Annotated in this window: 55 protein-coding genes and 1 pseudogene (1 of these 56 only partly in view); 12 read left to right on the top strand and 44 right to left on the bottom strand. The window is 53.7% G+C overall.

What is annotated here, in order from left to right:
* The 9 genes and pseudogenes from FDX09_RS08720 to FDX09_RS08680 all read right to left on the bottom strand — a co-directional run.
* Positions 1-298: the beginning of an Ig-like domain-containing protein gene (locus FDX09_RS08720; RefSeq protein WP_137347065.1), read on the bottom strand. Its footprint begins 13,454 nt before the window's first position; the window shows 298 of its 13,752 coding nt (coding positions 1-298); its start codon is at positions 296-298; its stop codon lies beyond the left edge, outside the window.
* A gap of 14 nt (positions 299-312) precedes the next feature.
* Positions 313-1,554, bottom strand: a complete 1,242-nt coding sequence (locus FDX09_RS08715) for an HlyD family type I secretion periplasmic adaptor subunit (RefSeq protein WP_159121833.1) — start codon at positions 1,552-1,554, stop codon at positions 313-315.
* 23 nt (positions 1,555-1,577) lie between these two features.
* On the bottom strand, positions 1,578-2,918 hold the full coding sequence (locus tag FDX09_RS08710; protein WP_170973233.1) for a TolC family protein: 1,341 nt from the start codon (positions 2,916-2,918) through the stop codon (positions 1,578-1,580).
* Positions 2,911-4,362, bottom strand: coding sequence for a MotA/TolQ/ExbB proton channel family protein (locus FDX09_RS08705; protein ID WP_137347063.1), 1,452 nt, complete (start codon positions 4,360-4,362; stop codon positions 2,911-2,913). The genes FDX09_RS08710 and FDX09_RS08705 overlap by 8 nt, the downstream gene beginning before the upstream one ends.
* A gap of 744 nt (positions 4,363-5,106) precedes the next feature.
* Positions 5,107-5,244: pseudogene (locus FDX09_RS23860) on the bottom strand (hypothetical protein); the annotation flags it as partial.
* Between the two features lie 421 nt (positions 5,245-5,665).
* Positions 5,666-6,565, bottom strand: coding sequence for a porphyrinogen peroxidase (yfeX, locus tag FDX09_RS08695; RefSeq protein WP_042306924.1), 900 nt, complete (start codon positions 6,563-6,565; stop codon positions 5,666-5,668).
* 93 nt (positions 6,566-6,658) lie between these two features.
* Positions 6,659-7,234 (bottom strand): RpoE-regulated lipoprotein, encoded by a 576-nt coding sequence (locus FDX09_RS08690; protein ID WP_038642508.1) that lies wholly within the window; start codon positions 7,232-7,234, stop codon positions 6,659-6,661.
* Between the two features lie 59 nt (positions 7,235-7,293).
* Positions 7,294-7,743: a DUF2919 domain-containing protein gene (locus tag FDX09_RS08685; RefSeq protein ID WP_038642510.1), complete on the bottom strand. Its 450-nt coding sequence runs from the start codon at positions 7,741-7,743 to the stop codon at positions 7,294-7,296.
* Positions 7,730-8,155 (bottom strand): GNAT family acetyltransferase, encoded by a 426-nt coding sequence (locus FDX09_RS08680; RefSeq protein WP_006683546.1) that lies wholly within the window; start codon positions 8,153-8,155, stop codon positions 7,730-7,732. The genes FDX09_RS08685 and FDX09_RS08680 overlap by 14 nt, the downstream gene beginning before the upstream one ends.
* A gap of 211 nt (positions 8,156-8,366) precedes the next feature.
* On the opposite strand from FDX09_RS08680, the gene amiA reads away from it, so the two are divergent.
* Entirely contained in the window at positions 8,367-9,236 is an 870-nt protein-coding gene (gene amiA, locus FDX09_RS08675; RefSeq protein WP_085049240.1) for an N-acetylmuramoyl-L-alanine amidase AmiA, read from the top strand.
* Positions 9,237-9,238: 2 nt separating this feature from the next.
* Positions 9,239-10,138 carry an oxygen-dependent coproporphyrinogen oxidase gene (gene hemF / locus FDX09_RS08670; protein WP_137347061.1) on the top strand — a complete coding sequence of 300 codons (900 nt, stop codon included), beginning with the start codon at positions 9,239-9,241 and terminating at the stop codon, positions 10,136-10,138.
* An 84-nt stretch (positions 10,139-10,222) separates the two neighbouring features.
* On the opposite strand, the gene eutR is transcribed toward hemF, so the two are convergent.
* The 18 genes from eutR to maeB all read right to left on the bottom strand — a co-directional run bounded on the left by eutR (position 10,223) and on the right by maeB (position 27,531).
* Positions 10,223-11,275, bottom strand: coding sequence for an HTH-type transcriptional regulator EutR (eutR, locus tag FDX09_RS08665; protein WP_038642516.1), 1,053 nt, complete (start codon positions 11,273-11,275; stop codon positions 10,223-10,225).
* A 48-nt stretch (positions 11,276-11,323) separates the two neighbouring features.
* On the bottom strand, positions 11,324-11,854 hold the full coding sequence (gene eutK, locus FDX09_RS08660) for an ethanolamine utilization microcompartment protein EutK (protein WP_038642518.1): 531 nt from the start codon (positions 11,852-11,854) through the stop codon (positions 11,324-11,326).
* A gap of 11 nt (positions 11,855-11,865) precedes the next feature.
* Positions 11,866-12,525 (bottom strand): ethanolamine utilization microcompartment protein EutL, encoded by a 660-nt coding sequence (eutL, locus tag FDX09_RS08655; protein ID WP_003838537.1) that lies wholly within the window; start codon positions 12,523-12,525, stop codon positions 11,866-11,868.
* Between the two features lie 9 nt (positions 12,526-12,534).
* On the bottom strand, positions 12,535-13,431 hold the full coding sequence (gene eutC / locus FDX09_RS08650) for an ethanolamine ammonia-lyase subunit EutC (protein WP_137347060.1): 897 nt from the start codon (positions 13,429-13,431) through the stop codon (positions 12,535-12,537).
* Between the two features lie 20 nt (positions 13,432-13,451).
* Positions 13,452-14,813, bottom strand: a complete 1,362-nt coding sequence (gene eutB, locus FDX09_RS08645; RefSeq protein ID WP_003038029.1) for an ethanolamine ammonia-lyase subunit alpha — start codon at positions 14,811-14,813, stop codon at positions 13,452-13,454.
* A gap of 11 nt (positions 14,814-14,824) precedes the next feature.
* Positions 14,825-16,228, bottom strand: a complete 1,404-nt coding sequence (gene eutA, locus FDX09_RS08640; RefSeq protein WP_038642524.1) for an ethanolamine ammonia-lyase reactivating factor EutA — start codon at positions 16,226-16,228, stop codon at positions 14,825-14,827.
* Positions 16,225-17,457 (bottom strand): ethanolamine utilization protein EutH, encoded by a 1,233-nt coding sequence (gene eutH / locus FDX09_RS08635; RefSeq protein ID WP_038642526.1) that lies wholly within the window; start codon positions 17,455-17,457, stop codon positions 16,225-16,227. Before eutH ends, eutA begins: the two co-directional genes overlap by 4 nt.
* A gap of 119 nt (positions 17,458-17,576) precedes the next feature.
* Positions 17,577-18,764: an ethanolamine utilization ethanol dehydrogenase EutG gene (gene eutG / locus FDX09_RS08630; protein ID WP_137347059.1), complete on the bottom strand. Its 1,188-nt coding sequence runs from the start codon at positions 18,762-18,764 to the stop codon at positions 17,577-17,579.
* Entirely contained in the window at positions 18,754-19,593 is an 840-nt protein-coding gene (gene eutJ, locus FDX09_RS08625; protein WP_137347058.1) for an ethanolamine utilization protein EutJ, read from the bottom strand. The genes eutG and eutJ overlap by 11 nt, the downstream gene beginning before the upstream one ends.
* Before the next feature lie 12 nt (positions 19,594-19,605).
* A complete protein-coding gene (locus tag FDX09_RS08620; protein ID WP_038642532.1) occupies positions 19,606-21,009 on the bottom strand; it encodes an aldehyde dehydrogenase family protein in 1,404 nt (467 codons plus the stop codon).
* Positions 21,010-21,020: 11 nt separating this feature from the next.
* Positions 21,021-21,308, bottom strand: a complete 288-nt coding sequence (gene eutN / locus FDX09_RS08615; RefSeq protein ID WP_121529386.1) for an ethanolamine utilization microcompartment protein EutN — start codon at positions 21,306-21,308, stop codon at positions 21,021-21,023.
* A 114-nt stretch (positions 21,309-21,422) separates the two neighbouring features.
* Positions 21,423-21,716: an ethanolamine utilization microcompartment protein EutM gene (gene eutM / locus FDX09_RS08610; RefSeq protein WP_003835054.1), complete on the bottom strand. Its 294-nt coding sequence runs from the start codon at positions 21,714-21,716 to the stop codon at positions 21,423-21,425.
* A 40-nt stretch (positions 21,717-21,756) separates the two neighbouring features.
* A complete protein-coding gene (pta, locus tag FDX09_RS08605; protein WP_038642535.1) occupies positions 21,757-22,773 on the bottom strand; it encodes a phosphate acetyltransferase in 1,017 nt (338 codons plus the stop codon).
* The gene (gene eutT, locus FDX09_RS08600; RefSeq protein WP_087856433.1) at positions 22,770-23,573 is read right to left on the bottom strand and encodes an ethanolamine utilization cob(I)yrinic acid a,c-diamide adenosyltransferase EutT; all 804 of its coding nucleotides are present in this window, start codon (positions 23,571-23,573) and stop codon (positions 22,770-22,772) included. Before eutT ends, pta begins: the two co-directional genes overlap by 4 nt.
* Positions 23,574-23,582: 9 nt before the next feature.
* Positions 23,583-24,287, bottom strand: coding sequence for an ethanolamine utilization acetate kinase EutQ (gene eutQ, locus FDX09_RS08595; protein WP_069324481.1), 705 nt, complete (start codon positions 24,285-24,287; stop codon positions 23,583-23,585).
* Entirely contained in the window at positions 24,265-24,744 is a 480-nt protein-coding gene (eutP, locus tag FDX09_RS08590; protein ID WP_003037998.1) for an ethanolamine utilization acetate kinase EutP, read from the bottom strand. The genes eutQ and eutP overlap by 23 nt, the downstream gene beginning before the upstream one ends.
* 12 nt (positions 24,745-24,756) lie before the next feature.
* Positions 24,757-25,092, bottom strand: coding sequence for an ethanolamine utilization microcompartment protein EutS (eutS, locus tag FDX09_RS08585; protein WP_003037995.1), 336 nt, complete (start codon positions 25,090-25,092; stop codon positions 24,757-24,759).
* Between the two features lie 159 nt (positions 25,093-25,251).
* The gene (gene maeB, locus FDX09_RS08580) at positions 25,252-27,531 is read right to left on the bottom strand and encodes an NADP-dependent oxaloacetate-decarboxylating malate dehydrogenase (RefSeq protein ID WP_038642540.1); all 2,280 of its coding nucleotides are present in this window, start codon (positions 27,529-27,531) and stop codon (positions 25,252-25,254) included.
* A gap of 279 nt (positions 27,532-27,810) precedes the next feature.
* Here maeB and tkt point away from each other — a divergent pair, with 279 nt between their 5' ends.
* The gene (gene tkt / locus FDX09_RS08575) at positions 27,811-29,805 is read left to right on the top strand and encodes a transketolase (protein WP_121529387.1); all 1,995 of its coding nucleotides are present in this window, start codon (positions 27,811-27,813) and stop codon (positions 29,803-29,805) included.
* Here tkt and FDX09_RS08570 read toward each other — a convergent pair.
* The 3 genes from FDX09_RS08570 to aegA form a co-directional block, all read right to left on the bottom strand.
* Entirely contained in the window at positions 29,795-30,838 is a 1,044-nt protein-coding gene (locus tag FDX09_RS08570) for a DUF1176 domain-containing protein (RefSeq protein ID WP_121529388.1), read from the bottom strand. The two genes, tkt and FDX09_RS08570, sit on opposite strands and share 11 nt — an antisense overlap.
* A 123-nt stretch (positions 30,839-30,961) precedes the next feature.
* Positions 30,962-31,537: a GDP-mannose pyrophosphatase NudK gene (gene nudK, locus FDX09_RS08565; RefSeq protein ID WP_121529389.1), complete on the bottom strand. Its 576-nt coding sequence runs from the start codon at positions 31,535-31,537 to the stop codon at positions 30,962-30,964.
* Between the two features lie 67 nt (positions 31,538-31,604).
* On the bottom strand, positions 31,605-33,584 hold the full coding sequence (gene aegA / locus FDX09_RS08560; protein WP_121529390.1) for a formate-dependent uric acid utilization protein AegA: 1,980 nt from the start codon (positions 33,582-33,584) through the stop codon (positions 31,605-31,607).
* Positions 33,585-33,847: 263 nt separating this feature from the next.
* Between aegA and narQ the strand changes: the two genes are divergently transcribed.
* Together narQ and acrD are read left to right on the top strand one after the other, a co-directional pair.
* Entirely contained in the window at positions 33,848-35,545 is a 1,698-nt protein-coding gene (gene narQ, locus FDX09_RS08555) for a nitrate/nitrite two-component system sensor histidine kinase NarQ (RefSeq protein WP_121529391.1), read from the top strand.
* Positions 35,546-35,729: 184 nt separating this feature from the next.
* Positions 35,730-38,843: a multidrug efflux RND transporter permease AcrD gene (gene acrD, locus FDX09_RS08550; RefSeq protein ID WP_069324476.1), complete on the top strand. Its 3,114-nt coding sequence runs from the start codon at positions 35,730-35,732 to the stop codon at positions 38,841-38,843.
* 75 nt (positions 38,844-38,918) lie between these two features.
* On the opposite strand, the gene ypfM is transcribed toward acrD, so the two are convergent.
* Positions 38,919-38,978, bottom strand: a complete 60-nt coding sequence (gene ypfM / locus FDX09_RS08545) for a protein YpfM (protein ID WP_001386977.1) — start codon at positions 38,976-38,978, stop codon at positions 38,919-38,921.
* Between the two features lie 387 nt (positions 38,979-39,365).
* On the opposite strand from ypfM, the gene FDX09_RS08540 reads away from it, so the two are divergent.
* From FDX09_RS08540 to FDX09_RS08530, 3 genes are read left to right on the top strand one after another with little or no spacing between them, the layout of a single operon-like run.
* Positions 39,366-39,722 carry an ArsC family reductase gene (locus FDX09_RS08540; RefSeq protein ID WP_069324475.1) on the top strand — a complete coding sequence of 119 codons (357 nt, stop codon included), beginning with the start codon at positions 39,366-39,368 and terminating at the stop codon, positions 39,720-39,722.
* Positions 39,723-39,725: 3 nt separating this feature from the next.
* Positions 39,726-40,853: a succinyl-diaminopimelate desuccinylase gene (gene dapE / locus FDX09_RS08535; protein ID WP_038642554.1), complete on the top strand. Its 1,128-nt coding sequence runs from the start codon at positions 39,726-39,728 to the stop codon at positions 40,851-40,853.
* Between the two features lie 27 nt (positions 40,854-40,880).
* Positions 40,881-41,081, top strand: coding sequence for a membrane protein (locus tag FDX09_RS08530; protein WP_003037974.1), 201 nt, complete (start codon positions 40,881-40,883; stop codon positions 41,079-41,081).
* A 103-nt stretch (positions 41,082-41,184) separates the two neighbouring features.
* Here FDX09_RS08530 and ypfH read toward each other — a convergent pair whose 3' ends face one another.
* The 6 genes from ypfH to dapA form a co-directional block, all read right to left on the bottom strand.
* On the bottom strand, positions 41,185-41,883 hold the full coding sequence (gene ypfH / locus FDX09_RS08525) for an esterase (RefSeq protein ID WP_069324473.1): 699 nt from the start codon (positions 41,881-41,883) through the stop codon (positions 41,185-41,187).
* Between the two features lie 73 nt (positions 41,884-41,956).
* On the bottom strand, positions 41,957-43,972 hold the full coding sequence (locus FDX09_RS08520; RefSeq protein WP_137347057.1) for a GNAT family N-acetyltransferase: 2,016 nt from the start codon (positions 43,970-43,972) through the stop codon (positions 41,957-41,959).
* Between the two features lie 15 nt (positions 43,973-43,987).
* Positions 43,988-44,851: a neutral zinc metallopeptidase gene (locus FDX09_RS08515; protein WP_085049253.1), complete on the bottom strand. Its 864-nt coding sequence runs from the start codon at positions 44,849-44,851 to the stop codon at positions 43,988-43,990.
* 128 nt (positions 44,852-44,979) lie between these two features.
* Positions 44,980-45,693 (bottom strand): phosphoribosylaminoimidazolesuccinocarboxamide synthase, encoded by a 714-nt coding sequence (gene purC / locus FDX09_RS08510; protein WP_003835086.1) that lies wholly within the window; start codon positions 45,691-45,693, stop codon positions 44,980-44,982.
* 111 nt (positions 45,694-45,804) lie between these two features.
* Positions 45,805-46,839: an outer membrane protein assembly factor BamC gene (gene bamC, locus FDX09_RS08505; RefSeq protein ID WP_038642564.1), complete on the bottom strand. Its 1,035-nt coding sequence runs from the start codon at positions 46,837-46,839 to the stop codon at positions 45,805-45,807.
* A gap of 16 nt (positions 46,840-46,855) precedes the next feature.
* Positions 46,856-47,734 (bottom strand): 4-hydroxy-tetrahydrodipicolinate synthase, encoded by an 879-nt coding sequence (dapA, locus tag FDX09_RS08500; protein ID WP_006683510.1) that lies wholly within the window; start codon positions 47,732-47,734, stop codon positions 46,856-46,858.
* A gap of 145 nt (positions 47,735-47,879) precedes the next feature.
* On the opposite strand from dapA, the gene FDX09_RS08495 reads away from it, so the two are divergent.
* Together FDX09_RS08495 and bcp are read left to right on the top strand one after the other, a co-directional pair.
* A complete protein-coding gene (locus tag FDX09_RS08495) occupies positions 47,880-48,452 on the top strand; it encodes a glycine cleavage system transcriptional repressor (protein ID WP_038642566.1) in 573 nt (190 codons plus the stop codon).
* Positions 48,452-48,922, top strand: coding sequence for a thioredoxin-dependent thiol peroxidase (gene bcp, locus FDX09_RS08490; protein ID WP_038642568.1), 471 nt, complete (start codon positions 48,452-48,454; stop codon positions 48,920-48,922). Before FDX09_RS08495 ends, bcp begins: the two co-directional genes overlap by 1 nt.
* A gap of 111 nt (positions 48,923-49,033) precedes the next feature.
* On the opposite strand, the gene iadA is transcribed toward bcp, so the two are convergent.
* The 4 genes from iadA to FDX09_RS08470 form a co-directional block, all read right to left on the bottom strand.
* Positions 49,034-50,197, bottom strand: coding sequence for a beta-aspartyl-peptidase (iadA, locus tag FDX09_RS08485; protein ID WP_137347056.1), 1,164 nt, complete (start codon positions 50,195-50,197; stop codon positions 49,034-49,036).
* An 11-nt stretch (positions 50,198-50,208) separates the two neighbouring features.
* Positions 50,209-50,670 carry a YjiG family protein gene (locus FDX09_RS08480; protein ID WP_137347055.1) on the bottom strand — a complete coding sequence of 154 codons (462 nt, stop codon included), beginning with the start codon at positions 50,668-50,670 and terminating at the stop codon, positions 50,209-50,211.
* Between the two features lies 1 nt (position 50,671).
* Positions 50,672-51,331 (bottom strand): nucleoside recognition domain-containing protein, encoded by a 660-nt coding sequence (locus tag FDX09_RS08475; RefSeq protein WP_137347054.1) that lies wholly within the window; start codon positions 51,329-51,331, stop codon positions 50,672-50,674.
* A 166-nt stretch (positions 51,332-51,497) separates the two neighbouring features.
* Complete coding sequence (locus FDX09_RS08470; protein ID WP_006683504.1) at positions 51,498-52,562, bottom strand: AI-2E family transporter; 1,065 nt, start codon at positions 52,560-52,562, stop codon at positions 51,498-51,500.
* A gap of 226 nt (positions 52,563-52,788) precedes the next feature.
* On the opposite strand from FDX09_RS08470, the gene bepA reads away from it, so the two are divergent.
* Both bepA and arsC read left to right on the top strand, forming a co-directional pair.
* Positions 52,789-54,252, top strand: coding sequence for a beta-barrel assembly-enhancing protease (gene bepA / locus FDX09_RS08465; protein WP_087856423.1), 1,464 nt, complete (start codon positions 52,789-52,791; stop codon positions 54,250-54,252).
* 71 nt (positions 54,253-54,323) lie between these two features.
* Entirely contained in the window at positions 54,324-54,683 is a 360-nt protein-coding gene (gene arsC, locus FDX09_RS08460; protein WP_003037937.1) for an arsenate reductase (glutaredoxin), read from the top strand.
* A gap of 34 nt (positions 54,684-54,717) precedes the next feature.
* Here arsC and FDX09_RS08455 read toward each other — a convergent pair whose 3' ends face one another.
* From FDX09_RS08455 to upp, 3 genes are all read right to left on the bottom strand, one after another.
* A complete protein-coding gene (locus tag FDX09_RS08455; RefSeq protein WP_211924219.1) occupies positions 54,718-55,419 on the bottom strand; it encodes a DnaA inactivator Hda in 702 nt (233 codons plus the stop codon).
* Between the two features lie 95 nt (positions 55,420-55,514).
* Positions 55,515-56,804, bottom strand: coding sequence for a uracil permease (gene uraA, locus FDX09_RS08450; RefSeq protein WP_038642578.1), 1,290 nt, complete (start codon positions 56,802-56,804; stop codon positions 55,515-55,517).
* Between the two features lie 96 nt (positions 56,805-56,900).
* Positions 56,901-57,527: a uracil phosphoribosyltransferase gene (upp, locus tag FDX09_RS08445; protein ID WP_038642580.1), complete on the bottom strand. Its 627-nt coding sequence runs from the start codon at positions 57,525-57,527 to the stop codon at positions 56,901-56,903.
* Positions 57,528-57,671 lie beyond the last annotated feature (144 nt).

Genomic DNA, 57,671 nt, shown 5'->3' with positions numbered 1-57,671 from the left:
GCACGCGATCCTGACGCTGATCTGATAGTGCAGAGTCAAGCCGTTCAAGTTGAAGATTGCTTAAGTCGATCGTTTTCAGCAGTTGCTGACCTGAAACATCCTGCCCCTGGAATTTGAAGTGAACGTGGTTATTTTCAAGGCTTGAATAAAGAGCACCGTTAATAACGTTAACCACCACATTACCCGGAAAAATAAATTTAAAGTCGGTCCCACTAATGACGACTTTGGCACTATCCATAGCACCATACTGCTGTAAGTCGACAATTGAATCATTGCTTGCAAAAATAGTATTACTCATATTATCACCCTGAATTAATGAGTTGATTTACTGTCAGTGATGACCGGCTCACTGAAAACTTGTTGAAGGCCACGCAGCAATGGCGAGGCAAGGTATTTTAATATGCTGTGGTTACCTGTAATAATGAAAGCATCTACCGTCATTCCAGGTTTGATAACATCACGTTCTTTTGTACCGATAGTGAACTCTACGATAGCTTTGTAATACCTCACCGTATTTCCATTAACCGTATCTTCGTAGGAGTCAGGGCTGATTTGCTCGACTACACCGGTATAAGGTTTTGAACCCGAGAGAATAAATGAGAGAATTTTCACGTTAACCGAACCACCAACATAAATTTGATCGCGATCTTTAGGCTGAATTTTTACTTCCGCGAGCATTTTGGTTGACATTGGTTTAATCTCAAACAGCGAGTCAGCAGCCTGTATCACACCGCCTTTGGTGAAGGCATTTTTGTTAATTTGATAAATCACGCCATCAATGGGCGATCGGACGCGAGATTCTTTCATCTGCTTTTGTAATACACTCATGGCAGAGTCATTAAGCGCAGCTTCATGTTGAGCATCGACCAGGTTTTTCGACAAGGTATTACGAAAAGTAAAGACATCATCATTAATTTCGCTATGGATCACCTTTATCTCTTCTGATTTCGCTACTACCTGGCTTTCAAGATCGATAAGTTCAGACTTGAGACGCTCTGCTGCCTGTTTTTTTGCCAACAGAGTGGTATAAGAACTGATACCCTTTTTAACCAAAGGAGAAAGAAGATTAACCTCTTCCTGAACAAGCATTAGCTCGCTGTTCTTGCTGATTTTAGAAATACCTAAACGCTCAATTTCAGAATTGAGGCTGTTGATTTTATTATCCTTCGTTTTGGTCTGGCTAATTAACAATTGTATATTACCAATCAAATCCTGATTCGTGATATTGCTAATATCAAAGAGAGTATAATCTTGCCTCCAGGCCAAAATGGACATCATTTCTTTGATATATAAGGCAAGATAGCGGTGCTGAGCTTGGGTACGTTCGTTTTCTTTCTGAATATCAAAGTTTGATGTTTCGGCAAGGACCTGGCCTTTGGTAACAAAATCCCCTTCCGCGACATGAATCGCATCAATCGTTCCACCTTTAGAGAGAGAAACGACCTGAGTATTATCCTTGGTGATAATGACACCGCTGCCATGTACCACCGAATTTATCTTTATCAGGCTAAAAAGTAGGAGTATGACGAGGGTCATCACGACGATGACCATCATCAGATGGTCACACTGTTTCCTGTTCATTGCGACATAGAACCGCTTTTAGGCTGTATCTGGCCAGGTTCCAGATACAGTTCATGTAACAGATCGGCGAGTTGAGCCATCTGTTCAAGCTTCGCCTGATAGATAGAGAATTGTGACTCAATCATTGTCAGGTTAGCTTGATAATGTTCATTCCTGCTGGAAATAAAATCGAGTAGCGATTTTTGACCTAATTTGAACTCTTCTTTATACAGTTCAATGAGTTTCCCGGCATTTTCATAGGAGCGTTTAGATATTGCTAATGAATCTTTTCCTGTCATATATTTAGAGACAGAAGCATCAACACTATTGCGAGTTTTAAAAATAAAATCATCAAGCCCCAGTTTTGCCTGGGTATATTTTGCACTAAATTTGGCAGCTTCAGATTGGTTCTTAAAGCCATTAAAAATGTTAAAGCCTACTTTAACGCCAACCTGGAGTTCATCCTCATAATCATCCTGCTGCGCATCTTTGGAAGGATTATTGTCCGTGTAGTGGGCGTTGAAATCTACAACCGGATAATTAGCTGATTTTGCCGCCGAATATTCAGCATTTGCTGCAGATATTGCCTTCGTCAAAGAAAGATACGTCGGATTATCCTGCATGATTTTTTTATAAACGGCATCTTTATCAGCATTAAAAGGGTATTTATTGAAAAAATCAGGCAGCTTACCCAGGTTTTCAGCGGTGACATTGTCTCCCGTAAGATTACGCAGCATCATTAACTGCGTATCCAGTTGCGCGCGGAAATTCAACTCCTGAGTGCTTAAAGAGTCGATAGATACCTGAACTTTACGAATATCCGATTGCATTGCTGCGCCTGCGGCGATGAGTTCGGAAAAATCATTCAGCATCTGCTTGTAAAAGATTTTCTCGTCGTCGATCACCGCAAGTATCTGCCGGGTTTTTTCCACTGACAAATAGGCATCGGCCGTTTTTTGTGCGGTTGTAAGCAACTCTTGTTGGAAATCGTACTTACTGGCCTCTTCCTGCTGCTCAGACTTAGAAATATTGCTGCTTCTGACGCCAAAATCCGCAATTCGGTAAGCGAGGGTTAATTTATTCTCTACGTTCTGCTCATTATCATGTTCGTCCGTTTTTTTATGGATGGCTTCTGACGAAACGTCCAACGTCGGATAGAGAGAAGCTTTGCTCATGTTTGTCTCCTGGTGACGCATTTCGGTCTCCCAGGAGGCAATGGCCACAGAAGGTTGCGTGTTTAACGCATCTACAATTAACGTCCGCAGCGGCAACGTATGGTCTCCCGTTTCTGCATGAGCGCAGATGGCCAACGGCAGCGAACTCCCGAGGATAAGCAAAGCGATGACGGATTTATTCATGGCTTTTTTTCTCCTTAAGGACATTAATTTCTTTTTGCAGATTGCGGTGCATTCCGGCAATTTGTCCAAGCAGGGGTTCAAACGTCTGTGACTGGCTATCCAGCGTGGCGACGGTTTCATGGTGGCGATCGAGGTTGACGCGTTCGGCGGTGTCTACAGCGTTGGAGATGCCATCCAGAAGTGAAGCCTGCTCGCTAAAGTGGCGCTCTGCAACGCTATGTAGTTCTCCCACGTTTGCATCAAGGTGTCCCATACCATCATTGACCTCCAGGACGGCATGATGGGTCTGCGCTTGCGAGGCCAGTAATTCGTCCAACGTACCGCGCTGAGATTCAACCGTAGCCATCAGTTGTAGCTGACTGCTCTGCAGCAAAGATTGACTTTCGGTTAGCGCTGCAAGGTGTGTTCCCTGGTTGACCAGAGCTTGCGTAGATGCGCCGATCTCTTTCTCAATCCCGAGTAAAGCGGAATGATTCGACGTGATGCACTGGTCTATATGCTGTAACTGTTCAACCTGTTGATGAACCGCAGCAATAAGGGCATCATTAAATTTCTCCGTTTTGCTCGCCCCCTCTACAGTGCAGCTAAGAAGTGAATTCAGCATGTTGTTGCTGGCGTCAAATGCGTTAGTCAGGCGTTCCTGAAAGCCAAACATGCCCGCTTTGAACTCTTTGATCACATCGTCCAGATCGGTTATCAGACGCAGAGTTTTCGTTTTTCCGATCGCAGAGGTTTTACTGCGCTCATGACATTCTCTGACGAAATCAAGGCGCGCATTGCGTAAATCGATGGCTAAACGGGTGAATTCCCCACGCAGGAAAGAACACATCACATTAAGTAAAATAGCGCTCACCACCCCATAGATTGATGAAACGAATGCGGTATTCATTCCTTTCAGTGGTTCAGCAAGCGAGGAGACCACACTGACGATAATTCCTAACGTATCCGCCTCGTTACCGCCGGTGATTTGCGATTTCTCCAGCAACGAGATGACCGAGGCAATCGTCATAGATAAACCCGCGAAGGTTCCCAACAGACCAATCATGGTAGACAGGTTTGCGCAGGTCATAACTCCTGCCAGACTCTGGTTCTGCTTACGATTCACGCTGTTATCCATGCTTTCATACAGCGTGGCAACAGTATCATCATCAAGGCCATGACTTGCTGAGAAAACAATCTTGTTGGCATCACCAAGTAAATAAGAGTGTTTCTGCGCGTTCTTATTACGTAATACGCTTACACACTTACTTATTTCGATAAATGAGAAAATAACAATAAATGAACCGGTCAGATACATAATAATAATGATGGAACTGTAGAATGCCGCGACATGCCATGTTTCAAAAACATAGGCGCGTAAGCCAGGAATGCACAGCAAAATAACAGGCAGAAATGCGAACACTAATGCAATAATAAATGCATGATACCGCTTTAAGTTATTCATTATTTATCATTCACTCTTGGTAATGACGGCACTATTCGTCAACGTTGTTGCATCATTAACGACTGAGATAGAAACTTCCGTGTTAGGATATTTGCTTTTGACAACCTTTAGCAGGATCACACCGCGCTCGTAGGCCAGACGCATCGCATCTGAAATAGCGATGGAGGGACTGACATAGGCATAAACCACAATGCTGACCGGCTTATCTTTGCCAAACCATTTAGCCATCTCATCAATGATTTCTTGCGGATAGCCTTGCTCCATTGATTTGAAATGAACAATGAACTGATTGCCCTGAGTCTCCCAAGATGGGTTCGCTTTCGAGGTATCGAATTGACCGGAAGTTTGCCCTTTAATCGAGGTGGCAGTTTGGTTGTCGGCCAGTCTAATCACTTCACTTTTTTTATCTTCACGGCCCGCTTGCTCTGACTCGTCTGCAGGAGATGCTGCTGAAGCGGCAGTAGAATCAGAGGCGGTGGCGAAATCTGCACCGGTAGCAGCGCCAGCATCAGTTGAAGCAGAAGCAGAAGCAGAAGCAGAAGCAGAAGCAGAAGCAGCGGCCAACATATCAGCCTCAGCATCCTGGCTACGATTTTTATTATCGTCTGCCGCAGTTGCTTCAACTGGCTGTGTTTGATCACCCGTACGGGTTTGATTGGGTGTTGTGCTGACAGCACCACTGCTGGCTCCGCTACCACTTACCGAGGAGGCTACTGGCTGAACAGTTTGTTCAGCCAGTAAAGGGGCTTCATAACGTTTTTTAGAGCTTTCATACATGATTAACATACTGTTAAGTACGAAAACTAACATCAGAAATATAAAAATACATAAAACCGTTGAAAATGCATCAACGAATGTTGGCCATGGGTTACTCTCTTCCATAAAAGCACCATATAAAATAAATTAATCATTCCTCAGCGGACATTATATTCATCAAAAAATAGAAAAATACTCGCAAATTATATTTTAAGAAAAAACCAATACACCAAACAATATAAATAAATTCATTTTCATTCATCAAAATAATATCGCCAACAAAAACAATACTCATCCCCGAGCGACGTCTTTAATTTACCCACTTGAATTCTAAATAATATAAAACATGCCGCACGCTTGTTTTTTAGATGAAAGAAAATCCGTTCATGTAAAAGCAATTCCAAGAATCATTAATATTATTTATGTAAGAAAACGCAGTTTATGGGGTGTAAAAAAAAAACGGCTCCTTATTACAGAAGCCGTTGTGGTATCACCGTTTTAATCTGTTCAGCATTGCCCGCGGGCTGCTGCTAAGAATAGTGCGACATTACAGTGCCATCAGTCGGTCCAGCGACGGAGCAAAGTAATAGCCGCCGGTTACCGGCTTGGTGAAACGCAGCATGGCGTCGCGCTTACCGTCAGTGTCACCGAACATGCTTAGCAGTTGCTGCTCAATATTATGCAGACGTGCGCAGTAAGCGCAGAAATAGAGACCGTGCGTGCCGCTGGCCGTGCCGTATGGCAGACTCTGGCGCACAATTTTCAGCCCTTTACCGTCTTCTTTCAGATCAACGCGGCTCAGGTGAGAGGTAACCGGACGGTCATCACCGTCGATCTCTTCGTTAGCTTCTTTGGTGCGACCAATCATCATTTCCTGGTCATGAATGCTCATGCGGTTAAGCTGCTTCAGGTTATGTTCCCAACGCTGCACAAACACATAGCTGCCGCCAGCATCCACGCCATCTTTGATCACCGCGACTTCACGGCGCGTTTCTTCACCAGCCGGGTTTTCCGTACCGTCAACAAAGCCGCTGAGATCGCGTTCTTCAACCCAACGGAAACCGTGGATCTCTTCTTTAACGTCAATGCAGTCACCAAATGCTTCCATTGCCGCCTGCGCGACGGAGAAATTCACGTCATGACGCAGAGAGAGTATATGGATCAGCACATCATATTGGGTAGCCGGCGCCAGGCCTTTACCATAAGGGATAAAGTCTTTTAACTCTTCCGCCCCAACGCCGCCGCTTAATGCACGCCAGGTGTTGTTGCCGAAAGCCACAACCGCGCCCAGATGCGCATCCGGGAACTTCGCTTCAAAGGTCGCCAGTTTATCGGCAAAGATTTTGCTGGCCGCACGCAGGGCCTCAACGTCGCCTTTAACATTGGCTTCAATCCAAATCGCCGCACGGCAATGTTCTGGCAAAATGCCACTCTGAACCTGAGACATTGTTCCTCCTGAAAAAAAGATGCCACGACCTCGTGGCATTGATTGGCGCTATTCTACCTGTTTTTTTAGCAAGTCGATTTGTTCAGACGCAAATTAACGCCGCCAGATGATTTTGCTGACTTTCCACGTTTTCAGCGTGTCGTCCGACGGCATTAAGCCCTCAGGCCCGCTCCATTCGCCGGAAAAAATATAGCTAATATGCTGACTTCCTTCAGCTTTACATTCAATGTTCGCGCTGTCATCGCCGGTTGCTTTCTGGCAATTACCAAAGGCTTTGGTGTAAAGGTCGCTAAACGGTGTACCGATTTCGACACCCGCGTCTGATGAAATATCGCTGTCCAGGACATCAATACGGCTGATAGTTCCCTGACTGCCATTGATGACCATTGCCAGCTTGTCATCTTTCATCGCTTCATAGAAGCGCACCACATTACCGTCATCGGTCTTCATCCCGCTGCGCAGGCGGTAATCACCGTCCAGCGCATCAGCAATAGCTTTTTCATCCAGCGGCGTAGCGCCAGTTAACGCGCCGACGCCCTGCTCAGTGACCTGCGTTGAAGAACCGAACCAGTTCCACGGATTGGCGGCAGACCAGTTCACCGACGACAGCGTGGAACACCCGGTCAATAGCAGCGGCATCGCGCATAAAGTCAAACGCAGTGATTTCATTTCACTTCCTTCCTTATTTATCAACGTTGCTTGGAGTCCGGTTTCGCCAAAAAGTGCCGTTATTCTTTCTCAAGGGAAAAACAGGCGCGCAGACGTTGATTGGTTAACAGCCAGACCAGCGCGACGATATCCGCAACCAGCAGCGCCAGTCCGATGCCGTTGACAGGATCGCCTGCCAGCCACATCGCCGGTTGCCAGCAAAGCAGCACCAGTTGCGCGAGAATCAGCAATCCGCGCAGCCAGCGCCACAAAACAGGAAACGCAAAACGCCGCCCGCTGAGTAAAAAAGCCACCACCGCGGGAACGCCGGGAAGCAACCCCAGCCAGAACGCGTTATGGTCGGGATAAAACAGATTCAGTAGCGTATTGCCCTGCTCCCGGGAAGAGCCGGCAATCACAAACAGTACCCAGGTGCGTGCCTGCAGCAGCAGTACGCACCAGAACAGAAAAGGCAGGCGCAGACGTCCGTGACCGTCATAGTCGGCGGGGTGAAATTCAGTACTCTTCATCTTCGATCAAGCGCTTACCGAGATTGAGTACATCCGCATGTTCATAGCCCAGGCGTTCATACATCCCCAACACCAGATCATTATCCTCACGCACCATGATTTGAATCTTCGGACACCCGCGGGCGATGAGCTTTTTCTCCAGTCGGTTAAGCAGCGCATTGGCGATGCCGCGACCGCGAAACTCAGGATGCACGCCCAGGTAATAGGCCGAGCCGCGATGGCCGTCGTAACCGCCCATCACCGTACCGACTACCTCGCCGTTCACTTCAGCGACCAGGAACAAGCTGACGTCATGATTTACTTTACGCTCAATGTCCATTTCCGGGTCATTCCATGGACGCAGCAAATCACAGCGCTCCCAGAGGGTGATCACCTCTTCGAAATCTTCCTGGCGAAAAACGCGTATTTCCATGGTATTGGTTACCTTTTCCGGACGTTAAAAAGCGATTATGGCGCGAACGGCTGATTTAGCCAATATCTGACGCGAAGCGGCGGAAAAAATGGCATAATACGGAATTGTCACGTATTGAAATGAAAAGTAAAACAATTCTTATCCCGATCCGTCGCAACGGACTACGCGATACGATATAACGTCTGGAACCTTTTTTTACAACTCAGGCCGTATGAGCACTTTTAAACCACTAAAAACACTCACATCGCGCCGCCAGGTGCTGAAAGCCGGGCTGGCCGCCCTGACGCTGTCAGGCATGTCGCAAGCCATCGCTAAAGAAGAAGCGCTAAAAACCAATAATGGACACAGCAAACCGAAAGCGAAAAAATCAGGCGCTAAACGCGTGGTTGTCCTTGATCCGGGTCACGGAGGGATAGATACCGGCGCAATTGGACGCAACGGTTCGAAAGAAAAGCACGTGGTACTGGCGATTGCCAAAAACGTGCGCTCTATTCTTCGCAATCAGGGGATTGATGCGCGCCTGACCCGCTCTGGCGATACATTTATTCCGCTTTACGATCGCGTCGAGATCGCCCACAAACACGGGGCCGATCTGTTTATGTCGATCCACGCCGACGGTTTTACCAACCCAAGCGCCGCGGGTGCATCGGTCTTCGCGCTGTCCAATCGCGGCGCCAGTAGCGCTATGGCAAAGTATCTGTCCGATCGCGAAAACCGCGCCGATGAAGTCGCCGGGAAAAAAACCACCGATAAAGATCACTTGTTGCAGCAGGTGCTATTTGATCTGGTGCAAACCGATACCATTAAAAACAGCCTGACGTTAGGCTCGCATATTCTCAAGAAGATCAAACCAGTACACCGTCTGCACAGTCGCAGCACGGAACAGGCCGCCTTCGTGGTGCTAAAATCACCCTCAATTCCTTCGGTACTGGTCGAAACGTCGTTCATTACTAATCCGGAAGAAGAACGTCTGCTGGGTACGGCGGCATTTCGTCAAAAAATTGCTACCGCTATCGCCAATGGCATCATCAGTTATTTCCACTGGTTTGATAACCAGAAAGCACACTCGAAGAAACGTTAATCATGAAGCCCGATGCACAGCGCGTAAAACAGTTCCTACTTAGCCTGCAGGACGATATTTGCCAGCGATTATCCGCCGTAGACGGCGCCGAGTTCAGTGAAGATAGCTGGCAGCGTGAAGCGGGCGGCGGCGGGCGCAGTCGGGCGCTGCGTAACGGCGGTATTTTCGAGCAAGCGGGCGTCAATTTCTCTCACGTCCACGGCGACGCGATGCCGGCCTCGGCCACCGCCCATCGACCAGAGCTTGCCGGACGCAGCTTTGAAGCCATGGGCGTCTCGCTGGTGGTGCATCCACTCAATCCCTACATTCCGACCAGTCATGCCAACGTGCGGTTTTTTATCGCGGAAAAACCGGGTGCCGACCCAGTCTGGTGGTTTGGCGGCGGCTTTGACTTAACGCCCTACTACGGCTTTGAAGAGGATGCGGTACACTGGCACCGTACGGCGCGGGATCTGTGTCAGCCGTTCGGTGATGACGTTTATCCCCGTTACAAAAAGTGGTGCGATGACTACTTCTTCCTTAAACACCGCAACGAGCAGCGCGGCATTGGCGGGTTGTTTTTCGATGATTTGAATACGCCGAATTTTGACCACTGCTTCGCCTTTATGCAGGCGGTGGGGCAAGGTTACACCGAGGCGTATCTGCCCATTGTTGAGCGACGTAAAGCGATGAACTGGGGCGAGCGCGAGCGTGATTTCCAGCTTTATCGTCGCGGGCGCTATGTCGAATTTAACCTGGTGTGGGATCGCGGCACATTGTTCGGTCTACAGACCGGTGGGCGCACGGAATCAATTCTGATGTCGATGCCGCCGCTGGTGCGCTGGGAGTATGACTGGCAGCCGGAAGCGAACAGCCCGGAAGCTGCCCTTAGCAAGTTTATTCAGGTCCGCGACTGGGTGTGATTGCCTGATGGCGCGACGCTTATCCGGTCTACAGCCCTTAGGCCGGATAAGACGCAAAGCGTCGCATCCGGCACCATAATCTTATCACGCCCACTGCCGCATACGCTGATGCAGCGTCAACGACGGTTTTTCCGCAAACAACTGCTGGTAGTCGGTAGCAAACTGCCCTAAATGCCAGAATCCCCACTGCATGGCGGCATCTTTCACCGTCGTACTCTGCGACCACGGGCTTATCAACTCGCGACGCACGGCGTTCAGGCGAATACGTTTTAACCAGGCATTCGGACCAATACCCAGTATCGCGTGAAAGGCGTTTTGCAACGTCCGGCGACTAACGTGCAGTTGGTTACACAAATCGAGCACGGTCAGCGGCTCTGACATGTTTTCCAGCACATATTCGCGCGCACGTGACAACAGACGACGATAGCTCTGATGGCTGATGCTCTCAGCGGTTATAATCGGCTGCGCTTCTTCCAGCATAGTCCCCATCGCCAGCAACAGGTTATCGCCCAACACTTTGCGTACCGCAGGTTGACGCAGGTTTTCCGGATTCTCGCTAAACGTCGCCAGCGCCTGCTGCACAAAGCCCCATAGCGCGGCTTTGTGCTGTTCTTTGACTTCCAGCGCCGACTGGTTGCGCAGCATATGCAGCACCCTTTCCGGGTTATGCAGGAAGTTGGCCTGACGGGCAATCGCCTCTTCCGAAATGACAACCCCCAGAATGGTGTAATCATCCGGCGTACTCAGTTCAAACTCCGTCCCGCCTGGACGGGTGGCAATTTCAGCACTTCCCAGACATTGGGCGCCAATAAATCCCTGTTCGCCGCGCGTGGCCGGAATACCAAACCAGAACGAGTTCGGCCAGACAAGGCATGACTGGCGCAGCGCGAGTCCGGTGTATTCACGGAAAACCTGAATATCGTCGAGCAGGATTTCCGTGAACTCGCCATGAAATTTTCCCGGATGCAGCTGGTCGTAAATCTGCTGCCAGGCGGTAATCGTCAGCGCGTGTTCATATACATCCGTTGTTCGCCGCTGGTGAACGTTGTCCACCTCTACTTTCGGCGTAAGTTTAACGTCTTCGGGTAGTGCTTCATGATAAAGATGGTGCAAGTTTGCAGTACGGTTCTTTTTCATGATCTTTTAAGCCGGAAGCTTCAGGGAAGCCCCCGGCCCTCCGACAGGTTAATTTTTTAAGCGATAGCGACTACTACGTTTACGCAACGCTCCGTCAGAAAAGAGCTGTTCCAGCGCCTTTCTGGCTTCATCAAGTGACCAGCCAAAGTGGGCAGCCACTTCCCCTGCCGTCATTCCTTGACGGACCGATGCCAACAGCGTCAGAAGTTGTGCAGAGGATTCAGACGTCAACGGGGCGTCCTGCGTCTTCTCTGCTTTTACGTCTGTTTTTACATCTGGCTTCTGTTCTGGTTTCTTCGGCTGGCGCTTAAAACCGCCGATCAGCCACTGGGTGTCATCGTCCGGTCGGCCTATCTCTTTACGGCTGATAACACGGCCCGTACGCGCTGCGGCGGCGCTGCCGGCATCAAGCGCTGCGCGGCACGCCGCCAGATCGCCTTCCACCACCAGCGTCAGCCTGCCAGGATCGAGCACTTCGTGGCTCAGCAGGCGTACGTTCGCGGCTTTCAGCATGGCATCCGCCGCGTCTACGGCAGCCACCATGCCATCCACTTCCAGTAATCCCAGTGCATTGATCATCACAACCTCTCTTACGCGCGCTGGATTGGATTACGGGCAATATCCAGAACGGCATCGGCAAAGGCGTTACATGCGGCTTTACAAGCGGCCTGGCTACCGGTCAAAAACGCTGCTGAATAGTTGGTTTCTGACGGCGGCGGCACGTAGGTCACCAGTTGTACATCGGCAGATTTCAGCGCCGCATCAATACCAAATGTTGCTTCCAGCGGCGGCGCCACCAGATACGCCATCGGATCGCCAAGTCGGCATCCCGCCGTCGCGGAAAGATACGAACCGGTACGCGAAACCACGTGCGCCAGGAAAGCGGTATCTTCTGCGTCATTCGCCCACTGGAACGCTGCGCCGCTTTCAATGTTGGCCACCATCGCGTCCAGACCCGCGCGAACTTCAGCCGGGTTGGGTCCACCGAGCATAATCAATACTTCGCCCGAGGTTGGAGAGGGACTATGCGCCGCCCCGGCATACAGCGAGCGGCCATAAACCACTTCCACCATCGCCTGTTTTGTCGCTTCGTCTGCGGCAATATACGCCACGTCATCAGAGTCTGCTGTGATGAGTCCGAGGCTACGGATATGTGGCGGTAACTTAAGCTCGCGGGCAAAACCGTCATTTACCGAGGCAATCACGCGCATTGCGGTGACTGAAGGTCTAATCAAATCTAATGCTGGCATGATGCCTCCTTAACGGGTCATATTGATGCCGGAAGCTTTTTGCTCCAGCATGCGCTTGGCCAAATCCACAATTACCGCCGCAGCTTCAACCGGTGGCGTACCGCCCTGGTGAATGTTCGAGATACAGGTACGGTCAGCTTCTACGGTCGTCGCAACGCGCGGCGAATAGACGGCGTAGCAGGAGAGACTTTCCGACTGACCGAGGCCCGGACGTTCACCCACCAGCAGGATCACCGCTTTCGCGCCCAGCAGCTCGCCGATCTGATCTTCGATTTTTACGCGACCATAGCGAACGAAGAACGGGGTCCCAACCTTCAGTCCGGCCTGTTTTAAGCCCGACAACAATGGCGGCAGAATCTCTTCGTAGTTGGCGGTGATAGCGTCGGTAGACAGGCCATCAGAGATAATCACCTGCACATCCGGGTTCATCACACACTGCGATTTCAGCGCATCAATGGCTTCCGCGCTCAGACGACGGCCAAGATCCGGGCGCGTCAGATACAGGTTTTTGTCGCTAATTTCCGAGCGTACTTCCAGCAGCCCCTGCGCTTTTACCCACTCTTCCGGCACTTCTTTTAATACCGTATCTTTTGAACGCGAGTGGTCGGCCAGGAAGCGCAGCAACGCCTGGGTACGCGGACGAGGACCGGCGCGACCGGTACATACACGCGCCGCGGTACTGCGCCGCAGTTCAGTCAACACCTCTGCGCGGTGCGGATTCTCAACGCCTATCCACGCTTTGGCTTCGGCTGAACCTAAGTCCATCACACAACTTTCACCAGTCGGCGCGGCGCACTGCGTGGTGCTGCATTTTGCTGGTGCTGACGGTTCTTGAGCCTGCGGTTGAGACTCCCCCATTGACGCCATTACGCTGCGTACAATTTCTTCAATCTGTTTTTGATCCATCGTGTTTCATCCCCGCATCATCAAAAGAACAGTGACGGATCGCCCGCCCGTTTGGTCAGGCGACCGTTTGCCATAATGCCCATGGTTTCCAGCCAGCGTTCAAATTCCGGCGACGGGCGCAGGTTCAGCAACTGGCGGACGGTCGCGGTATCGTGGAATGCGGTGGTCTGATAGTTGAGCATGATGTCGTCGCCGAGCGGCATGCCCATGATGTAGTTACAGCCAGCGGTGGCGAGCAGAATCATCAGGTTTTCGTTAAGGTTCTGGTCAGCATCAGCATGGTTGGTGTAGCAGCAGTCGCAGCCCATTGAGATGCCGCTCAGCTTGCCCATAAAGTGATCTTCCAGACCGGCGCGAATGATCTGACGGTCGTTGTAGAGATACTCCGGCCCGATAAAGCCCACGACGGTATTCACCAGGAACGGATCGTAGTGCCGCGCCAGCCCGTAGTTACGCGCTTCCATTGTTACCTGATCGGCGCCAAAGTTTGCGCCAGCGGAGAGCGCCGACCCTTGTCCGGTTTCGAAGTACAGGCAGTTTTCCCCGGCGATACGGTTGAATTCAGCGCCTACGGCGCGCGCTTCGTCGAGCATTGCCAGCTCAACACCGAACTCTTTTAAACCTTTCTCGCTGCCGCAGATACTCTGGAAGATCAATCCACCCGGCGCGCCGCGACGAATCGCTTCAATCTGGGTGGTAACGTGCGCCAGTACGCAGCCCTGGGTCGGAATATTGAATTTATCGATAACGCCGTACACGGTATCGAGCACGCGGCTTAAGTTTTCCACGTCATCCGTTACCGGGTTTACGCCGATCACCGCATCGCCCGCCCCGAAAGACAGCCCTTCATAGATTTGCGCCGCAATACTCTGCACGTCGTCACGGGTGTCGTTCGGCTGCAAACGGCAGCTAAAGGTGCCCGGCAGACCGATGGTGGTGTTAGCCTTTTTGATCACTGGCATTTTCTTGCCGCCGTAGATCAGGTCCGCGTTGGAGCAGATTTTTGCTACCGCAGCGACCACCTCCGACGTTAACCCTTTGCGCGTAAACGCGATGTCATCAACGGAGGTTTCATCGCTCAGCACGTACTCGCGCAGCTCGCTGATACTCCAGTTTTTGATGCGGTTATAGGCCGTTTCATTGACGTCATCCTGAATCAGACGCGTCACGCAGTCCTCTTCATAGGAAATCACCGGGTTATTGCGGATATCCGCTACCGTCATTTCCGACAATACCTGCTTGGCCGCCACGCGTTCCTGTGAACTGGTTGCAGCTACCCCTGCCAGCACATCCCCCGAACGCAGTTCGTTGGCTTTAGCCAGCACCTCTTTAACATCCTTAAACTGATAAACATTGCCGAACAATGTGGTCTTTAGTTTCATAAGTCGTTCCCTCAGGAAGGAAATGCGAGTGATTTCACCGTCACCGGCACAACCGATCCGCCAAAAAGAGGCGTACCAATGTCGATATAGTCCCCCGCCCGGACAACCACCTCATCGATGACCGCCAGCGGGTGTTGCTGTAACTGTGGGCGTAACAGCATGCCCAGGGCTTTACCAAAATCCTGCTCGGCTACCACCAGCAGGGGATGCGGATTCGGATAGCGCGCGACAAAAGCCAGCAGCGCATCAATTACCGTTAACAGCGCGGCATAGCGCACCGGCAGAGAACCGGGCAACGCCAGCACGTAGGCGTCCGTTTGCGGATCCAGATCGAGCTGCATTAACGCCTGTTGCCAGGCGGCCACCAAATCAGCCTCATCAACCGGAATCGCCACCGGCAGATTGCGCAGCGGAAGCGCCACGCCTTCCAGCCAGATGGTGCTGCCCGAAAGCGACAGCGTATGCGCCCCGGCGCCAATCACCGTGGCGCGCACGGTTTGCGCCGGGAACTGCACGTTCATCTCACGCAGGCGCGGATGTTCATGCAGCGCCGTGGCGAGCAGCGGTCCAATGTCGGAAAAACAGAACGGATCGGCAGGTTGGTTGCGGTAGCACTCGCCTACCCCGCCGGACAACGTAATCACTTCCGGCTTCACGCCCGCAGGCAGCAGACCGGTTTGCATCAGCGCCTGCGCCAGCGGTGAAAGCGTGCCGTCAATCACCTCCACAATCAGCGCCGCCATGCGCCGCGCCACCGCAACCAGTTGCGCCGCATTGAGGGTTCGGGCGTCAAAGCCAGGACCAAATACGTCATCAACAATCATCTGTCCCGGCTGATGCGCGTGCACCACGTGCCCCTGACCGTCGGTTTCCAGCAGTCGCCCGCCGACGTTCAGACAGGCCGAACCACTGACTTTTCCGGCGTCGAACAGCGCATAGTTCGACGTCCCGCCACCGATGTCGATATTCAGTACACGGCACAACTTCTGCTCAGACAGCGTTTGCGCCCCCGCGCCGTGACCGGCGATCACCGACTCCAGATGCGGACCGGCGCTGGCAACCACGAAGTCCCCCAGCGACTGGGAGAGCGTCATTACCGCCGGGCGGGCGTTACGGGTTTTGGCGCTTTCTCCGGTGATGATGATCGCGCCGGAATCAACGGTCTCAGGTGCGATGCCTGCCGCCTGATACTGGGCAAGGATCAGTGCCTTAAGTTCGGCCTCTTTCAACCCGCCCTGCTTATCAACAGGGGTAAAGAACACCGGGCTTTGCCAGCTAATTTCGCGTTTGATGAATTCATAGCGCGGCACCTGCGACACAGCCGCACGGTTAACCAGCTCAAGGCGCGAGAAGATCACCTGAGTCGTGGTGGTGCCGATATCAATACCGACGCTCAGTAGCTGGCGAGTGTTCACGATTGCGCCTCCGGGTTGGTTTCTACTTCTGCTGGCACGTTTTCATCTTTCGGTACCAACAGCATAGCCACGCCAATCGCCGTTACGCCGCCAATCAGCTTGCCGACAATCATCGGGAAGATCATGGCGTTCATGTTGGCGGCGGCGAAACCTAAGTGGTCACCCAAGGCGAAGGCCGCGGAGACCGCAAAGGCGCAGTTGATCACTTTCCCGCGGGTATCCATATTCTTCATCATGCCGAACATTGGGATGTTGTTGGCCAGCGTCGCCACCATGCCAGCAGCCGCAATATTATTAACTTTTAACAGGTTACCGACGCTCATCAGCGGCTTTTCAAACCAGCGGGTCAGCAGCAGCACCATCGGGTACGCACCCAGCAGCACGCAGGAGATAGAACCGATAACTTCGATGGCGCGCATTACTTCACCCGGCTTGTCGCCCGGCGCCATGAAGATAGGGTCCAGACCCGGGATCAGCTCCCAACCAAGCAGGAATTTGATGACTGCCGCAGCCAGACCGAGGGTGATCAGCGCCACCAGAAATTTCGCGAAGATCTGGAAACCGTTGATCATTTTTTCCGGGATAAATTTCAGCCCCAGCGCCACCAGCACAGCAACGATGATCACCGGGATCATGTTCATCAGGATCAGCGCGAAGGTAAACTCCACCGGCTGCCCGTTGATTTCGACGCCGGAGTACATCGCGACCAATCCCCCCGCGATACAGCCAATCGGAATGGTGACGATACCGGCCAGCACGCCCAGCGCCAGATAACGACGGTCAGACGGTTCAATAATCCCCAGCGCAACCGGAATAGAGAACACCAGAGTCGGCCCCATCATCGCCCCAAGGATCAGGCCAGAGTACAGCCACGCCGCAACGTCGCCGCCCGCCAGTTCTTTCGCCAGGAAGAAGCCGCCCATGTCGCACGCCAGCAGCGTTCCGGCAAACATCGACGGGTTCGCGCCCAGCATTTCGTACAGCGGAATAATCACCGGTCCGAGCAAATGCGCCAGTACCGGCGCCAGTGCGGTCATACCGACCATCGCCAGGCCCAACGCGCCCATCGCCATAAAACCTTCTTCAAACTGACCGCCCGATCCCTCAATACTCTTACCGAATTTACCGAGGAAGCGCGCTGAACCGCCGAACTGCGACAGGATCCTGTCCACGGCGGCAATCAGCATAAAGAACATCATGATGTACATGATGATTTCGTTAATTCCCATAGCCCCTACTCCCTGTCATTTGTGATTTGTAGGCCGGATAAGACGTTTCCGTCGCCTCCGGCATTAACGCCGTGTTATTGCCGGATGGCGGTGCGAGCACCTTATCCGGCCTACAGGCATTACCCGGCAACCGCGTACAGGTCGATAATCTGCGCCTGCGTGGCGGTACGAGGGTTACTGCGAATACAAATATCCTCCAGCGCGGCGTCAGCCCATGCGCTGTAATGCTCGGGCTTTGCCCCAACGTCAGAGAGCCGTTTGGTCTGGCCCACTTCGCTAATCAGCTCGCTGACGGCATTGATGGCATCGCGATCGTCCGCCTTCTTGTTGGTTAACGCCCGCCCGATATGGCTGAAACGCTCGCGACACACCATGCGGTTGAACCCCATTACCGTGGGCAGCAACATGGCGTTAGCCTGTCCGTGCGGGATGTGCAGCGTAGCGCCCGGCTGGTGCGCCATCGCATGACACAGGCCCAGCCCGGCGCTGGAAAACGCCATCCCGGCCATACAGGAGGCCAGCAGCATACTCTCCCGCGCCGCCAGATCCTGCCCATAGCCGACGGCCTTCGGCAGCGATTTACCGATCATCGCAATCGCACCAATCGCCAGGCTGTCGGTAAACGGCGTCGCGTTCAGGGCGCTGTACGCTTCAACGGCATGCGTCAGCGCATCAATACCCGTCATCGCCGTGACGTGCGCGGGCACACCTTCCGTTAGCGCTGCATCAAGAATCGCCACGTCCGGCATCAGAGACGCATGCGCCAGTACTTTTTTAAGTCCGCTCGCGGCGTCGATAATCACCGTGACATTAGTGGTTTCCGACCCCGTTCCGGCGGTAGTCGGTACGGCAATCAGCGGCAAACGCGGTCGTAACGCGCTGTGCTCGCTCATGTCAGCCAGGGTCTGCGTGGGATTAGTCACCAGCAACGCCACTGCCTTAGCGGCATCCAGTACGGAACCTCCGCCAAAGGCCACCACGCCGTCGCACTTCGATTCACGCAGTTGCGCGACCGCGGCGCAGACATCCGTAATGCACGGTTCGCCCACCGGGCACGGCCACAGCGTCATCGCCACACCTTTCATCGCCAGGCTGCGTTCCAGTGCGGCGGTCATTCCCGCCTGATGCAGGAAGCTGTCGACCATGACAAACATGTGCGTCAGTCCGCGCGTTTGTGCTTCCTGTCCGCATGTACTGAGCGCTCCCAGCCCACAAAGGGTGACCGGTGGAACGCTAAACGTTTTTACGCGTTGCAGATTCAGGGTATCGAATGCCTGAAAGAGCGCGGTCTGCAATTCAGCTTGCATAGATTCCTTCCGCTTTTTCTTTTCCGCTGTTGGCAATCGCCAGCGGGGTCATAAACAGGCTGTGCTGAGGTAAATGCACCTGCAGTTCCGGAAAGCGCTTACGGAACAGCTCACCCACGCCCGGCTGCATGCAGGAACCGCCAGCCAGCCATAAATCGGTGACACCCTGCCCGGCAATATGGTGAGCCACGATTTCCGCCATTTTTTCGTAGACTGGCTTCACCACCGGCCAGATCTCCTGACCGTTGCTGCGTTTGTACTGTTCGGCTTCTTCCAGTTGGATACGGCGGTTCCCGGCCAGCGTCAGAGAAATGTGGTGCCCGCCGGTCGCTTCATCGGCGGAATACGTCACTTTGCCCTGCTTAACAATGGCTATCCCGGTGGTGCCGCCACCGATATCCACCACGCCAGCGTTATCGAGCTGCAACAGATCCGCCACGGCGGTCGGCTCGTCGAGCACATGACTCACTTCAAGTCCGGCTGACTCCAGCACGTTGATGGAGATACGTGGGTCCGTTCCCGGTGGGAATGAGGTTGCCGCATGGGTAAATCGACAACCCAGTTGTTGCTCAAGCGTATCGAGATGGCGACGAACAATGGTTACTGCGCCGAAGAAATCCCAGACGATGCCATCGCGCACGACATCGGCCCAGTCGAGGCAAACCGCTACCGGCTGCCCGTCACCGTCGACGACCATCGACACCACATCACACGTCCCCAAATCAACGCCCAGCCATAGCGGTGATTCGCTCTCAGCAGGCGTCTGGTTGCATAGCGTGGCTGCTTTTTGCAGTCTGGGTGTCAGCCAACGTTGTTCGTCGTGCGCCATCTCTTTTACTCCTTATACAATTCTGAAGGCGTCCACCAACACACAGCGACGCAGACGCACAAACGTACGCGCGCTGGTCACCCCTTCCCCGGTTGGCGTGGTAATGGTCATCGTGGTCCAGCCTTCGCCGCCAAGTCCCAGACCGGCAATACACGGCCCGTTCTTAACGAAAATGCTGGTATCAATGGCGTTCGCCATGCGGTTCATGTTGTCGATGTTGCGTGAGTGCATCGCCGCCGTATGGTGACAACCGCCTTCAAGCCTGACCGCCAGTTCAATGGCGTCATCGACGTTAGCGACTCGCACGACCGGTAGAACCGGCATCATCAGTTCGGTGACGGCAAACGGATGCGTCGCGGAGGTTTCGACGAATAACAGCCGGGTTTGCTCCGGTACGTTCAGACCAATCGCCGCTGCGATTTTTCCTGCATCGCGCCCTACCCAGTCACGACTGACCGTGCCTTTACCGCGCTCATCGATATTTTTCAGCAGCACTGGTTGCAGCTGTTCAGCCTGGGCCGCGGTCAGTTTCACCGCATGCTGGCTTTCCATCAGACGCATCAGCTCATCGGCGACGCTGTCGACCACAATCAGCACTTTTTCGTCGGCGCAGATGATGTTGTTGTCAAACGAAGCACCCTTGACGATCGACTGCGCCGCGCGGGCCAGGTCGGCCGTTTCATCGACCACCACCGGCGGGTTACCCGCACCGGCGGCAATCAGACGTTTGTTGGTGTGTTTACGCGCGGCATCTACTACGGCTTCGCCACCGGTGACGACCAGCAGGCCGATACCTGGGTACTTGAACAACCGCTGGGCGGTTTCGATGTCCGGGTTAGCAACGGTCACCAGCAGGTTTGCCGGACCGCCTGCAGCGACCACCGCCTGGTTAAGCAGGGTGATTGCGCGCTGAGAAACTTTTTTCGCCGCCGGATGCGGCGCGAAGACCACGCTGTTGCCAGCGGCGATCAGGCTAATGGCGTTGTTAATAACGGTTGCGGCCGGGTTGGTGGACGGTGTCACCGAAGCCACCACGCCCCACGGTGCGTTTTCAATCAGCGTCAGGCCGTTATCGCCGGTCAGGACCTGTGGAGACAGGCATTCCACTCCCGGCGTGCCGCGCGCCTGCGCCACGTTTTTGGCAAATTTATCTTCTACGCGTCCCATGCCGGTTTCTGTAACGGCAAGCTCCGCTAATTCTCTGGCGTGCTTTTCGCCCGCCTCACGTAGCGCCGCGATAGCCAGTTGGCGCATGGCGACGCTTTTCAGCCCTTGCTGGGCCAGTTTTGCTGCCGCCACTGCGTCATCCAGGGAGGCAAAAACGCCCATTTCTTGAACGGCACTGACGGGTTGGCTGCTGTCTTTCATTTTCAGCAGTACCGCTTTCACGACCTGTTCAATATCCTGTTGATTCATGATTTTCTGCCTTATTTATGGAAGATCACCTGACCACCTGCCACCACTTCATCGACAATGCCAATCACGCACAGATCGACAGGTGATGATTCGTTACGGTGCGCCTGACGGGCTGAGCTTCCGCTGACCAGCAGCACCCACTCTCCGGTTCCCGCCCCGATGCTGTCGATAGCAACAGCACATTGCCCGTTGGGATTACCCTGGGCATCAATCATTTCCACCATCAGCAACTTGTCGTGCGCGAGCCCCTGATGGCGTACGGTACAAACAATTTGTCCTGTGACGATTGCCAGTTTCATACGCGCCTCCGTGGCATATTTCAGGTAAAACCTCCCCCTACCCTCCGCAGAAGGTAATGTGAAAAGGAGAGAGGGTGACGCCAGCAATGCAGTCTGTGGCGTCACATGGACGACTTACATGTCGTTGCTGTCGCCTTTAAAGCTGATCGGGAATACTTCTTCCAGATCGCCATGCGGACGCGGGATCACATGTACGGAAACCAGCTCGCCAATACGCTGTGCAGCCGCAGCACCTGCGTCCGTTGCGGCTTTGCATGCCGCTACGTCGCCACGGACCATGGCAGTGACCAGACCGCCACCGATCTGCTTCACGCCAACCAGTTTCACGCGTGCCGCTTTAACCATTGCGTCAGAAGCCTCAATCAGTGCAACCAGGCCCCGGGTTTCAATCATTCCTAATGCTTCCATTATGCTTTCCTCTTAAGTCAAAGGGGTCCAGAACGGGACCTTATACAACCAGTGTGTGCGAGGCGTTTTCACGACTCACGTCAGTCTGGCGCGGCACTGCTGCCACCAACGCCAGTTCGATAATTTCCTGTACGCTACAGCCGCGAGAGAGGTCATGAAGCGGTGCGGCAAGCCCCTGGATCAGTGGCCCGACTGCACGATAACCTCCCAAACGCTGGGCGATTTTGTAACCAATATTGCCTGCTTCAAGCGACGGGAAGACCATCACATTGGCATTGCCCTTTAACGGACTTGCAGGCGCTTTTTGCGCGGCGACATCCGGAACAAAGGCGGCATCAAATTGCAGTTCGCCATCCACCATAAGCTGCGGCGCACGTTCACGAACGATCTCCGTGGCCTGCTGCACGTTAGCGACGTTGGGGTGACGGGCACTGCCATTACTTGAAAACGACAGCATGGCCACGCGCGGTTCTTCCCCCGTAATTGCCTGCCAGGTCTGCGCGCTGGCAATCGCAATATCCGCCAGTTGTGCGGCGGTGGGCTGGGGTACGACGCTGCAATCGGCAAATCCTAATGACGGTCCGAGATACTGCGGCAGCATCAGGAAAATTGACGACAGCGTTTTACAGCCAGGCTGTAGCCCAATAATGCGTAACCCGGCGCGCAGCACGTTTGCCGTCGACGAAAGATTGCCGGCAATACAGACATCCGCTTTTCCCGCGCTGACCATTGCGGCGGCGAACATTAATGGGTCATTGAGTTTTTCCAGCGCATCGGCTGGCGTTTTATCTCCCGCGCGGGCCAGCCAGCGCAGCGCAAACTCTTCGCGCATTGCCAGATTGCTTTGCGGATCGATAACCTGGATACCATCCATCGCCACCCGATGGCTGAGAGCAAACTGGCGCAAGGCAAATGGACTGGCGACGAGAATGGGGCGCGCCAGACCGTGCTGATGCAGATAATTCGCCGCTTTCAGCACCCGGACATCCAGCGCATCCGGGAACACCACCCGGGCAGGTGAGCGTTGGGCGAGTTGACGAGCACGTTCAATGATCATGGCTTCTCCCCCAGTCGCTGTTGAATTTGGCTAACCGTCAGCGGATGCTTCGCCACGCTCAGAATCATCATCACGTAGACTGTACTGGAAAGGCGGTTAAGCGCCTGCATGATGTCCGGTCGCATAACGTCAAAACTGCGGGTGATGAAGACCTGCGCCGCCACCGTCTCCGTTTCACGGACTTTGGTACGCAGCAGATTCAGCAACGCGCAATCACGTCCGTGGCTGGCCTCAGGCACCAGATGATCGTGATCCAGATAGCGCAGCGGATGATGTGAAAGCCGGTGTAAATCTTCGTCGCTCAAACCGACGATAGCTTGTGCGGCCAGCGGCTCGTCCATAGCATCGGCGCGCATAATATTGCCCAGACGTGAGCGAATATCCGCCAGCCATGGCTGCCACGGTTCCGCCAGCTCGATCTGCAACCACACGGCCAGAGCGATAGTGCTGTCCAGCGCGGCGCGAAATCCCAGACGCGGATCGCTTTTGGCTACCATCTTGTCTGCCGTCAGATGCGTCAGCGTGTCTGGTTTCTTCGCCACCGGTTGATGACACAGTTCGCAGCTGGCCTGGGGATGGGTAGCGCTGCTGGTTAAACCATGCACCGGCTGCGGCTGCTGTTCTTCGTCATCAATAAACAGGCTGCCCTGCTCGTCGATAAACTTAATGCGCAGATGTCGGCTTTCCAGTAATTCCCGGGCAGACGGCGTCAGGCGAGCATCAGCGGGGAGATGAATTTCAGCCCCTTCGCTGAGCGTATGATTCGCTCTGAGCCATGCTTCGGTAATGAAATCCTTCATACATCCGCCTTAGCAGGACTGCCAGTTCGCAGGCCAGGCCACATACAGAAACTTCACCGTCGATGGCGTACCAAATTCAATGCTGGAGCCTTTCGGGATAAACATGACGTCCCCGGCTTTAGCAATCATGGTTTCGCCTTCGTGACGAACGTGCAGCTCGCCTTCCAGAATCATGTCGATTTCGTCGTAGTTCAGCGTCCATGGGAAAAAGGCGTTATCCCACTGCATGAACCCGGCGGCCATGCTGCTACCGTCCTGGTCGGTCACCAGGTCGGTTAAGCCAACGCAGTGCGGTTGCGCGCCGTCAAAACGCCCAAACTTCACGCTGCTACCGTCGATGACTTTGACACCACCTTTGCCGGTGACCGATTTAAAGCTCGGCTGCATTCCGCCCTGCTCCAGCGACTGTTTCTCCTTCATGACTTTGTCCATCAGCTGCGCGACCAGGCTTTCGGTAAATTGCCCTTCGGGCAATTGCGCAATGATGGTTTCACGAATGCGCTGGCTCTCCGTTTTGCCATCATCCGCCGCAGCCGGTGCAGCAGCGGCGGCAGTTGGCGCGGATTCGTCGCATTCACGGATAGTGACGCCCAGCAGCTCCGCCACTTCGCGTGCCTCTGGGGTGATGATGCTGGCGCGCAGAACAACCGACATTTCCTGTTCGCCGCGTGCGTGGGCCGCACGAATATCGTTAGCTGTGATGAGTTTTTTCACCTGCCCTTTCCTCCTTTTGGCTGAGCTCAGTCAGATAATCCACCAGGTGCTGCACGCTGCGCGGGTCATGGCTATTGAGCTCGAAAATCGGCTCCTGAAACCCCATCCCGCGAAGTAATTGTCGCGTTGCGGCGACGTCGGCATCCGGCATGTCCGTTTTGCTGATAACGGCGATTTGTCGTTTACTGGCGCCGATATCCAACAGCCCGGCAGGTAAGCGACTTTCTTTATCATTTGCCGCGTGTATATAAATCAACGTATCGACATCCTGCAGCGTGGTAATTAAGGCGTGGTACCAGCGCGGATGGCTAAAATATTCTCCCGGCGTATCGATATCGCCATTTTCATTAAACTCAACGGCCTGTGTTTTTCTGGCGAGGGAATAATTCCCCTGTAGCGCATTAAAGAGCGTTGTTTTCCCCGCGCCCACCGTACCGACAAACGCAATACGTTTCATCGCCGCCTCTGATTAACTTTTTGTCAGGTTGCACAACGTGAAATTTAATAACCGACCCAGACCGCTCACCGTCTGTAATAGCGCTTCTTCTACCGCGCCTACCGAGCCATAAATCACCAGTGCCCCGCTGAATCTATCGAGAAAGCCGATATGTACATCCGCCGCCTTCATGGCTAAGTCACCGGCAATCATCGCGGTTTCGCCTGGCGTCAGCGTCATAATGCCGATGGCGCCCGCCTCGGGAACACCGATCTTTTTCGCCAGTTCTTCGCCAGGGTGCGCAATGAGATGCGCCAGCGTGACCTGTTTCCCCGGCACAAATTCCTGAATGATGCGTTCTTTTTCCATTGCTCACCGCCTCCGCTGAAACTGCCCTCATCGTGGCAATTTTTTGTCAGAGTAAATAACAAAATTCGGCAACCAGGTTTAAAAGGTGAAGTGGATCACTAAGAAAAGGAAAATAAAAAGGCGCGGGAGAGACCCGCGCCAGAAATAATTAAAGTGAAATTACAGCGGCTGTGTTTGAGCTTCTACAACGGCCAGCGCCACCATATTAACGATACGACGAACAGAGGCGATCTGCGTTAATACGTGCACCGGTTTCGCTACCCCCATCAACACTGGGCCGACCGTTACGCCTTCGGAGCTGGAAACACGTAGTAAGTTGTAACTAATACGAGCAGCCTCCATATTCGGCATCACCAGAATATTGGCTGAGCCTTTCAGTGGGCTATCCGGCATACGGTCGTTACGGATACTTTCCACCAGCGCGGCATCACCGTGCATTTCACCGTCAATCATCAATTCTGGCGCACGCGCCTTAATCAGCGCCAGTGCTTCACGCATTTTGCTGGCAGACGGACAATTTGATGAGCCAAAGTTGGAATGTGACAGTAATGCCACCTTCGGTTCGATACCAAAGCGACGCACGGTTTCTGCCGCCATCACGGCGATTTCAGCCAGTTGCTCCGGCGTTGGGTCATCGTTGACGTAGGTGTCGGCGATAAAGGTGTTACCGCTTGGCAGCAGCAGTGCGTTCATCGCCCCGGCTGTATGCACGCCATCACGGTGACCAAACACCTCTTTCACCACGCTGAAGTGCTCATGATAGTCACCAATCGTACCGCAGATCATCGCATCGGCTTCACCGCGCTGCACCATGATCGCGCCGATAACCGTAGTGTTGGCAATCACCGCACGCTGCGCCTGCTCCTGGGTAATACCACGGCGCTTCATGATCTGGTAGTACTCGTTCCAGTACTCTTTAAAGCGCGGATCGGACTCATTGTTAACGATTTCAAAATCGACGCCGGCTTTGATCTGCAGTCCCAGTTTCTGGATACGCATTTCGATCACACTCGGACGACCAATCAGGATCGGCTTCGCCAGACCTAAGGTGATCAGCTCCTGAGTCGCATGCAGCACACGCGCCTCTTCCCCTTCCGTCAGCACCACACGCTTCGGCGCTTTACGTGCCTGGGAGAAAATCGGCTTCATGAACAGGTTGGTTTTGTAGACAAATTCGGTCAGCTTATCGATATAAGCGTCAAAGTCAGCAATCGGACGCGTTGCCACACCGGAGTCCATCGCCGCTTTTGCTACCGCCGGGGCGATTTTAACAATCAGACGCGGGTCGAACGGTTTAGGGATGATGTATTCCGGGCCAAAGCTCAGGTCCTGGTCGCCATAGGCGGAGGCCACCACTTCGCTCTGCTCGGCGTGCGCCAGCTCAGCAATGGCGTGTACCGCGGCCAGTTTCATCTCTTCGTTGATGGCGGTAGCGCCGACGTCCAGCGCGCCACGGAAGATGAACGGGAAGCAGAGAACGTTGTTAACCTGGTTCGGATAGTCGGAACGACCGGTACAAATGATAGCGTCCGAGCGCACCTCTTTTGCCAGCGGCGGCAGGATTTCCGGTTCCGGGTTGGCAAGTGCCAGGATCATCGGCGCACGCGCCATCTTCTTGACCATTTCCTGGGTCAGCACTTTGGGACCGGAGCAGCCGAGGAAAATGTCTGCGCCGTCAATCACGTCATCCAGCGTACGTTTACCGTCATCCACTACCGCGTAAGCCGCTTTGGTTTCCGCCATGTTCGGTTCGCGGTCTTTGTAAATCACGCCTTTGGAGTCGCAGACCACAATATTGTGTTTCTGCATCCCCAGCGCCACCAGCAGGTTCATACAGGCAATCGCCGCCGCACCTGCGCCGGACACCACCATGCGTACGTCAGAGATATTTTTCTCTACCACCCGCAGACCGTTAAGAATTGCGGCGGTGCTGATGATCGCCGTGCCGTGCTGATCATCATGGAATACCGGTATATTCATACGCTCGCGCAGTTTTTGCTCAATGTAGAAGCATTCCGGCGCTTTGATGTCTTCGAGGTTGATGCCGCCAAACGTTGGCTCCAGGGCCGCCACGACATTGATAAATTTATCCGGATCAAGCTCATCCACTTCGATGTCGAACACGTCAATCCCGGCGAATTTCTTAAACAGAACGCCTTTTCCTTCCATCACCGGTTTGCCAGCCAGTGCGCCTATATTGCCAAGGCCCAGCACCGCTGTACCGTTGGAGATAACCGCAACCAGGTTGCCGCGCGCGGTGTATTTGTAGGCCGCCAGCGGGTCCTTTTCAATTTCCAGACACGGCGCTGCAACGCCTGGCGAGTAGGCCAGAGCAAGATCGCGCTGTGTTGCAAGAGGCTTGGTCGGAGAAACCTGAATTTTACCTGGTACTGGAAATTCGTGGAAATCGAGGGCGCTTTGTTTTAACTGGTCATCCATCTTGTTGTTCCTTTCACGTGTCGATCAAAAAAGTGGCGCGGGTAACCATGCTACGAGCCGCACATTATCACCTCAGTCAGCGGCCCAAACTTTGAAGGTCCCCAAACTCTCGCCATTCAAAGAAAGAATTTGTTATCAACTTATAACAGCCATGTTACCTGCTTAATCCAGCAATGCCATGCTTGTCTGCTATGCTTTTTGCGTGTGCAGCCCGCAATTTTCCCAAAAGTGTGAATTAACACACGCATCTAACGCTTTACTTTTCAAGGAGTATTTCCTATGACCCGTAAAGAGCTTGCCAATGCCATTCGTGCGCTAAGTATGGATGCCGTACAAAAAGCTAACTCAGGCCACCCCGGCGCACCAATGGGAATGGCCGATATCGCCGAAGTACTGTGGAATGATTTCCTCCGCCATAACCCGACCGATCCCACCTGGTACGATCGTGACCGGTTTATTCTGTCCAATGGTCACGCTTCAATGCTGCTTTACAGTCTGCTGCATCTTTCCGGCTACGATTTGCCGTTAGAGGAGTTGAAGAACTTCCGCCAACTGCATTCGAAGACGCCAGGGCACCCGGAAATCGGCTACACGCCGGGCGTGGAAACCACCACCGGCCCGCTGGGTCAGGGTTTAGCCAACGCGGTTGGCCTGGCGATTGCCGAACGCACGCTGGCGGCGCAATTTAACCAGCCGAATCATGAGATTGTTAACCACTATACCTGGGTGTTTATGGGCGACGGCTGCCTGATGGAAGGGATTTCCCACGAGGTTTGTTCCCTGGCGGGAACCCTGGGACTGGGCAAACTGATCGGCTTCTACGATCACAACGGCATCTCGATCGATGGCGAAACCGACGGCTGGTTTACCGACGATACCGCGAAACGCTTTGAGGCCTATCACTGGCATGTGGTGCATGAGATTGACGGTCATGATCCTGAGGCGGTGAAAAAAGCGATTCAGGAAGCGCAGGCTGTTACCGATAAGCCATCGCTGATTATCTGCCGCACGGTGATTGGTTTTGGCTCACCGAATAAAGCCGGGAAAGAAGAAGCGCACGGCGCCGCGCTGGGCGAAGAAGAAGTGGCGCTAACCCGACAGAAGCTGGGGTGGCACCATCCTGCTTTTGAGATCCCCAAAGAGATTTACCGGGCGTGGGATGCACGGGAAAAAGGTGAGAAAGCGCAACAGGCCTGGAACGAGAAATTCGCGGCGTATCAACAAGCACACCCGCAGCTGGCGACTGAATTTACCCGTCGAATGAGCGGCGGGCTACCGGAACAGTGGGAAGAGACGACCCAGAAGTACATTACCGACTTACAGGCTAATCCGGCCAAAATCGCCACCCGTAAGGCCTCGCAAAATACCCTGAACGCCTACGGTCCGATACTGCCTGAGCTGCTTGGCGGCTCAGCGGATCTGGCGCCGAGCAACCTGACCATTTGGAAAGGATCTACGTCGCTTAAAGAGGATCCCGCCGGAAATTACATCCACTATGGCGTGCGGGAGTTTGGCATGACCGCGATTGCCAACGGTATCGCCCATCACGGTGGCTTTGTGCCGTACACCGCCACGTTCCTGATGTTTGTCGAATATGCCCGTAATGCCGCGCGCATGGCGGCGTTGATGAAGGCCAGACAAATCATGGTTTATACCCACGACTCGATTGGTCTGGGGGAGGATGGTCCTACGCACCAGGCCGTCGAACAGCTCGCCAGCCTGCGTCTGACGCCTAATTTCAGCACCTGGCGACCGTGCGATCAGGTTGAGGCGGCAGTAGGCTGGAAGCTGGCGGTCGAACGCCATGACGGGCCAACGGCGCTAATCCTCTCCAGACAAAATCTGGCGCAGGTTGAGCGTACACCTGAACAGGTGCAGCAGATTGCCCGCGGGGGATATGTGCTGAAGGACAGCGGCGGTAAACCGGATGTTATTTTGATTGCTACCGGTTCAGAAATGGAAATTACGCTGCTGGCGGCGGAAAAACTGACCGGTGAGGGTCGTAACGTGCGTGTGGTTTCTCTGCCCTCGACCGATATTTTTGACGCTCAGGATGAGGCGTACCGGGAATCGGTCTTACCGGCAAACGTCAGCGCCCGGGTGGCGGTGGAAGCAGGCATTGCCGATTACTGGTACAAATATGTCGGTCTAAAGGGGGCAATTGTCGGCATGACCGGTTATGGAGAATCAGCTCCGGCAGATAAATTGTTCCCGTTCTTCGGCTTTACGGTAGATAACATCGTCGCCAAAGCGCATAAAGTGCTTAACGCGTGATCCACAATGTGGGCCAGGCATCTGGCCCATGCCAGTTATCGCAACTTGGTTCCTGGGCATAACGCGCCAGGCGAAACCGCTGTCCGTCATAGCGCCAGCGCGTCTGGATACCGCAATCAGCCAACCCTCGTCCTTTGGCGAGGGTGACCAGTTCCCGCGACTTCTCGTCAATCGTGGCGTTGGTCAGTTCCATATCCCGACTTTCGGCATCCGTTTTAAATGGCAGACTCAAACGGACGGCACTGGAGGTTAACGGTTTTGCGCGTGAAACAATCCACGCCAGATCGATGGTGTTATACGCCCCGGCTTCACAGCCGATCATCAGTAGCGCTTTGTCATCCGTCAGGGCCGTGACGCGCATCTCGCGACGCAGTGGATCGATCGAGCAGCGAATACCATTGATGCGCCAGTTACCATAATCCAGCAGCTCACTGCGCTCTTGTTGCGTTAAGGGCGTTGGCGTTGGGTTAATGACAGCCACACCTTTCAGGGCCGGTGCTGGCGGTACGCTGAGCGGCGGCTCATCACCTTTTTCGATCCAGGCGGTTTCGCTCCCCACGCGTTTTTGCTGGGCGTCGATAAACAGTAATGCGGCTTTTAATCCGATCAGTGAAAGATTTTGCGCGCCTTTTTGCAGGGTTATTGCCTTCGCGTCCTGTACGGTTTGTAAAAATGCGCTAATAGTGACCGGATCATCGGTCATCAGTTGCCAGGGCGTAATACGCCAGTGCTCACCGCTAAGCGAAAGCGGTGCGCCATCCAGCAACAGGCGCGGCGCAATTTCGCTCTCTTTAGCATGGGAAGGCTCCAGCCCTCCCAGTTCAATACGCAACACCGCATCGGTGTGCGCCCCGGCGCTGCGGCTGAGGGTCATGACCAGGCCGTGATGTTCTCCGGTATTGCGCGCCACGCAAAAATTCTGGTTATTACACGTCACCTGCCAGTCAGAAAACGCCTGCTGCGCGGGCGCGGCCCACAGCAAACGGACGGGAATCAGCCCGAGCAGAAAAATGAAAATGACGCGATAGCGCATGGACGGTACAACCCCGGAATTAAAACACACAGCCTAAGCGGTATCTTCCTTGCGCGACTGATGTGGCTCAATAAGAATCGTCGGATTGGCCGTCTATTTGTAAAGAAATATTAATACTCAGGGTTAATCCATAAGGTGCGACGACTGCAGGTAGTTCAACAACAGCACCGTTTTGCCGTCACGGATCTCACCCGTTTTAATCATTTCCAGCGCCTGCGTGAACGGCAACTCCAGAACCTCAATATCTTCATCTTCAACACCGCCGCCTGCATTTGCCCGCTGACTGTCGCTGTATTGCGCGATAAAGAAATGGATCAGCTCCGTTACGCCGCCCGGCGACATGTAGAGTTCGAACAGTTTACGCACTTCCCCCACTTCATAGCCGGTCTCTTCAATCGCCTCTTTACGAATACACGCTTCTGGTTCGTCGTTATCCAGTAGTCCGGCGCAGGTTTCAATCAGTTGGCCGTCTTCGTTACCGTTGACCCAGGTCGCGACGCGGAACTGACGGATGAGCACCACGGTTTTCTTCTCCGCGTTATACAGCAGAATTGTGGCGCCGTTGCCGCGATCGTAAACCTCGCGCTTGTGACGAATCACCTCACCGTCACTTCGGGTCAGATCATAGGTAATATTGCGCAGGATGAAGTAGTTATCAGAAAGGACTTTATCTTTGATGAGGGTAATTTTTTGCGACATACCGGCTCCACGGCGAGAAGGGAGAAATAATACTACGCCGTGAAACCGGGTTTGTCTTGACCTTCGGCTAGTGAGATTTGACTGATTTTACGCCCAGCCAGTCGACGATCCCTTGGGCAGCATGCCGCCCTTCAGCCATCGCCGTGACCACCAGGTCCGCACCGCGTACCGCATCTCCGCCGGCAAAGATTTTCGGGTTACTGGTTTGATAACGGTACGCGCTCTCAACGTTGGCGGCAATGCGTCCCCAGTTATCGACCTTAACGCCATGCGCCTCCAGCCACGGCATACCGTGCGGGTGGAAACCAAACGCCATGATCACCGCGTCTGCGGGCATAACAAACTCACTCCCGGCGATCGGCACCGGGCGTCGACGCCCATTCGCGTCCGGCTCGCCAAGCTGGGTACGTAAGAAACGCACGCCACTGACTCGTCCATCGGCATTCAACACCAGCTCAACCGGCTGGACGTTAAACTCAAAGTTCGCCCCCTCTTCGCGCGCGTTTTTCACCTCTTTTTTCGAACCCGGCATGTTGGCTTCATCACGACGATAGGCGCAGGTAACCTGGCTTGCCCCGTGACGCAGCGCGGTACGCACGCAGTCCATCGCCGTATCGCCTCCGCCCAGCACCACAACGTTCAGCCCGGCGGTATCGATAAACGGTTCTTCAGGCAGTTCATCCAGCCCCATCACCTGTTTGGTGTTGGCAATCAGGAACGGCAGCGCATCATAAACGCCCGGTGCGTCTTCATTCGGCAGGTCCGCCTTCATGGAACGATAGGTCCCCACGCCCACAAATACGGCATCGTACTCTTCCAGCAGCGTCGCCAGCGCCACATCCCTACCCACTTCACAGTTAAGTTCGAAATGAATGCCCATGGCGCTGAAGATTTCACGGCGACGCGCCAGCAGCGTTTTGTCCAGCTTGAAGGCCGGTATGCCAAACGTCAGCAAACCGCCGATTTCAGGATGGCGATCGTATACGGTGGCGCTAACGCCGTTTCGCGCTAACATATCCGCACAGGCCAGGCCTGCCGGACCCGCGCCGATAATCGCGACGCGCCTATCCACTTTCTGTACGTGGCTTAAGTCCGGTCGCCAACCTTTGCTCAGCGCCCGGTCAGAAATATAACGCTCAATATTACCGATAGTCACCGCGCCATGCTCGTTACGCACCGTGCATGCCCCTTCGCAGAGCCGGTCCTGGGGACACACGCGCCCGGTCACTTCCGGCAGGCAGTTGGTCTGATGAGAAAGCTCAACCGCCGCGTCGATGTTCCCGGCTTTGACCAGTTCTATCCACTGCGGAATATGGTTATGCAGTGGGCAGGTCCATTCGCAAATACTGTGGTCGCCGCATTTCAGGCAGCGGGATGCTTCCCGTTCCGCCTGCGCCGTGCGAAACGGCAGATAGATCTCTTCAAAGCTGGTTTTTCGGGCTTCAATCGCCAGCTTATCTGGCTCACCACGCGCAGGCGTCGCCTGCATTTGCTCACGTTTGGTGATGGCATCCTGAACAAAATCGGTAGCGCTACTGTGCCAGGGCTGACTCTCCAGACTGGCTGTACGCAGTCTGCGCGCTTTTGACAGGCCGGTAAGCGCGTTTTCCGTCACCAGCTGTAACGCCTGTGCCGGACAGTTTTCCACGCAGGCGGGGCCTTCTTCACGCCCCTGGCACAAATCGCATTTATGCGCAGTCGCTTTCACCTTTCCTTTAGCCACGGGAGTGAGTACGATCTGCATCGTGCCAAAGGGACAGGCCACGACGCACGATTTGCAGCCAATACACTTTTGCGGGTTCACCTGCACGCTGTCGTTATCATGGCTGATTGCCCCGTTTGGGCAACTTCTGGCGCAGGGGGCATCTTCACAGTGGTGGCAGGTCACCGCACTGCGCTGTTGCTGATGCTTGATGACGGTAATTCGGGGCTGAAAATGCCGCGGGCTCAGGACATGCTGCTCGCCATTGTGGGCCATGACGCAAGCGACCTCACAGGCATGGCAACCCAGGCACTGCTGGCTATTGACCATAATAAAACGATTCATGGCTTCCTTCTTTTTTGGTTGCAAAAACCTTATTCTTTATATGACTGTTGTTATTAACCGACACGGAAGGAAGCGGCAATGTTCATTTGCCCAGGAAGCACAACTATTTATCCAGAACCTGTGGCAGATCAATTTATTTCATCGCATATGAAATTGTGTTTCAGTTACCATCCAGTTTCATGGCGTTTTATTAACATTTATCAAATACACCGTATCGTTCGGGCTGTAGCAAGGCGCGACGTGTATTGTGTGAGGATGCGCAAGTGACGGTAAAGCGTCCGGTCTCGGCCAGCCTGGCCAAGGCTTTTTTCTACATCGTGCTGTTGTCGATTCTCTCAACGGGTATTGCGTTGCTCACGCTGACCAGCAGCTTGCGGGATGCTGAAGCCATCAACGTTGCTGGCTCATTGCGCATGCAAAGCTACCGTCTGGGTTACGATCTGCAAAGCCAAAGCCCGCAGCTCAACGCCCACCGCCAACTTTTCCAGCAGGCGCTAAACTCGTCGGCATTACAAAATCTGAATGCGTGGTATGTACCGCAAGCGGTGAAAAGTCGCTATGGACGACTGCATGCAAACTGGCTGGAAATGAACGCCCGTCTGATCGATAGCGATTTAAAATGGTACCAGGCCAATATCAATAACTATGTCGATCAAATCGATCTCTTCGTGCTGGCGTTGCAACATTACGCCGAACGCAAAGTGATGCTGGTTTTTGGTATTTCGCTGGCAGGCGGGATTGGCATATTCACGCTCGTCTTCTTTACCCTGCGGCGCATTCGCCAGCAGGTGGTGCGGCCGCTAAATAAGCTGGTAATGGCCAGCCAGCATATTGAGCACGGTCAGTTTGATATCCCACCGCTGGATACCGGTTTACCCAACGAACTGGGGCTGCTGGGCAAGACCTTTAGCCAGATGTCGAGTGAATTACACAAGCTGTACCGTTCACTGGAAGCCTCGGTCGCAGAGAAAACCCACGATCTCCACGAAGCCAATCGCCGTCTGGAGGTGCTGTATCAGTGCTCTCAGGCGCTCAATACCAGTCAGATTGATGTGTACTGCTTCCGCCATATTTTACAGATTGTCCGCGAACATGACGCCGCGTATTTCCTGGAGCTTACCGTCGGTGATAACTGGCGGATTAGTGAAGGGAGCAAAAGCCCCGAGCTGCCAATGCAAATCCTGCCGGTCACGATGCAGGAAACCGTCTACGGCGAACTGCACTGGCAAAGTCCAAACGTCAATGCCTCGACCCCGCTGCTCAACAGCGTATCTTCTATGCTGGGACGCGGGTTGTACTTCAACCAGGCGCAAAAACATTTTCAGCAGCTGTTGTTAATGGAAGAGCGCGCGACCATTGCACGTGAACTGCACGACTCGCTGGCGCAGGTGCTCTCTTATCTACGCATTCAGCTCACGTTGCTGAAGCGCTCGATTCCAGAGGATAACGCTCCGGCGCAAAGTATTATGGCGGATTTCTCTCAGGCGCTGAATGATGCCTATCGTCAACTGCGCGAGCTGCTGACCACCTTCCGTCTGACCTTACAGCAGGCTGATTTACCCTCCGCCCTGCATGAAATGCTGGAAACGCTGCAAAATCAGACCTCAGCTAAACTGGTGCTCGATTGCCGGTTGCCTACGCTGGCGCTGGATGCGCAAATGCAGGTGCATCTGCTGCAGATTGTTCGTGAAGCGGTACTGAACGCAATTAAGCATGCTAACGCAACCGAAATTGCCGTCAGTTGCGTCACCGCGCCGGATGGCAATCATACGGTTTATATTCGCGATAACGGCATCGGCATTGGCGAACCGCATGAGCCCACCGGGCACTATGGATTAAATATTATGCGTGAACGAGCGGAAAGACTGAGCGGCACATTGACCTTCTCGCAGCCCTCCGGCGGGGGAACGCTGGTAAGCATCAGTTTTCGTTCGGCTGAATCCGACAGTAAGCTAACGTAAAGAACCGCAAAGCGCCGTCGGGTCTGGATCCAGGTCTGACGGCGCTGGCACAAAAGGTATGCTGTAAACGGGCATGATAATTTACATTATCTTCTTTTTTTCTCCACGTTTGCCCCGTACCTTGCCGCTAAAGTGAAGCAAGTCATACCCATAACGATACGCAGAAACACGAGGTCCCCTTTTAATGGCGAATTTTTTCATCGATCGCCCCATTTTTGCCTGGGTGTTAGCTATCCTGTTGTGTCTGACAGGAGCCCTGGCTATTTTTTCGCTACCCGTTGAGCAATATCCCGATCTGGCCCCGCCCAACGTGCGGGTAACCGCCAACTATCCTGGTGCATCTGCACAAACGCTGGAAAACACCGTGACCCAGGTCATCGAGCAGAATATGACCGGTCTCGATAATCTGATGTATATGTCATCACAGAGCAGCGGGACAGGCCAGGCGACGGTTACGCTGAGTTTTGTCGCCGGGACCGATCCTGATGAAGCCGTACAGCAGGTGCAAAACCAACTGCAATCGGCAATGCGTAAGCTGCCGCAGGCGGTACAGGATCAAGGGGTCACGGTACGCAAAACCGGGGATACCAATATTCTGACCATCGCCTTCGTCTCTACCGATGGCTCCATGGATAAGCAGGACATCGCCGATTATGTGGCGAGTAATATTCAGGACCCGCTCAGTCGTATAAACGGCGTGGGGGATATCGACGCCTACGGTTCACAATACTCCATGCGTATCTGGCTCGACCCGGCCAAACTTAACAGCTTCCAGATGACCGCCAAAGATGTGACCGACGCTATCGAGTCACAGAATGCGCAGATTGCCGTCGGGCAACTTGGCGGCACGCCTTCAGTGGACAAACAGGCGCTGAATGCGACGATTAATGCCCAGTCGCTGCTGCAGACTCCGGATCAATTCCGCGATATTACTCTGCGCGTTAACCAGGATGGTTCGGAAGTTAAACTGGGCGACGTGGCGACGGTCGAAATGGGGGCTGAAAAGTATGATTATCTCAGCCGCTTTAACGGTAATCCCGCCTCCGGTCTGGGCGTGAAGCTGGCCTCCGGCGCCAATGAAATGGCAACGGCAACGCTGGTTATTAACCGCCTGAACGAGCTGTCGCAATATTTTCCGCACGGGCTGGAATATAAGGTAGCGTATGAAACCACCTCCTTCGTAAAAGCCTCAATCATCGACGTGGTAAAAACGCTGCTGGAAGCGATCGCGCTGGTATTTTTGGTCATGTACCTGTTCCTGCAAAATTTCCGCGCCACGCTGATTCCCACTATCGCCGTTCCCGTCGTGCTGATGGGTACCTTCTCCGTGCTCTACGCCTTTGGCTATAGCGTGAACACGTTAACCATGTTTGCGATGGTGCTGGCGATCGGCCTGCTGGTGGATGACGCCATTGTGGTAGTGGAAAACGTCGAGCGTATTATGAGTGAGGAGGGCCTCTCACCGCGTGAAGCCACGCGAAAATCGATGGGACAAATCCAGGGCGCGCTGGTCGGTATCGCCATGGTACTGTCGGCGGTGTTTATCCCAATGGCCTTCTTCGGCGGCACTACCGGGGCTATTTATCGCCAGTTCTCGATTACCATTGTTTCCGCGATGGTGCTGTCCGTTCTGGTGGCGATGATCCTCACCCCTGCGCTGTGCGCCACGCTGCTTAAACCGCTGCATAAAGGCGAACAACACGGGCAGACCGGTTTCTTCGGTTGGTTTAACCGCATGTTTAACCGCAATGCCGAACGCTACGAAAAAGGCGTTGCCCGGATCCTGCATCGCAGCCTGCGCTGGATCCTGATCTACGTTCTGCTGCTCGGCGGTATGGTCTTTCTGTTCCTGCGTCTGCCGACTTCCTTCCTGCCGCTGGAAGACCGCGGAATGTTTACCACCTCGATACAGCTCCCCAGCGGCTCCACCCAACAACAAACGTTGAAAGTGGTAGAGGAAGTAGAGAAGTATTACTTCACCCACGAAAAAGACAACATCATGTCGGTCTTTTCCACGGTAGGATCCGGCCCCGGCGGGAACGGACAAAACGTGGCGCGTATGTTCGTGCGTTTAAAAGACTGGGATGAGCGTGACACCACCACCGGGACCTCCTTCGCCATCATCGAACGCGCGACCAAAGCGTTTAATAAGATTAAAGAGGCTCGCGTCTTCGCCAGCAGCCCTCCAGCCATTAGCGGCCTCGGAAGTTCGGCTGGTTTTGATATGGAACTGCAGGATCACGCCGGCGCGGGCCATGACGCGTTAATGGCCGCACGCGACAAGCTGATTGAGCTGGCCGGGAAAGACGCGTCCCTCACCCGCGTTCGTCATAACGGACTCGACGACAGTCCACAATTGCAAATTGATATCGATCAGCGCAAAGCCCAGGCGCTGGGCGTGTCCATTGACGACATCAACGACACATTGCAAACGGCCTGGGGCTCCAGCTACGTTAACGACTTTATGGACCGCGGCCGCGTGAAGAAAGTCTACGTCCAGGCGGCGGCAAAATACCGCATGCTCCCGGACGATATCAACCTGTGGTACGTCCGCAATAATAGCGGCGGCATGGTGCCTTTCTCGGCCTTTGCCACCTCGCGTTGGGAAACCGGCTCACCGCGTCTGGAGCGTTATAACGGCTATTCTGCCGTCGAGATTGTCGGTGAAGCCGCGCCCGGCGTCAGTACCGGTACGGCGATGGACGTGATGGAGTCGCTGGTCCGCCAATTGCCGACCGGATTTGGCCTGGAATGGACGGCGATGTCTTATCAGGAACGACTGTCGGGTTCTCAGGCCCCCGCCCTGTACGCTATCTCTCTGCTGGTGGTGTTCCTGTGTCTGGCGGCGCTGTACGAGAGCTGGTCGGTGCCCTTCTCCGTCATGCTGGTCGTGCCGCTGGGGGTTATTGGCGCGCTGCTGGCCACCTGGATGCGCGGTCTGGAAAACGATGTGTATTTCCAGGTCGGGTTATTAACCGTTATCGGACTCTCAGCGAAGAACGCGATATTGATTGTTGAATTCGCCAATGAGATGAACGAGAAAGGACACGATTTGCTTGATGCCACGCTGCATGCCTGTCGCCAGCGCTTACGCCCGATTCTGATGACGTCGCTGGCGTTCATCTTTGGGGTGTTGCCGATGGCCATCAGCAATGGCGCAGGTTCCGGCGGTCAACATGCGGTGGGGACCGGTGTAATGGGCGGGATGATTTCAGCCACAATCCTGGCTATTTACTTCGTTCCCCTGTTCTTTGTGCTGGTCCGTCGACGTTTCCCATTGAAGCCACGCCCAGAATAATCGGACACAAAAAAGGCGACTTACGTTGAGTCGCCTTTTTTTATCCTTTGCAGGATATGAATTTCTTCCAGAAAATTATTTACGAAGCATGACTTCGATAAAGTCTTTCCAGTTCCCCAGTTCACGTTCAATCATAACAACCTCTCTTATTATTATGAGCATTCTACGAAATCATCATCATCAAAAGAAGATCATTTAACCGATGGTTGTGATTACATCCTCCCGTGTTTGGGTATATGTGATCACTATGCGCTAAACCCATAAATTTTATGTGACTTACTGCAACATTTTGAAATATTCATACATCATCTACTACTTTGACAATTCTGATGGAAAAACAGGCTGATGCAAACAGGCAAATTCTGATTTTCATTTATACGATAGTTTTGGAACTTTCAGGAATCATTATTCACCCTTGTTCAACAATGTTATATTTCTCTATAACGCCTGAATGACAATATGTATTATTCATGTTCACAAAACATAGGCATAAATATTCAAATTCCATCAATAAGGATTCAGATGATTACTCTCTACGGCATTAAGAATTGCGATACGATTAAAAAAGCCAGACGCTGGTTAGAAGAACGAGGGATCGACTACCGCTTCCATGATTATCGCGTCGACGGCCTGGACAACACGCTATTACAGTCCTTTATCAGCGAATTAGGTTGGGAGCCGCTGCTCAATACGCGTGGAACCACCTGGCGAAAACTGGATGAAGCCACGCGTAGCCAAATCACTACTGCGGACGCAGCCGCCGCGTTGATGATTGAAATGCCTGCAATTATCAAACGCCCATTGCTCTGCGCGCCGGGTAAGCCTATGCTGCTTGGTTTCAGTGATTCCAGTTATACGCAGTTTTTTAATGAGGTGTAATCTATGTCGTGCCCGGTTATTGAGCTGACTCAGCAGCTTATTCGCCGTCCTTCTCTGAGCCCGGATGATGCCGGGTGCCAGGCGTTAATGATTGAACGCCTGCGCGCGGTAGGTTTTACCGTTGAGCGAATGGATTTTGGTGACACGCAGAATTTTTGGGCATGGCGCGGTAAAGGTGAGACCCTGGCATTTGCCGGTCACACTGACGTAGTGCCTGCCGGCGATGTCGATCGCTGGATTAATCCGCCGTTTGAACCGACCATTCGCGATGGCATGTTGTTTGGGCGTGGCGCTGCCGATATGAAAGGTTCACTGGCGGCGATGGTCGTGGCCGCAGAACGCTTTGTCGCCCAACATCCTAATCATCAGGGCCGCCTGGCATTCCTGATAACCTCTGACGAAGAGGCCAGCGCCAAAAATGGCACCGTGAAGGTGGTTGAAGCGCTCATGGCGCGGAACGAACGCCTCGATTATTGTCTGGTTGGCGAGCCGTCCAGCACGGAAATCGTTGGCGACGTGGTGAAAAATGGTCGTCGTGGTTCACTGACCTGCAACCTGACCATTCACGGCGTGCAGGGGCACGTAGCCTACCCGCATCTGGCTGATAACCCGGTACACCGCGCAGCGCCTATGCTCAATGAACTGGTGGCGATCGAGTGGGATCAGGGTAACGAGTTCTTCCCGGCGACCAGCATGCAGATTGCCAATATTCAGGCAGGAACCGGCAGCAACAATGTTATCCCGGGTGAGCTCTTTATTCAGTTCAACTTCCGTTTCAGCACCGAATTAACCGATGAAATGATTAAAGCCAGGGTGCTGGAACTGCTGGATAAACACCAACTGCGTTATACCGTCGACTGGTGGCTCTCCGGTCAGCCGTTCCTGACCGCACGCGGTAAACTGGTGGATGCAGTAGTGAACGCCATTGAGCACTATAATGAAATTAAACCGCAGTTACTGACTACAGGCGGGACATCCGACGGGCGTTTTATTGCCCGCATGGGGGCACAGGTAGTAGAGCTTGGGCCGGTCAATGCGACCATTCATAAAATTAATGAATGCGTTAATGCCGCCGACCTGCAACTGCTGGCCCGTATGTATCAACGTATCATGGAGCAACTCGTCGCCTGATGAGTGTTCCTGTAAGAGGAAATGAGCATGGACTGGCTGGCAAAATACTGGTGGATTTTAGTGTTGGTGTTTCTGGTAGGCGTATTGCTGAACGTGATTAAAGATCTCAAGCGTGTCGACCCTAAGAAATATCTCGCCAATAAGCCGGAGCTTCCCCCGCATCGTGACTTTAACGATAAGTGGGACGACGACGACGATTGGCCAAACAAGGATCAACCGAAGAAATAATTTCCAGGCCGATAAGTTCCGTAGGCCCGGTAAGCATTAGCGCTACCGGGTATCAAGTGCCGGATGGCAACGCTTCGCGTTTTATCCGGCCTACTGTGATCAATCAGATCATCTCAATCACATCATCATCGTGAGGCTTACCACCGCTCAGCGCTTCATCAAAGTAGTGTTTCGGTACGGTAAAACGCAGATGATCGAGCGCAAACTGCATGCTGTGTTCATCAATGGCGTGCCCCAGATTTTCGACGATATCCAGCGTCACATCTCCACCGGCGCGAATTAACGCTTCCTGCGCAGCAACGGCGTGAGATAACTCAATCACCCGGTCTTCACCGCCGTGAATCAAATGTACCGTCGTAGCCGTGGTTGCAACCTCTGGTAAGGTGGCGTAGCGACCATTGAAGGCGATGACCCGCGATGCCAGCCCCGGCTCGGCTTTAATACTCTCAAGCGACATAATCGCCCCCTGAGAAAAACCAATCAGCGCGGTAGCCTGCGGTGAAACGCCGCTGTGTTTTTGCCAGTAGCGCACGGTTTCAATAAAGACCGGCATAATGGCGTCAACACGCGCCTGCCGGTTCTCCTCCGTTACACCCTGAACCGAAAACCACTGACGTCCGGAAGGAGAACCATAAGGCTCAGCCCCGCCAATGCTGACGATGAGCGCATCCGGAAACAGCGGTGCAAACCAGGAGCCGATTTCGCCCATGGCAACCGGGTTATCGCCGACGCCATGAAACAGCAGCAGTAGCTGTTGAGCGGGTTTATCAGGACTTTGAACAACAAAATGGTCATGTTTCATGGCGATCTCCTTAACTGATGAGAATCATTCTACGCCGCTTAACCGCAATGACCATGTCAGTAAATTGAAGAAGTTAGTGAAAATTTTGCCATTGCATAATGCGATTTTGTAGCCGCTGTATACGTTCAGCATCCAACTGTTTCAGCGCCTGCGCCGCCTCGGCCCGTTGAACGACCAGCAGTGCTTTACGCCCGGGGATCTTCAACTGCTGGCACAATTCGACATCGCTGCGTTTAGCCTGTAAGCGCCCCCGCAAGGCCGGGAGAGGTAACTCGCTGTGCTGAAGCAGACGAGTCAGACAGCCAAGCGACGTCAGTAATGGCCGATGGGCGAAGGCAAATCCCGCCAGATCATTCCAGTCATCTTCATTAAGCGTAGACTCTTTCAACGGGTCCAGCGGAATGCCCTCACCGTTCCACTGCGTAAGGATCTCCGCATCGCGACGCAGACGCAGGTGTTCGCGCCCGGCGAGGCGTTTTCCCGCTTCGCTAATAGGCAGTAACGCCATGGCGGTATAGCACCCGCTGCTGGCTTCGCGGTGATTGCCCATTCGCACCAGAACAAAACCACAGCGCTGCCAGAAACGCCAGAGTTCGACCGTATACCCAAAACTGACGGACAGATAGTCACACTGCGTGGAGTAACGCCGGGCCTGCATTATCAACTGCTGCCCGATACCTTCTCGCTGGCGAGCAGGATGAACCGCAATTCGGCTTACCCGCCGTCCAATGAGCGTTGCCGCCAACGGATCACCGCCGTGCGCCGCCAGTGACTGTGCAACCAGATTTCCTCGTGGTCGGCGATATCCTGCCCAAACGGCCTGGCTTAATTCTGCAGACAGTCCCCCTTCATCCACCAACCAGACGGCGCCCGCCACCGAGTCTGCACACGATGCCTGAAGGAAATGCTGGCCAGGCGCGTCCATCATTCGCCGCAGATCCAGTGGCGAAGTGCGATAGTGCGCCCCGGAAAGCAGTTGATATACCGCAACCGGCAGCGCCGGGTTGTCATGCCAGGACTGTTGTCCAAATGCACTGAAATGGAGATCGCCCGACGGGGCATGCGTAAACGTTTCGTCGTCAAACAGCAGCGCATCGCTGACGATTTTCTCCAGCGGACATCCCAGCGCCCAGCGTACGGGCTGTTGTAACTCAAAACGTCGAAGATGGGGAAAGCGGGCGCAGAATTTCAACAAGAAGCCTCTGCCGGTTCCCTCATAGCCCTGAACGGTGGTGGTTAATAGCGTGCGGGGAAAACGCGCGACTAACTGATGCAGTAGCGGCGCGGGGATTGCGGCGGCTTCATCAACGATAAGCCAGTCTGCGGTTGCAGAACTGCTTAACAACGCGTCCGGGGCCATAAAGCGGTAACGTTCTGCGGCAAATTGCGCCAGCACATCGGTTGCCGCTTTGGCTGGCGCGGTAACAATAGCAGTCCCGTTGATACGTGCAATCAGTTGCCCCGCCAGCGCAGATTTTCCCCGACCACGCGCCGCCGTCACGACAACCACGCCAGAAGGCATAGTCAGTAACTGCGCTAAAATCAGCGCCTGTTCAGGCTGAGGTTCACCGGTTGCCGCGTGCCAGTCGGCGCGAGCAGCAAAATGGGGATATGTAGCAGGCTGATGCTGCTGCCAGTGCAAAGCCTGTCCATCACGGGAAATGACCCGTTTGACGTGTTCAACAAAATGCGGCGTTGGAATCGGGTCAGCGCAGTCACTCCAGCGCAGTGAATCCGCGTCAGGATGCGTGTGCCAGCTATGCCAGGGGGGAGTCAGCAACACCAGCCAGCTGCCGGCGATCAGCGTGCCGCTTAAGGCGGCAAACGCCGCAGCGTCAAATCCCCGCCCGGCGTCAAAAACCGCATGATGGAATTCGCGCCCTAGTAACGTTTGCAGCGCCTGCGGCGTACAGTTCGGTTCAGCAGGGGCTTGCGCCCCTACCCATAGCCAGTCACCGGGTAACGCGTTGCGTAGCGCTAACGCTTGCGCCTGACGCCAGCTATTCTCGCCGCTGATAACCAACAGACGGCGGATGCCTTCGCGGGTCATCTGTTCAGTTAACGCCCTCAGCGTCGTGTTATCAGACATCCCTGCCTCTGTCTCTTAAATGCCTTTTCCAAAAGTATTGCACTGCCCCGGATCGCCGCTGTCAAAGCCACGTTTGAACCAGGTAAAGCGCTGTTCAGAGGTTCCGTGGGTAAAGCTGTCCGGTACAACGCGGCCTTGTCCTTGCTGCTGCAAGCGATCGTCACCAATAGCTTGCGCGGCGTTCAGCGCCTCTTCCAGATCGCCGGACTCCAGCACGCCCTGCTGCTGCATACTATGGCCCCAGACGCCGGCAAAGCAATCCGCCTGCAGTTCCATACGCACGGAAAGACGGTTCACTTCAGCCTGTGAGGCATTCTGTTGCATCTGACGAACTTTCGGTTCAATACCCAGCAGTTTCTGCACGTGGTGGCCCACTTCATGGGCGATAACATAGCCCTGAGCAAAATCACCATCGGCGCCCAGCTTGTTTTTCATATCGTCGTAGAAGGAGAGGTCGATGTACACGGTGCCATCCGCCGGGCAGTAAAACGGGCCCATCACGGACTGGCCTGCGCCGCATCCGGTACGCGTAGCGCCCCGATACATCACCAGCTTCGGCTGTTGATAGGTCCGGCCCATTTTTTCAAACTGCTGTCCCCAGGTATCCTCCGTGGTGGCCAGAATCACCGAGGTAAATTTTGCCGCTTCATCATCATTTGGGCTGATGGAGTGTGATGATTGCTGTTGGGAAACGGGTTGACCGGTCATTAATCCGGTGAGATCCACGCCATAATAACCTGCGACCAGCACCACTATCAGCAGGATGATGCCGCCTTTACCACTGGGCAAACGAAAACCAGGCCCGCCCATAGAAGGGCCGCCAGAGCTGTTTCGTCTGTCTTCTACATTGTCACTTTCACGACGCCCTTGCCAGCGCATAATCACCTCAACTTTTTATTCATTATGATGATGATCGTAGGCGGTTCGGAACAGGATTACCATAAGAAACAGTAATCAAAATCGGCGAGATTGATGAGCCGGTGAGCGATCGCCGGCTCAAAGGGGAATTAGTCTAACTTGACACCCAGGCGATGCGCGACGGCTTCATAGGCTTCGATCAGACCGCCCAGGCTCTGGCGGAAGCGATCTTTGTCCATTTTATCCAGCGTTTCTTTGTCCCACAGACGGCTACCGTCCGGTGAGAATTCATCACCCAGCACCACTTCACCTTTATACAAGCCAAACTCAAGTTTGAAATCGACCAGAATCAGGCCCGCATCATCGAACATCTTTTTCAGCACGTCGTTAGCTTTGTAGGTCAGCTCTTTCATACGCGCCAGATTCTCTTTGCTCACCCAACCAAAAGTTTCGCAATAGGAATCGTTAATCATTGGATCGTGCATAGCATCGTTTTTCAGGAACAGATCAAACAGCGGCGGATTCAGTTCAATACCTTCCTCAACGCCTAAACGCTTAACCAGTGAGCCCGCCGCGCGGTTACGCACCACACATTCAACCGGTACCATCTCCAGTTTTTTCACCAGACATTCGGTATCGGAAAGCAGTCGCTCCATCTGGGTAGGAATGCCCGCTTCTTGCAGTTTAGTCATAATGAAATGGTTGAACTTATTATTCACCATGCCTTTACGGTCAAACTGTTCAATGCGCGCGCCATCCCCTGCTGACGTATCATTGCGGAATTCGAGCACCAACAGGTCCGGGTTTTCCGTGCTGTATACGGTCTTCGCTTTACCACGATACAACTCAGCTTGCTTTTGCATCTTTATTACTCCTGGGTGTGAATTAACGATAAATATTGCGTTTTTCTGCCGACGCACACGTTTGCGTATCATATCAGAAAAAAAGGGCTGGAGTTATCCAGCCCTTCATTTTTACTTACTGAACGCTGCCTGGAAGACGGCGACCAGCGCGTCGTTCTGGCTTTGCGTCAGGGTATGCCCCTTCGGATCGATAAACTGCATACTACTGCGGTTATCTAAATCACCGACCTGCAGTTTATAGTCGCCAGACACTAAACCTGGATCGCTTGCGCCCAGTTCCTGCCAGCTGCTATCAGACAGTGGTTTGTAGGTCACGGCGATGCTACCCTGAGAACGGGTGCTGTCGGTCACTTTCATGCCCACTTTCTCAAGCGCTGCCGGCAGACGCTGCCACACCACGTTGAACGGTCCACGCACCACCAGCATTGGTAAACCAGTGTCGTCGGCGGCGCTCTGAACATCCATGGTTGCTGCAGAGCGGTTCTGCGCGGCATTCGCAGCATCTGTGGCGTTCTTATCCAGACCAGCAGAGATGACGTTCATCATCTCAGCGCTGTAACGCTGCATAGATGCCGCATCGGCTACAGGTTTACCCGCCTGCTCGAGGTTAGTCAGTTTCACCGTTACCGCTTGCTGATAGCCCTGCGGTTTAACCGAGATTTGATAACGTCCACGGTACTGCTCGTCTTCATCCAGACGGTTCCAGTCAACCCAGTCGGTGGTCAACGTCTGGCTGGCATCATCACGCTTAGCGATCGTGTAGTTTTTAGACTGAATGACGCTAACGACCTGTGGCCACAGCGTGTTGCCACGACCATTTTCCACCAGTAATGTCGACGTATCACCTGCGATCTGGGTACGAGCGCCAGTGACTAACGCTAACGGCTGGGCCGGTGGGCGAATATCCAGCGCTTTACCCACGGCACCGCTACCGTTGGTTACCGGGATATTATAATCACCTGACATAACCGGCAGAATCATCCCAGCTGGCGCATGAAGCTCAGCAAGCGGTGCGGCCTCCAGATAGGATTCATCACCGCTCACCTGGCGCTTATAGCGCGAGTCAGAACTACAGGCCGCGAGCAACATAACAAGCGAAACACCCGCAACCTTGGCCAGGCGCGACTTTTGTACTGAGTAAGCCATCAAATCTCCCTAAACTTTACAGCAAACCGGCATGCTTAAGCGCCGCCTTGACGATTTCACGAGCATTGTCCGTGATTGGCGTCATCGGCAGACGCAGCGTATCGGTCGCCACAAGTCCCAACTCCTTACATGCCCATTTCACTGGGATAGGATTGGGTTCGACAAAAAGTTTGTTGTGTAACGGCATCAGACGCTGGTTAATTACCCGCGCCTCGGCAAAATGCCCTGCAGCCGCCAGTTTGCACATTTCAGCCATGTCACGCGCCGCAACGTTAGACGTTACGGAAATCACGCCATGACCACCGAGCTGCATAAAATCCAGTCCGGTCGCGTCATCACCGCTGAGCAGAATGAAGTCGTCTGAAACCAGCTCTTTGATCTGGTGAACGCGACTTAAGTTCCCCGTGGCCTCTTTAATAGCGATAATATTTTTTACTTTCGCCAGACGGCCAACGGTTTCTGGCAGCATATCGCAGCCAGTACGGGACGGCACATTATACAGAATTTGCGGCAGGTCAGTATGTTCAGCGATGGCTTTGAAATGCTGGAACAAACCTTCCTGGGTTGGGCGGTTGTAATACGGCGTCACCGTCAGGCAGCCGACAACACCGCTATCGTTGAAACGCTGCGTCAGACTAATGGCTTCTGCGGTCGCATTGGCGCCCGTTCCGGCAATTACCGGAATACGCCCGTCGGCCAGCTCCAGCGTCATCATCACCACATCGCCATGTTCATCATGACTCAGGGTGGCAGACTCACCGGTGGTGCCAACCGAAACGATCGCCGAGGTGCCGCTGGCGACATGATAATCAATCAGTTTTTTCAGGCTCGACCGGCAGACTTTACCTTTCTCATCCATCGGCGTAACAAGCGCGACAATACTTCCCGTGAACATGGGCCATCCTCTGTGCAAACAAGTGTCTCAATGGTACGTTTGGTACGACAATAAAAGCAAGCGACCAGAGCCGTTCTGATTGTTGTATGCATGTTTTTTTTATGCTTTCCTTATGATTACCTCACCGCTCAAAGGAAGAACAGGTTTGACATCGTCATCGCAACACTATCTGGTCATTACTGCGCTGGGTGCCGACCGCCCAGGAATTGTGAACACCATCACGCGTCATGTCAGCAGTTGCGGCTGTAATATCGAAGACAGCCGACTGGCGATGCTGGGTGACGAATTCACATTTATCATGCTGCTGTCAGGCACCTGGAATGCCATCACCCTGATTGAATCAACCTTGCCGTTGAAAGGCGCTGAGCTGGATTTATTGATTGTGATGAAGCGCACGACTGCGCGTCCCCGCCCAGCAATGCCCGCCACGGTATGGGTGCAGGTCGATGTCCCCGATTCTCCACATTTGATTGAACGCTTTACCGCCCTGTTTGATAGCCACCAAATGAATATTGCGGAACTGGTTTCACGCACGCAACCGGCTGAGAATGGAAAGACGGCGCAGTTGTTTATTCAAATTACCGCACATAGTCCTGCGTCACATGACGCGGCAAATATTGAAGATGCGTTTAAAGCACTCTGTACAGAACTCAATGCGCAAGGCAGTATTAACGTCGTCAATTACTCACAGCATGATGAACAGGATGGAGTTAAGTAATGAACCCACTGAAAGCCGGTGATATCGCACCGAAATTTAGCTTGCCGGATCAAGACGGAGAACAAGTAAATTTAACCGACTTCCAGGGACAGCGTGTTCTGGTTTATTTTTACCCGAAAGCCATGACACCCGGCTGTACCGTACAGGCCTGCGGCCTGCGCGATAACATGGATGAGTTAAAAAAAGCAGGTGTTGAAGTGCTGGGAATCAGCACCGATAAACCGGAAAAACTTTCCCGATTCGCGGAGAAAGAAGTTCTTAACTTCACGCTCTTGTCCGACGAAGATCATCAGGTTTGCGAGCAGTTCGGCGTCTGGGGTGAGAAGTCATTTATGGGCAAAACCTACGATGGCATCCACCGCATCAGCTTCCTGATTGATGCTGAAGGGAAAATTGAGCATGTGTTTGATAACTTCAAAACCAGCAATCACCACGACGTGGTAATGAACTGGCTGAAAGAGAACGCCTGATTCACGTTTTTCTGAAAAAAAGCCTGATGGCGCTTCGCTTATCAGGCCTACAGTTTGCACACTTTGTAGGCCTGATAAGGCGTTTACGCCGCCATCCGGCATCAACCTCGGTTATTCAAACGTCCCTTTGACGCAGGCTTTTTTCTCTCTGACTACCGCTTTTCCCTTCGCCCACAGGTGATTCACCTCCAGCGCGTCGTTCAGCACCAGAATATCCGCATCGCATCCCACAGCCAGACGCCCTTTATGCTCCAGCCCTAAAAATTCTGCCACCGTACGCGTCAGCGGACACAGCGCCTGTTCCAGCGGTATAGCATGAACCTTCACCAACTGGCGCACCGTTTCCGCCAGTGATTCAAACCCCGCGACGCCAATCCCGGTGAGATTACCTGACTCATCAAATTCCGGTTGGCTGCCGTTGCCGTCCGAGCTCAGGGTAATGCGCGACAGCGGCACATTTTGGCGCAGCGCCGTGGCAATAGCCGTGGCCGGATCAACAGGCTCATCAATGCTGCTGGTAATATCGATAAAACCGCCTTTGCGGGCATACTCCAGTGCCGCCTGGAACAGGGGTTCCGCACGATTAACGTGAGTCGGCAACAGTTTAGTTATCGGCACGTCGCAGTTTTCAAGGATCTGATATAACGGTTCCAGCATGTGCGGGCTGTCGCCCATATGGAAAACGCTGATCCCCGGTTTGCGTCCTAACAATCCACCGACGCGCGACTGCGCCGCCATGTTCGCCAGTGCCTGGGTATCTGGTGCTGAAGAACGATGGTCCGAAATCGCACACTTCACGCCAATCACTTTATCGATCAGCGCCACGTCGCGATCGATGCTGCCGGTGATAGTCGGGGAAGGCAGAGAATACGCTCCGGTCAGCATCCAGGCGCTGATACCTTCAAACTCCAGCGCGCGGGTTTTCGCCAGCAGCGACTCCGGATGACGGGTAATACCATCTGTACCCAGTAATCCCACCACCGAAGTGACGCCAGCTTCAACCAGCCGTGACAAACGCACTTCCGGCGTGCGGGTGTGCGGCCCCGCTTCACCGCCACCGCCAATCAAATGGACGTGCTGATCGATAAACCCCGGGCACACAATCGCGCCGTCCAGATTGACGCACTCGCAGCCGGGAAAGTCTTCAGGAGAAATCGACGGCGCGATGGCAACAATTTTGCTGCCGGATACCAGTATATCCTGTCGCCCTAAATCTTCCGGCGCGTACACATGTCCCTGCTGGAACAATGTCAAATTAAGAATTGAACAGTTCATAACCTTCCTTGTCAGGCAATAACCTGCATGACCCAAATAGAGAGCAGTGCATTAATGACGCACACCGCAATAATAAGCGGATAGTAACGAGGATGGACCCCCGCACTCCCCAAACAACGTCCCACATTTTGCACCGGATTACCCATCAGGTAGATAGCGGGTAATAATACCGTGGCATCATGTCCCGAAAGCGTACCGGCAACAACCAGGCTGGCGCAAACACCGACGCCGCCTCCCATACTCATGACCGCCGCCAGAAGGACGGTGGCAGATTCTCCCGGCAGCCCCCATAACGCCATCACGGGCTCACATACCCACCCGACAATCTCGAGCAGCCCCGTTACTTTCAGCGCCTGGATAATCACAAACGCCATCACCACGTTCGGTAACAGGCTGGTTGTTGCTATGGTAAACCCCCGCCGTGCGCCATTGATAAACATATCCATGACGTTTTTACGTACCTGCGTTGTCATCTCAGGCCTCCTGCTGCGTACGGCGATTTTCCAACTGCGCAATCCATAAGCGCAGCAGGTTAGCCCCCACAAATTTGAACACGAGGATCACCGCCAGCGGCGTAATCACCGGAACGGTAACCATCGTAAACAGCGCGGCCCCTGAGGAAAAATAGTTGGTAATACAGGCGCTGCCGCTGGTTTGCCAGCAGGCAAAAACGGCACGTTCCTGTTCAGTGATAATGCCCTCTTCAGCCATTTCTTTCGTCATCCCGGCTGCGGCATCGGTATTTTGCAAATTCGCAATCAGCGCCAGCGAACAAACACCTGGAATTCCGAGCAACGGGCGCAGGACTGGCGTCATTAACTGTTGTGCGGCGCGCAATCCACCTAACCCTTCGGTGACGGAGATAATCCCCAGAGAAAGAATGACGGAAGGCGCCAGCTCCAGTGCGAATAAAAAGCCATCTTTAGCGCCCATGCCACCCGTGCCGCGAAAAGAGATCGCCGTATCGCCTGCCGCATTAACCTTCCCAAACGCACCGTTAAGGACGGTGAAGTCAAATACCCGCCACCATTCGGTACTTTTCGCAAACATGCCGGAAAAAAGAATAATTGTAATAAAAAAAGCGAGATAATCGCCCCATCCCACCTTTTGCTGCGTGTGTGTGTTGTGACCCATGTTGTTCTCCTGTTGGTCTTATTCCTTGCGTGACGAAAAGACATCACGCGGGTCAAGTTAAAGACAAACGCGGAGAAAAACGACACCAGAGGAGATTATTCAGAAAGTGTGGATAGAGGTCAGACAAGTTCAGCTCCGGCGACATTGCATCGCCGGAGTTTGCAGATTAAGGTTCGTCAACGGCCTGACCATCAGGCCAGGCATGCATGACGGCTTTGATAAGCGTCGCCAGAGGAATCGCAAAGAATACGCCCCAGAATCCCCACAGCCCGCCAAAAATAACGACCGACAGAATAATCACCAGCGGGTGCAGATTAACGGCCTCGGAGAACAGTACCGGGACCAGCAGATTACCGTCCAGCGCCTGGATTATCAGGTACACGGCAAAGCAGCTCCAGAACTCGGTGCCAAGCCCGAACTGGAACAACGCCACTCCGACGACCGGAATCGTCACCACAAAAGCGCCGATATACGGGATCAAAACCGAGAACCCCACCAGCACCGCCAATAGCAGAGAATAGTTGAGGCCAAACAGCAGGAAGCCGAGCCAGGTCGCCACGCCAACCACCACCATTTCCAGCACCTTTCCGCGGATATAGTTGGTGATTTGCTGATTCATCTCTTTCCATACCTGTCCCGCCAGTCCGCGATTACGCGGCAGTACCCGACGCACGGCGTTCAGCATCTGACCTTTATCTTTGATCAGGAAGAATACCATCAACGGGACAAGCACCAGATAGACCGCCAGCGTCAGCAATCCGACCAGAGAGGCTAACGAATATTTCACCACCGAATCGCCCATGGTGAGCATCCGCGAGCGCATATTCTCCGCCATCGCATCAATAATGCCCGCATCCATCAGCGCCGGATAACGTCGTGGCAAAGTGGCGGCAAAATCAGATAATTTATTGAGCATACCGGGCATATCGCGGATCAGGTAAATCCCCTGCTGCCATGCGACGGGCATCACCACAAACGCCATCAGCAGCAAAATACCGACAAACACCACCAGCACGATTGATGTCGCCCAGCGCCGTGAACAGCCGATATGTTCCAGCCGTACAGTCGGCCATTCGAGCAGGTACGCCAGCACAATGGCGACCAACAGCGGCGCCAAAAGACCGCTAAAGAAGAACAGGATGCCAAAACCGGCAACCAGAATAATTAGCAGGGCGATGGCCTCGGGGTCGCTAAAGCGGCGGCGATACCATTGCATCAACATTTCGAGCATAAAACCCTTCCATGAACCCAATAGCGGGATTGCGATCCCGAATTGTATCGAAATGTCACAAAAAAGACTTCGCTTTTTATGGCTGATTACGCAAAGTGAAAAGACATTTTTCCTGGGTGTTCATCGTCAGGTTTCACAGTTACACTCCCTAAGCTTGCGGAGTGTGAACGATACTTCACGGCATTGGTCAAATGGCTATCTCAAAAAAGAATACAGGACAGAGGTTATGTTCAGGCAGTTGAAAAAAAACCTGGTTGCTACCCTCATTGCCGCACTGACCATCGGTCAGGTTGCGCCCGCATTTGCTGACCCCGCGGACACCCTGCCTGATATGGGAACCTCGGCAGGGAGTACCCTTTCCATAGGACAGGAAATGCAGATGGGCGATTTTTATGTACGCCAGCTGCGGGGCAGCGCGCCGTTAATTAACGATCCGTTGCTGACCCAATATATTAATAGTCTGGGGATGCGTTTAGTTGCACACGCCGACTCGGTAAAAACGCCCTTCACCTTCTTTTTAATCAACAACGATGAAATTAACGCCTTTGCCTTCTTTGGCGGTAACGTTGTTTTGCACTCCGCACTGTTCCGCTATTCCGATAACGAAAGCCAACTGGCATCGGTTATGGCGCACGAAATTTCCCACGTCACGCAGCGTCACCTGGCGCGAGCGATGGAAGATCAGAAACGCAGCGCCCCGCTAACGTGGGTCGGTGCGTTAGGATCCATTTTATTGGCGATGGCCAGTCCCCAGGCGGGTATGGCGGCGCTGACCGGTACGCTGGCGGGTACGCGCCAGGGAATGATCAGCTTTACGCAGCAAAACGAACAGGAAGCGGACCGCATCGGTATTCAGGTACTGCAACGTTCGGGATTCGATCCCCAGGCCATGCCGACGTTCCTGGAAAAACTGCTCGATCAGGCCCGTTACTCTTCGCGTCCACCGGAAATTTTGCTGACCCACCCCCTGCCAGAAAGCCGTCTGGCAGATGCGCGTAACCGCGCCAACCAGATGCGCCCGGTCGTCGTCCAGTCTTCAGAAGATTTTTATCTGGCCAAGGCGCGAACCTTAGGCATGTATAACTCTGGTCGCAACCAGTTGACCGATGACTTGCTGAGTAACTGGTCGAAAGGCAACGTACGCGAGCAACGTGCGGCGCAGTATGGCCGGGCGTTGCAGGCAATGGAGGCCAGTAAATACGACGAGGCGCGTAAAGCGCTGCAACCATTGCTGACGGCCGAACCAAACAATGCCTGGTATCTTGACCTGGCAACGGATATCGATCTCGGCCAGAAGAAAACCGGCGACGCGATTAATCGCCTTAAAAATGCTCGAGACCTGCGAGTCAACCCGGTACTGCAGCTCAATCTGGCAAATGCGTATTTACAGGGCGGACAAGCCAAAGAAGCAGCCAATATCCTGAATCGTTATACGTTTAACCATAAGGATGACCCTAACGGCTGGGATTTGTTAGCGCAAACGGAGGCTGCTCTCGGTAACCGCGATCAGGAACTGGCTGCCCGTGCGGAAGGGTATGCCCTTGCAGGGCGTCTTGACCAGGCGATTTCGATGCTCAGCAGCGCAAGTTCGCAGGTCAAACTGGGAAGCCAGCAGCAGGCCAGATACGATGCCCGTATCGACCAGTTGCGCCAGTTGCAAGAACGTTTTAAACCGTATACGAAGATGTAATTATCGAACTCTTGCCGGATGGCGATGCTGTAGCGTCGCCATCCGGCAGTATTGTTATGCAAGGAGAAGTCATGTCAGACGCGATTAAAATCTACCATAACCCACGTTGTTCCAAGAGCCGCGAAACGCTGGAATTGCTGAAGTCCAACGGCGTGGACCCGGAAGTAGTACTGTATCTGGAAACGCCAGCAGACGCCGCAACCTTGCGTGAACTGCTGCAGATGCTGGGCATGTCCAGCGCGCGCGAACTGATGCGCCAGAAAGAAGATCTCTACAAGTCGCTTAACCTGGCGGACAAGAATTTGAGTGAAGATGCGCTGATTCAGGCCATGGTTGAAAATCCGAAACTGATGGAGCGCCCCATTGTGGTTGCCAAAGGCCAGGCGCGGATCGGACGTCCGCCGGAGCAGGTACTGGAAATCGTCGGTTAACCTGAAATCGCCACACTCTTTTCGGCTGCGGCGTTTACAGTTTCAAAATCTCTTTTACGAACGGAATGGTCAGCTTACGCTGGGCGGTGATCGATGCGTGATCAAGCTGATCCAACGTCATAAACAGCGTACGCATTTCCCGATCCAGACGTTTAAGCAGGAAACGTCCCACATCTTCCGGCAGTTCAAACCCACGAAGCCTGGCGCGTAATTGTAGCGCCTGCAGCTTATCTTCATCGGAAAGCGGCTGCAGCTTGTAGATCTGTCCCCAGTCCAGGCGCGAGGCGAGATCCGGTAACCCCAGATTGAGCTGCCTTGGCGGGCGATCGCCGGTGATCAGCAGACGCGTTTTCCCAGACTCCAGTATACGGTTGTAGAGATCAAAGATTGCCATTTCCCACAGCGAATCACCGGCCACACATTCGATATTATCGATGCATACCAGCGATAAATGCTCCATACCGTCGAGCACCTCGGGAACAAACCAGGTGCGCTTATCGAGCGGCACGTAGCCTACCGCATCGCCGCGCGCAGACAGTTCCGCACAGGCTGCATGCAGCAAATGACTACGGCCAGCGCCTTCACGCGACCAGAGATAAATATACCCGCTATGTTCCTGACGCAGCACGTTTTGCAGTGCAGCCAGTAAAGAGGAGTTATCCCCCGGCCAGAAACTTGCAAACGTTTCGTCGTCAGGAAGATAAAGTGGCAAAGAGAGCTGTGCCGGTGTGTTCAGAGATACCTCAACCCAGGATTTCATAAAATCGCGTTGAGTTTAACACAGAAATGCGTCGCGATAGAACCGGGCAGCGATGCCGCCCGGTCAGAGACTTACTGTTGCGGGCTGTCTGCATCTTTTGCGTCGAGCACCACTTCTTCCGGACGCAGCAGGCTGATGACTTTAAAAATCAGGCTCAGGCAGACACCGACGATGGTCGCCAGCGCCATGCCTTTCAGCTCTGCGGCGCCAATGTGAACTTTCGCGCCACTCACGCCAATGATCAAAATGACCGAGGTCAGGATCAGGTTCTGAGCTTTGTTGTAGTCAACTTTTGATTCGATCAGTACGCGAATACCGGAAGCACCAATCACGCCATACAGTAACAACGATACGCCGCCCATGACTGGCAGCGGGATGATTTGGATCGCCGCCGCCAGCTTGCCTACACAGGAGAGCAGGATGGCAAAAATCGCGGCGCCGCCAATAACCCAGGTACTGTAAACGCGGGTAATCGCCATTACGCCGATGTTTTCGCCATACGTGGTGTTCGGCGTAGAGCCGAAGAAACCGGAGATAACCGTAGACAGGCCGTTGGCGAACATAGAACGATGCAAACCAGGATCGCGAATCAAATCTTTTTTCACGATATTTGCCGTCACTACCAGGTGTCCGACGTGTTCAGCGATAACCACCAGCGCAGCAGGCAAGATGGTCAGAATAGCAACCCATTCAAAACGCGGCGTGTAGAGAGTCGGCAGCGCAAACCAGTGCGCCTGGGCAATCGGCGTAGTGTCCACAACGCCCATCACGAAAGAGAGCGCATAACCGGCCAGCACCCCAATCAGAATCGGGATAATCGCCATAAAACCGCGGAACAGTACGGAGCCAAATACCGTCACCGCCAGCGTCACCATCGAGATGATGATGGTTTTCGAATCCGGTAATTGCCCTTCAGCAGGCAGTAATCCCGCCATGCCCGCAGCAACACCTGCCAGCTCCAGGCCGATGACGGCAACGATTGCGCCCATCGCCGCCGGAGGGAACATCACATCCAGCCAGCCGGTGCCTGCTTTCTTAACGATGAAAGAAACCAGGCAGAACAGGACGCCGCACATAATGAAACCGCCCAGCGCCACTTCATAACCTAACGGCAGCAGCAGCAGCACCGGAGAAATAAACGCAAAGCTGGAACCGAGATACGCGGGAATTTTACCCTTACAGATAAAGAGATACAGCAACGTACCAATGCCGTTAAACAGCAAAACGGTAGCCGGGTTGATGTGGAACAGAACTGGCACCAGTACCGTAGCGCCAAACATGGCGAACAGGTGCTGCAAACTAAGCGGGATTGTCTGTAAAAGCGGCGGTCTTTCACTTACCCCGATAGCACGGCGCGTCATAGTGTTTTCCTCTGAGTGTTGTTTGTTATTAGCGATTAGGTTGTTGTATTCAAAAAAAAGCCGACTCTTAAAGTCGGCTTCTTTTCACTTATTCGTTTACTTGGTACCAAAAATCTTATCGCCAGCATCGCCAAGCCCCGGAATAATGTATCCGTGCTCGTTCAGTCCCTGATCGATGGAGGCCGTGTACAGCTCAACATCCGGGTGCGCTTTTTCCAGCGCCGCGATACCTTCCGGCGCAGCAACCAGCACCAGCACTTTAATGCTGGTGCAGCCAGCATTTTTCAGCAGGTCGATGGTGGCGATAACGGAACCGCCGGTCGCCAGCATCGGGTCTACGATCAGCGCCATACGCTCATCGATGTTAGAAACCAGCTTCTGGAAATACGGAACCGGCTCCAGCGTTTCTTCGTTACGGTACATACCGACAACGCTGATACGCGCGCTCGGAACGTTTTCCAGTACGCCTTCCATCATGCCCAGACCGGCACGCAGGATTGGCACAACGGTGATTTTTTTACCTTTGATTTGGTCTACTTCAACCGGACCGTTCCAGCCCTCAATGGTCACCTTTTCGGTTTCCAGATCAGCGGTTGCTTCATAAGTCAGCAGGCTGCCAACTTCCGAGGCGAGTTCACGAAAGCGTTTAGTGCTGATATCGTTTTCACGCATCAGTCCCAGCTTGTGTTTGACGAGTGGGTGTTTGACTTCCACGATCTTCATACTCTTCTCCTTTCCTCAGACGAGTGGCAACCACAAAAAAAATCGCCGGATTATACCGCTTTTCGTCTCTGGCGCAACACTGCATCCGCTTGATATGGATCAACCAAAGTCGTTTGCGTCTGGATGATGAGTATAAAACAAGCC

The organism is Citrobacter sp. wls717, assembly GCF_005280955.1.
GTDB lineage: Bacteria > Pseudomonadota > Gammaproteobacteria > Enterobacterales > Enterobacteriaceae > Citrobacter > Citrobacter werkmanii.
Note: the sequence above shows the minus strand (reverse complement) of the source record. Positions and strands in the feature narration are given on the sequence as shown.

Excerpts from the sequence above, each read along its gene's own strand:
- FDX09_RS08715 (WP_159121833.1), bottom strand. The coding sequence starts at position 1,554 with ATGATGGTCATCGTCGTGATGACCCTCGTCATACTCCTACTTTTTAGC.
- FDX09_RS08710 (WP_170973233.1), bottom strand. The coding sequence starts at position 2,918 with ATGAATAAATCCGTCATCGCTTTGCTTATCCTCGGGAGTTCGCTGCCG.
- FDX09_RS08705 (WP_137347063.1), bottom strand. The coding sequence starts at position 4,362 with ATGAATAACTTAAAGCGGTATCATGCATTTATTATTGCATTAGTGTTC.
- yfeX (WP_042306924.1), bottom strand. The coding sequence starts at position 6,565 with ATGTCTCAGGTTCAGAGTGGCATTTTGCCAGAACATTGCCGTGCGGCG.
- FDX09_RS08690 (WP_038642508.1), bottom strand. The coding sequence starts at position 7,234 with ATGAAATCACTGCGTTTGACTTTATGCGCGATGCCGCTGCTATTGACC.
- FDX09_RS08685 (WP_038642510.1), bottom strand. The coding sequence starts at position 7,743 with ATGAAGAGTACTGAATTTCACCCCGCCGACTATGACGGTCACGGACGT.
- FDX09_RS08680 (WP_006683546.1), bottom strand. The coding sequence starts at position 8,155 with ATGGAAATACGCGTTTTTCGCCAGGAAGATTTCGAAGAGGTGATCACC.
- amiA (WP_085049240.1), top strand. The coding sequence starts at position 8,367 with ATGAGCACTTTTAAACCACTAAAAACACTCACATCGCGCCGCCAGGTG.
- hemF (WP_137347061.1), top strand. The coding sequence starts at position 9,239 with ATGAAGCCCGATGCACAGCGCGTAAAACAGTTCCTACTTAGCCTGCAG.
- eutR (WP_038642516.1), bottom strand. The coding sequence starts at position 11,275 with ATGAAAAAGAACCGTACTGCAAACTTGCACCATCTTTATCATGAAGCA.
- eutK (WP_038642518.1), bottom strand. The coding sequence starts at position 11,854 with ATGATCAATGCACTGGGATTACTGGAAGTGGATGGCATGGTGGCTGCC.
- eutL (WP_003838537.1), bottom strand. The coding sequence starts at position 12,525 with ATGCCAGCATTAGATTTGATTAGACCTTCAGTCACCGCAATGCGCGTG.
- eutC (WP_137347060.1), bottom strand. The coding sequence starts at position 13,431 with ATGGATCAAAAACAGATTGAAGAAATTGTACGCAGCGTAATGGCGTCA.
- eutB (WP_003038029.1), bottom strand. The coding sequence starts at position 14,813 with ATGAAACTAAAGACCACATTGTTCGGCAATGTTTATCAGTTTAAGGAT.
- eutH (WP_038642526.1), bottom strand. The coding sequence starts at position 17,457 with ATGGGAATTAACGAAATCATCATGTACATCATGATGTTCTTTATGCTG.
- eutG (WP_137347059.1), bottom strand. The coding sequence starts at position 18,764 with ATGCAAGCTGAATTGCAGACCGCGCTCTTTCAGGCATTCGATACCCTG.
- eutJ (WP_137347058.1), bottom strand. The coding sequence starts at position 19,593 with ATGGCGCACGACGAACAACGTTGGCTGACACCCAGACTGCAAAAAGCA.
- FDX09_RS08620 (WP_038642532.1), bottom strand. The coding sequence starts at position 21,009 with ATGAATCAACAGGATATTGAACAGGTCGTGAAAGCGGTACTGCTGAAA.
- eutN (WP_121529386.1), bottom strand. The coding sequence starts at position 21,308 with ATGAAACTGGCAATCGTCACAGGACAAATTGTTTGTACCGTACGCCAT.
- eutM (WP_003835054.1), bottom strand. The coding sequence starts at position 21,716 with ATGGAAGCATTAGGAATGATTGAAACCCGGGGCCTGGTTGCACTGATT.
- pta (WP_038642535.1), bottom strand. The coding sequence starts at position 22,773 with ATGATCATTGAACGTGCTCGTCAACTCGCCCAACGCTCACCTGCCCGG.
- eutT (WP_087856433.1), bottom strand. The coding sequence starts at position 23,573 with ATGAAGGATTTCATTACCGAAGCATGGCTCAGAGCGAATCATACGCTC.
- eutP (WP_003037998.1), bottom strand. The coding sequence starts at position 24,744 with ATGAAACGTATTGCGTTTGTCGGTACGGTGGGCGCGGGGAAAACAACG.
- eutS (WP_003037995.1), bottom strand. The coding sequence starts at position 25,092 with ATGGAAAAAGAACGCATCATTCAGGAATTTGTGCCGGGGAAACAGGTC.
- maeB (WP_038642540.1), bottom strand. The coding sequence starts at position 27,531 with ATGGATGACCAGTTAAAACAAAGCGCCCTCGATTTCCACGAATTTCCA.
- tkt (WP_121529387.1), top strand. The coding sequence starts at position 27,811 with ATGACCCGTAAAGAGCTTGCCAATGCCATTCGTGCGCTAAGTATGGAT.
- FDX09_RS08570 (WP_121529388.1), bottom strand. The coding sequence starts at position 30,838 with ATGCGCTATCGCGTCATTTTCATTTTTCTGCTCGGGCTGATTCCCGTC.
- nudK (WP_121529389.1), bottom strand. The coding sequence starts at position 31,537 with ATGTCGCAAAAAATTACCCTCATCAAAGATAAAGTCCTTTCTGATAAC.
- aegA (WP_121529390.1), bottom strand. The coding sequence starts at position 33,584 with ATGAATCGTTTTATTATGGTCAATAGCCAGCAGTGCCTGGGTTGCCAT.
- acrD (WP_069324476.1), top strand. The coding sequence starts at position 35,730 with ATGGCGAATTTTTTCATCGATCGCCCCATTTTTGCCTGGGTGTTAGCT.
- FDX09_RS08540 (WP_069324475.1), top strand. The coding sequence starts at position 39,366 with ATGATTACTCTCTACGGCATTAAGAATTGCGATACGATTAAAAAAGCC.
- dapE (WP_038642554.1), top strand. The coding sequence starts at position 39,726 with ATGTCGTGCCCGGTTATTGAGCTGACTCAGCAGCTTATTCGCCGTCCT.
- FDX09_RS08530 (WP_003037974.1), top strand. The coding sequence starts at position 40,881 with ATGGACTGGCTGGCAAAATACTGGTGGATTTTAGTGTTGGTGTTTCTG.
- ypfH (WP_069324473.1), bottom strand. The coding sequence starts at position 41,883 with ATGAAACATGACCATTTTGTTGTTCAAAGTCCTGATAAACCCGCTCAA.
- FDX09_RS08520 (WP_137347057.1), bottom strand. The coding sequence starts at position 43,972 with ATGTCTGATAACACGACGCTGAGGGCGTTAACTGAACAGATGACCCGC.
- FDX09_RS08515 (WP_085049253.1), bottom strand. The coding sequence starts at position 44,851 with ATGCGCTGGCAAGGGCGTCGTGAAAGTGACAATGTAGAAGACAGACGA.
- purC (WP_003835086.1), bottom strand. The coding sequence starts at position 45,693 with ATGCAAAAGCAAGCTGAGTTGTATCGTGGTAAAGCGAAGACCGTATAC.
- bamC (WP_038642564.1), bottom strand. The coding sequence starts at position 46,839 with ATGGCTTACTCAGTACAAAAGTCGCGCCTGGCCAAGGTTGCGGGTGTT.
- dapA (WP_006683510.1), bottom strand. The coding sequence starts at position 47,734 with ATGTTCACGGGAAGTATTGTCGCGCTTGTTACGCCGATGGATGAGAAA.
- bcp (WP_038642568.1), top strand. The coding sequence starts at position 48,452 with ATGAACCCACTGAAAGCCGGTGATATCGCACCGAAATTTAGCTTGCCG.
- iadA (WP_137347056.1), bottom strand. The coding sequence starts at position 50,197 with ATGAACTGTTCAATTCTTAATTTGACATTGTTCCAGCAGGGACATGTG.
- FDX09_RS08480 (WP_137347055.1), bottom strand. The coding sequence starts at position 50,670 with ATGACAACGCAGGTACGTAAAAACGTCATGGATATGTTTATCAATGGC.
- FDX09_RS08475 (WP_137347054.1), bottom strand. The coding sequence starts at position 51,331 with ATGGGTCACAACACACACACGCAGCAAAAGGTGGGATGGGGCGATTAT.
- FDX09_RS08470 (WP_006683504.1), bottom strand. The coding sequence starts at position 52,562 with ATGCTCGAAATGTTGATGCAATGGTATCGCCGCCGCTTTAGCGACCCC.
- bepA (WP_087856423.1), top strand. The coding sequence starts at position 52,789 with ATGTTCAGGCAGTTGAAAAAAAACCTGGTTGCTACCCTCATTGCCGCA.
- arsC (WP_003037937.1), top strand. The coding sequence starts at position 54,324 with ATGTCAGACGCGATTAAAATCTACCATAACCCACGTTGTTCCAAGAGC.
- uraA (WP_038642578.1), bottom strand. The coding sequence starts at position 56,804 with ATGACGCGCCGTGCTATCGGGGTAAGTGAAAGACCGCCGCTTTTACAG.
- upp (WP_038642580.1), bottom strand. The coding sequence starts at position 57,527 with ATGAAGATCGTGGAAGTCAAACACCCACTCGTCAAACACAAGCTGGGA.